Source organism: Nocardia sp. NPDC003482 (assembly GCF_053588115.1).
The window spans coordinates 229,390-272,752 of record NZ_JBSFPI010000011.1 but is presented as its reverse complement, the minus strand read 5'-3'; the positions used below and the strand labels follow the sequence as shown (position 1 = coordinate 272,752).

Below are 43,363 nucleotides of genomic sequence, written 5' to 3'. Positions count from 1 at the left end.
CGGCCCGCTCCGTTCGCTGCGCTCCGGCCCGCTCCGGTCCGGCTCGGCCCGCTGCCTCGCGCCCAGCTGAGCCGGGTCGACCCGACCTGCTCCGTCGCGCCGCGTCCGGCCCGGGCTGCTCCCGGCCCGCCGCGCTCGGTCGGCTCGGCTCGTCCCGGCTCGGCCGCTTCATCCCGCCGGGCTTCGGCTCGGCTCGTCCCATCCCTCAGCAGCCAGCGTCGGTGTGGACCATCGGCTGCGGTGATCTCCCGTCGGCCCCGCCACAGATCTCGCGGCGGGGCCGGGGAGGCACGGTCGTCCCGTGAGCCTCGACGCTAGCGGCGGGCCGCGCGGCCGATCAGCTCGGCGACCTCGTTCGGGCGCGAGACCGAAACCGCGTGCGAGGCAGTGGTTTCCACGCTGTCGGCGCCCGCGCGCTCGGCCATGAACCGTTGCGCCTCGATGGGGATGTTCTTGTCGTCGGTGGTGAGCAGGGCGTAGGCCGGGATGGTGCGCCAGGCGGCGGCGGTGGCGGGCTGTTGGAGGGCGGCCAGGGCGACCGGGCGCTGGGTGGCGGCCATGAGGCGGGCGGTGCCGACGGGGACGTCGGCGGCGAACTGGGCGGGGAACTCGTCGGGGCGGATGTAGAGTTCGGTGGCCGTGCCGCCGTCGGGCAGCGGATAGTCGGCGGGGCGGGTGGTGGGGCCTAGGGTGGAGCCGGGGAATTTGTCGGTCAGTTCGAGGGCGCTCTCGCCGACGTCGGGGATGAACGCCGCGATGTAGACCAGGGCCGTCACCTGCGATTTGCCTTGTGCGGCAACGGTGATCACGCTGCCGCCGTAGGAGTGCCCGGCCAGGACGCACGGTCCGTCGACGGTGTCGAGGACCGAGGCGATGTAAGCGGCGTCGGAGTCCAAGCCGCGCAGGAGATTCGCGGCGGCGAGCACCGAATGTCCCTCGGCGGTCAGGTGTTCCACGACGCCGTTCCAGCTGGAGGAGTCGGCGAACGCGCCGTGCACCAGCACGATGGTGGTCATCTGATGTCCTTTCGGATTGTGGCTCAGGACAATTCGTCGAGCGCGGTGGTGATGACGGCAACGACCTCGTCGGGGTGGGTCTGCATGATCAGATGCGGTCCGTCGATCTCGGTCACCGCACGCAATCCGGCGCGCCGGTAACCGAAGCGCTCGACCTCCGGGTTGATGGTGCGATCCGCGGTGGAGACAATTCCCCAGCCCGGCTTGGTCTTCCAGGCCGCGGCCGAGGCGGGCTCACCGAAGGCCGCCGCGGACAGCGGACGCTGGGAGACCGCGAGCACCGCCGCACGGCGCGGGTCGAGTCCGGCCGCGAAGACCTCCGGGAAGGCATCGACCTCGACGGAGACGTCCGTGCCCGGTTCGCCGTCGGTCGGATACGGCGAATACACCAGGTGCGCGGCCAGATCCGAATCGGGGAAACCACCTTGCAACTGGCCGAGGCTCTCGCCCTCCTCGAGGGCGTACCCGGAGACGTACACCAGCCCGGCCACGTTCTCGGCGACACCCGCCACGGTGATCACGGCACCGCCGTAGGAGTGCCCCGCCAGCAGAACGGGTCCATCGATCCGTTCGACGAACGAGCGAATGTAGGCGGCATCGGCCGCCAGACTGCGATTGAACACCGGCGGCGCGGCCACCCGCACCCCCCGGTCGAGCAGCCGCTCGGTGACCGGGGACCAACTGGCGGCATCGGCGAACGCGCCGTGCACGAGAACGACTGTGGGGGAGGACATAACGGCCTTTCCTGAAAGAGCCTGGGACCCCGCCAGTCTCGCGCCGCCCACCCGCCCCGCGCCCCGCCCGGCGGGCCGTGAATCCCCCCGATCAGGCCGCGCGCTCGGCCCACGCGGAGTCGTAGGGCCGCAAGCCCTCAGGGTCGTGGCCTCGGTCATGTGGCGGGCGTCGTACGTGCTCGGATCCGGACCGTCGACTGGTCTGGATGGCGTCGTGGCGTGGCTGGACTAGAGGGCGTGGGCTGGGCCGCGTCGTCCGCGACCGGATCAGGACGCGGCCTCGGTGGTGAGGTCGGTGAGTGTGGAGCGGAAGCGTTGTTGATATTTGCGAGGAGAGACGCCGAGGCGGGCGATGAAGGCGCGGCGGAGGGCCTCGCTGCTGCCGTAGCCCGCGGCCATGGCGGCCTCGGTGACGGTGTGGCCGGCGTGCAGCATGTCGCGGGCGAGGCCGAATCGGATGTAGGCCACGTATTCGGCGGGGGAGCGTTCGAGTTCGGAGCGGAACAGGCGGGTCAGGTGGCGGACGCTGACCCGGGCGTGGGCGGCGAGGGTTTGGACGGTTTGCGGGAAGGCCGGGTCCGCGCAGATCGCGTCGACGGCCGCGCGGACCACCGAACTGCGGGGCGCGGGACCGGTCAGCGACGCCGAGAACTGGGATTGGCCGCCCGCGCGTTGCATGTACACCACCAGGGACTGCGCGACGCGGCGGGCCACATCGGCACCGTGGTCCTCCTCCACCAGCGCCAGCGCCAGATCCACCCCGGCCACCACGCCCGCCGAACTGTACAGATTCCCGTCGCGCACGAAGATCGCGTCGGCCTCGACCGCGACGGCCGGGAACCGCCGGGCCAGATCCGCCGTGAACTTCCAATGCGTCGTGGCTCGCCTCCCGTCGAACAGCCCCAGCTCCGCGAGCACGAACGCCCCACTGCAAATCGACGCCAAACGCCGTGTGCTCCAGGACAATTGCCGCGCCGCCGCCAGCACGTCGGGGGTGACGAACCGGGACGGATGCAGTTCGCTGCCGGGAATGACGACCGTGTCGAACCGCCCCGCGTCCGCCGCCGAACAGCCCACCGTCACCCGCGCGCCGATGGAGGTCTGCACATCCTCGCCGTCGGCGGACACCAGCACCACCTCGTACCCGGACGTCGACTGATTGGCCTCCACGAACACCTCCGCGGGACCGACGAAATCGAGCATCTTCACGCCGTCGAAGACCAGGATCCCGATTCGGCGCGGGGTCGGCTTCCCGCCGTTGGTGGACATGTCAATCAGTATTGTGGAGGGAGCGCTCCAGAACAAGCGGTGTGCCGGATATCGCACCTTGGTACGGTGACGACATGGGACGGCCGCGACAGTTCGACGAATCGGAGCTGCTCGACGCCGCCACGGAACTGTTCTGGGCCAAGGGTTTCGACAACACCTCCGTCGAGGACGTGTCGAAGCTGACCGGCGTCGGCAACGGCAGCATCTACGCCGCGTACGGCAGCAAACGCGGGTTGTTCCTGGCGGCGTTCGAACGCTACTGCGACGGGCGGGCCCGCTTCGTGCGCGAGGTGATCTCCGGCGCGCCCGGCTCGGCCCGCGCGGCGGTGCGCGCGCTGCTGCGGGCGATCGTCGCCGACTGCGCCTCGCATCCGGATCGGCGCGGCTGCCTCATGCTCAACAGCATCGCCCATCTGGGCGCGCGGGTGCCCGAGGTGATCGCCCTCGGCGCGCGCACCACCGAATCCATGGAAAACGATGTGGCGCAACGCCTTCGGGCCGCCGCTGACGGCGCGATCGAGGAGGCGGAGTTGTCGGCGCTGAGCGCGCACATCGTGCTCGTCGCCCAGGGCCTGATCCAGTCGCGCCGGATCGGGGTGCCGGTGGAGCGGCTGGAGCGGATCGCCGACATCTCGAGCGCCGCGCTGCCGCCGGCGTGGGCCGACCGGTGACCCCCGCCCCGTGTCCTGATTTCAGCGAAACCTGGCCGTCTGGTCGGGGCCGGAGGCGGGCGCGCGGGCGCAGACTCGGTCCGTGCGCGCAGCGCGCACGTCCTTACGACGGAAGGTAGGACCCATGGCGGGCAATCCGCGCGGCATCTCCCTCGAACCGGCCGCCCAGGCGTTCGTCGACGCGACCTCGGAACCGCCGTTCCTGTACCAGCTTTCGCCCGAGGAGGGCCGCAAGACGGTCGACGGGGTGCAGGACAGCCCGATCTTCAAACCGGAGATCGACGAGGAGTGGATCACCGTCGAGGGCGGGCCGACCGGGTCGGTGCGGGTGCGCATCGTCAAACCCGTTGGGGCGCAAGGGCCGCTGCCGGTGGTGATCTACACGCACGGGGCGGGCTGGGTGTTCGGCGACGCGCACACCCACGATCGGCTCGTGCGCGATCTGGCGGTCGGGGTGCACGCGGCGGTGGTGTTCCCCGAGTACGACCGGTCGCCCGAGGTGCGGTATCCGGTCGCCAACGAGCAGTCCTACCGGGTCGCGCAGTGGGTGAGCGCGGAGGGCGCCGAAAAGGGTTTGGACACTTCGCGAATCGCGATCGCGGGCGATTCGGTGGGCGGCAATATGGCGATCGCGCTGACGCTGATGGCCAAGGAGCGCGGCGATGTGTCGTTCGTGCAGCAGGTGCTGTTCTATCCGGTAACCGACGCCAACTTCGACACCCCCTCCTACGAGGAGTTCGCCGAGGGCTACTTCCTCGCCCGCGACGGGATGCGCTGGTTCTGGGATCAGTACACGACCAGCGCGGCCGAGCGCGCCGAGATCACCGCCTCGCCGCTGCGCGCGACCGTCGAGCAGCTGGCCGGGCTGCCCCCGGCGCTGGTGATCACCGGCGAGGCCGACGTCCTGCGCGACGAGGGCGAGGCGTACGCGGCCAAGCTGCGGTCGGCCGGGGTGCCCGTGATCGCGGTGCGCTACGGCGGGATCATCCACGATTTCGTCATGGTCAACGCGCTGCACGACACCGAAGCGGCCAAGGCGGCGGTGGCGCAGGCCGTGTCGGTGCTGCGCGGAGCCCTGCACAGCTGATAGAGAGTGTCGGTTATGAGCGTCTTCTCGCCCGGTTTCCACGGTCGGCCGCGCCCGAGTGACGATCGGCTGCCGCCCGGGCAGTACCTGACCGAGGATTTCCCCGTACTGTCGGCCGGGCCGACGCCGCGGGTGGACCGCGACGCCTGGGAGTTCACCATCGTCACCGAGGCCGGGGTCCGGCACAGCTGGGACTGGGCGCGGTTCCGGGCGCTGCCGCAGGAGCGGCCGCACGTCGACATCCATTGCGTCACACGGTGGTCCAAGCTCGACACCGACTGGGTCGGGGTCGCGCTGGACACCTTGCTGGCGGAGGTGGACACCGCCGCGGAGTACGCGGTGGCGCACAGCTACGGCGGCTACACCACGAATCTGCCGTTGGCGGACCTGACCGACGGGCAGGCGTGGATCGTGCACTCGTTCGACGGGGAGGATCTCGACCCCGAGCACGGCGGCCCGGCGCGACTGCTCGTGCCGCACCTGTATTTCTGGAAGTCGGCGAAATGGGTGCGGGGGTTGCGACTGCTGGACGAGGACGAGCCCGGGTTCTGGGAGACGGCCGGATATCACGAATACGGGGACCCGTGGCGCGAGCAGCGGTACCAGGGCGATTGAGCGCGCCGCGCGGGTGGCGTCCGGCCGAGTTGGTCGCGGATCGGTTCGAGACCGCCTCGGCCCGGACGCTGCGGCTGCGGGTGGCGGACTGGCCGGGGCATCTGCCGGGGCAGCACATCGACGTGCGGCTCACCGCGCCGGACGGGTATCACGCCGAGCGGAGTTATTCCCTCGCAGCGCCTTTCGATGGGGAGTCCGTCGAGATCACGGTGCAGCGGGTGCCCGACGGGGAGGTGTCGGGGTATCTGGTCGACGGGTTGCCGGTGGGGGCGTCGATCGAGATTCGGGGGCCGGTGGGCGGGTGGTTCGTGTGGGATCCCGCGCGGCCCGCTCCGGCGGTGCTGGTGGCGGGCGGGTCTGGGATCGTGCCCATCGCGGCCATGCTGCGGGCTCGGCGAAAGGCTATGGCGGACAGTCCGTTTCGGGTGGTGTACGTGTTGCGTGATCCGGGCTCGTTGTTCTATCGCGATGAACTGGCCGACGAGGAGATCTTTCTCGCCTACACGCGCGCGGCGCCCCCGGGTGATCCTCGTCTGCCCAGCCGTCTCACGCTGGACGAATTGCGCGAGCACACCCTGCCGCCGGGGCCCGAGGTCACCTGCTACGTGTGCGGCCCGACCGCCTTCGTGGAAGCGACTGCGGCGCAATTGGTTTCGCTCGGTCATGCGCCGGGTGCGGTCAGAACGGAGCGGTTCGGATGAGTCACCTCGACGGTAACGCGCTCGCCGGGATCCTGTCCGAACTGTTCGCGGCGGACGTCACCGCGTGCCCGTGCCGCTGCGGTGGGTGCGGCAATGTCCGGCCGGTGGCGGCGATGCTGGTGTACACGCGGGCGCCGGGCACGGTCGCGCGGTGCCCCGGCTGCCACGCCGAGATCCTCACGCTGACCGTGACGCCGCACGGGCGCTGGCTGCGATTGGGCGACGGTGTCTCCCTGCGTTTTCCGCTTGACCCTCACGCGACGTGAGGCACCACAGTGGCCGCATGGACGATATCGAGCACACCGTCGGAACGGTCGCGGAGCTGACCGGCGTCTCCATCCGCACCCTGCATCACTACGACGAGATCGGCCTGCTGGAACCGACCGACCGCAGCGCGTCCGGCTACCGGCTCTACGGCGACGCGGATCTGCAACGGCTGCAACGCATTCTGTTCTACCGCGAGCTCGGCCTCGGCCTCGACGCCATCGCGTCGGTCCTGAACGATCCGGCGGTGTCCGAGGAGGACCACCTGCGCCGCCAGCGCGAACTGCTGAGCGAGCGGGTGGCTCGCTACACCGACATGATCGCGGTGATCGACAAGGAGTTGGCCGCGCGGGCCGCGGGCATCGCCCTCACCCCGGCCGAGCGGCTCGAGGTGATCGGAGACGACCGCCTCGTCGACCGCGCCGCAGAGGCCGAGCGAAGGTGGGGCGGCACAACGCATTTCGCGCAGCGCCGCCAACGCAGCGCCGACTCCACCAAGGCGGAGTGGCTGACCCTGCGCGCCGAACAACGCGAGATCCACCAGGCCCTCGCCGACGCCCTGCGCGCCAACATCCCCGCCGACGCCCCCGTCGCCATGGACCTCGCCGAACGCCACCGCCTCCACCTCCACCGCTGGTTCCACGACTGCGACCACGACACCCACGCCCACCTCGCCGCCGACTACCGCGACAACCGCCGCATCGGCCTCAACTACGACGACATGGCACCGGGGCTGTCCCGCTACATCCACGACGCCATCCTCGCCAACCGGCGGCGTCACGTAGTGCGGTAGATGTCCCGAAACGCGTCCCGAACGGTCGTCGCGGCTCGGCCCTCGATGCCCGCCACGACCTCGGAGACGCGCCAATAGTTCGAGGGGACGAGCCTGCCGGATGTGACCGCCGTGAGCGCGGCGTGGGCCGCTTCATCGGGTTTACCCGAGGCCACCAGCGCCAGGCCGAGATCGAGGTTGGCCGTCGCGATTCGTCGGGGGCGGGCCGTAGGGGATCGAGTCAGCTCGGTGAGTACCTGCCGGGCGTAGGACTCGGCGGCCGGGTCGCCCAGCCAGGAGAGGGTGGTGGCGACGTAGGTGTCGGACTTGGCGGGGTCGTAGCGGAAGTGATGTTCCGGGCGTTCCGGAGACGACAATCCGGATACGAGGCGGGCGACTTTGCGTAGCGCGGCGTATGTCGCCTGGGTGTCGCCGAGTCGTGCGAGGGCTCTGCCCTCCTGTGCGGTCGCTTGGATGAAGGCCGATCCTCGCCGGGGAGCGATCTCCTGTGCGGTCCGCGAAAGATCCACGGCCGCAATGAGATCGCCGCCCGTGAGACGCTGCCAAGCCCGAGTCTCGAAGCACCAGGCCAGGAGTTCGGGATGGTCCGCTTCCGCGGCCAGGTTTCGCGCCAGATGTCCACGTGCGGCCGCCGCGGGCAATTCTCCGAGATCGATATGGCAGGTGCTCGCCAGCAACGACAACCAGCCGACCGCGATCAGCAGCCGACGATGCTGGGTCAGCGTCTTCTTGCCGTTCATCAGACGCGCGGCGCAGCCCAGGTGGGCGCGAATCCGGACGAGCAGTTCATCCGGAGGTGTGGTCGGGTAGGCCGAGGCGAGATCATCGACCGCCCGTTCGAGTCCGCCGAGCGTCTCCTCGCCGACATCACTCGTGGACGCCCTGCGCACCCATTCCGCCGCCGCTCGCTCGCCGTCCTCGCACTCCGTGAACAGCGACAGGCCGACGACCTCGGCGTACGCGCGCACGTGCGCCGGGCCGATGGTGCGGTGTCCCGTCTCCAGAAGACCGAGCAGCGCCTTGCTGTAGTGCGTCCGCTGCGCCATGGCCGACAGGCTCAGCCCGGCCGCTTCCCGCGCCGCCCGAAGTTGCTCGCCCGTAATGGGTTCCACGACTCCCAGCGTATCGAGCCGGGAGGACGATGCGGCTCGTTTACCCTCGACCCCATGACCCGCCTGCTGATCATCCACCACACCCCCTCGCCGTTCATGCAGGACATGTTCGAGGCCGTGTTGGCGGGGGCGAACGATCCGGAGATCGAGGGGGTCGAGGTGGTGCGGCGGGCGGCGTTGGGGGTGAGCGCGAATGATGTGCTCGAGGCGGATGGGTATCTGTTGGGGACTCCGGCGAATCTGGGGTACATGTCGGGGGCGTTGAAGCATGCGTTCGACACCTTCTACTACCCGTGTCTGGATTCCACTCGGGGGCGGCCGTTCGGGTATTACATCCATGGGAATCAGGGGACCGAGGGGGCCGAGCGGGGGATCGAGAAGATCACGACGGGGTTGGGGTGGGAGCAGGTGGCGGCGCCGGTGATCGTGGGTGGGGAGCCGGACAGGCAGGTGCGGGAGCAGTGCCGGGAACTCGGTGGGACGCTCGCCGCCACGCTGATGAGCTAGCCCGAACACCGTACCCCCGAATTCTGGTGGCTCACGCTCCCTCGCCCGGTCCCGGCATACTCGACAAACGGGTAGGCTGCGGGATCTGCCTGCGGGTGGCGGGAATCGGGCGCGAGGGACGTGGAAGAAGGTGACTGTGGTGGAGACGGCACAGCGGAGGTCGGGGCCGGCCCGGATCGGGCTGGTCGAGGACCACGAATCGGTCGCGCTCGGCCTGGCGTCCATGCTCGCGCCGGAGGCGGATCTGGAATTGGTCACCACCGCGGGGACCGTGAGCGAATTGCTCTCCGGCGCACCGGAATTGGATCTCGTGGTGCTCGATCTGCGGCTCGGGGACGGGTCCGATCCGGAGGACAATGTGCGGGCCCTGCGGGAGCGCGGGCTGGAGGTGCTGGTGTTCACGGGGGCGGACAATCCGTTCCTGGTGCGGTCGGCCGCGCGGGCGGGGGTGCTCGGGGTGGTGCGCAAGTCCGAGGACGTGGCGACCGTGGTGTCGGCGGTGCGCGCGGCCGCGTCGGGGGAGCAGGTGGTGACCACCGACTGGGCGGCCGCCATCGACAGCGATCCGCAGCTGTCCGACGTGGGCCTGAGCCCGCGCCAACAGGAGGTGCTCACGCTGTACGCCTCGGGGGAGAAGGCGTCGCGGGTGGCCCGGCTGACCGGACTGTCCGAGCAGACCGTCAACGACTACCTGGGCCGCATCCGGCAGAAGTACGCCGACGCCGGTCGCCCGGCCCCGACCAAGACCGATCTGTACAAGCGAGCCGTCGAGGACGGCTGGCTGCCCGTGCCCGAGCGCGCGCCTCGCGTATGACATTGGTGGGTGAGGCGTCGTGGTGATCGTCGGCGCCGTGGAGACATCGTTGTCCCGGTCGGGCCCACTACCGCGCGTCGCGGCGTGGTGGCGCGACCGGTCGGCCGCGGAACGGGATCTGACCGCGGTGGCGTTCGGCCGGATCATCCGGCGACTCGGGCTGTCGGTCGGCATCGGCGGCGTGATCATGGGGCTGGTCGATCTGCCCGAGATCACCCAGCAGTCCGATCAGGCCGCGCACTGGTGGACGCCGGTCGCGGTCGCGGCGACCTTCGCGCTGTTCCCGGTGCTGGCCGTGGTGTCGGTCGTCGCGCCCATCCGCTGGATCCGGGCGGCCGCCGGGGCCGCCGCGGTGAGTTCGCTGGCCGCGTTCGCCACCACGCCGTTCGCCCTGCACGCGCACACCATCGACGCGGAGTCGCTGTGGCTGTACCGGATGGTGCCGCTGGGGGTGGTGGCGGCGACGCTGGCCTGGCCGGCCCGCGCGGCCGTGGTCTACCTCGTGGTGAGTTCCGCGGCGGCGGCGTCGACGAATGTGTATCTGCTGGAACCCTTCACGACGGCCTCGGCGCTGGCCGCGTTCGCCCGCATATTCGGGTTGTCGGCGCTGTTCGTGTGGTGCGCGACGCGCGCGCTGAGCGCCGCCGCGCACGTCGACCGGGAGTCGGCAATCGCGAGCCGCCGCGCCGCGTCCGCCGCCGCGGCCGCCGCGCGCGATCACGAACGCGCCCGGTTCGCGGCCCTCATCCACGACGCGGTGCTGTCCACCCTGTTGGACGCCTCCCGCGGCGGGGAGAGTTCGGAGGTGCTGCGGCGGCAGGCCGAGCGCACCCTCGAACAGCTCGACGAGATCCGCGTCCAGGCCCACGAACCCGATGTGCTCGACGCCCGCGCCGCGGTCCTGTTCCTGAGATCGGCTGTGCACGAGATCAATCCGAGCATCCGCTTCGCCACCCGCACCTGGCCCGGCTTCGATGATCTGCGGATGCCGGTGCAGGTGGCCGCGACTCTCGCGGCGGCCCTGGGGGAGGCGGTCCGCAACAGCCTCCGCCACGCCGCGGTGCCGGGCCGGGAGGTGCGGCGCACGGTGACCTGCACGATCAGCGCGGGCAGCATCCGCATCGTGTTCGCCGACGACGGCGCGGGATTCGAGGTGAGCCACGTTCCGGCCGATCGGCTCGGCATCTCGGTGAGCATCCTGGGTCGCATGCGCAGGCTCGCGGGCGGGGCGGGATTCGTGGAATCCCAACCGGGAGAAGGCACTTCGGTGACATTGGTGTGGGGTGGCGATGGCTCACCCTGATCTGTCCCCGGATGCGGACGCGCGCTTCGGGTTTCGCGATCTGCTCGGCCTGCGCGGCGGGATGGCGTGGCTGTTCCTGGTGATCCTGGAACTGACCATCGTGCTCTACATGCTCGGCAATCTGGCCACCGCACCGGCCGTGGCGGCGCTGACCGCGACCGCGGTGCTGGCCACCGCGGGCGCGCTCGTGCTCGCCGTCCCGGTGGATCCGCTGCCGTTGCCGGTGACCGCGTTCGTCGCCGCGTGCGCGCCCGTGGCCTCGGCATTGACCATGTCCAACACCGGAACCCACCACATGCTGTGGACCACCTTCGCGTCCTCGTACGTGCTCGCCGTACTGGTGCTGCGCGGGCGGATGGGCTGGGCGTGGCTCGGGGTCGCCGGGGTGGCGGCGGTGATCGTGGTGTGGGGCGCGCGGATCGGGCAGTCGGCGGGCACCATCGTCGCGCCCATCGTGCCGGTGGGCACGGTCGTGGCGATCTCGGCCTTCGCGGTCATCATGCGGCCGACCCAGCAGTCGCTGCGGCGGCTGCGCGAGGAGGCGACCATCCGCGCGGCCGCCGAGGCGACCATGGCCGCCGCCGAGGGCGAACGCGTCCGACAGCTCGGCCGGCTGGACCGGGTCGCGCGGCCCATCCTCGAACGCATCGCCGAGGGCGCCGACCTCACCGTCGCCGAGCGCGAGGAATGCCGACTGCTCGAGGCCGAACTGCGCGACGGGCTGCGCGCGCCGCAACTGGTCACCGACGAACTCAGCGGCGCGGCGCGCGGGGCGCGGGCGCGCGGGGTCGAGGTGGTGTTGCTCGACGACGGCGGCTTCGCGGGCGCGCCGCCCTGGGTGCGGCGTCGCGTAATCGACGCCGCCACAAGGGAATTGGACGCCGCCAACACCGGTTCGGTGACCGTGCGGGTGCTGCCGGTGGGCCGCCGGGTGCTGGCGACCGTGCTCGCGCATTCTCCGGAACACGACCGCCGCACCGAGATCGACACGCAGGGCACGGTCACCGTGCTGGATTGAGAACGCTCAGCCTTCCGAGCGCCCCGCCCGCCGCATCTGGTCGCGCAGTGCCCCCTGGACCACGGTCGACATCCACGCGTTGAGCGACTGGTTGCTCTGGGCGGCGGCCTCCTCGGCGCGGGACTTGATGTTCTCGACGAGGCGGAGGGTGACGCGGCTGATGTCGCCGGTCATCTCCTCGAAGGTCGGGTTGTGGGGTTCGTCGGTGGTGTTGGGGCGCACGTCGATTCGGGCGTCGGTGCCGTCCACCGAGACGTGCACGGTGCGGTCGCCGAGGGCGGTGCTGATCTCGGCGGCCAGCTCGGACAGGGCGGCCAGCAGCGTGAGCCGGGCGGCGTTCTCGGTGGCCGCGGCCAGGGCGGCGGCCGTGGCCTGAGTCTTCTCGTCACCCAGAGCGGCCGCGGCGACCAGGTCCTCGCGCAGTCGGGCGGTGTAGGCGTTCAAATCCATGACACCAGCGTGACGTCATCGGTGGCGTCACGCAAGCGGCAATATGATGTCATGATCGACTCTGCGGCGGACTCGCCCGCGAACGCGGACAACAATTCAACGCGTCCGCGACGACCGGGTAGCCTTGCTGACCATGACGTACGGTGAATCGACGCGAACAGAGCTGCGCGCGTCCGGCACGGTTGGTGTCGCGATGGTGACCCCCTTTACCGCCGAGGGCAAGCTCGATGTCGATGCCGGCGTCGCGCTCGCGCACCGCCTGGTCGACCGGGGAGTCGACCTGCTCGTGGTCTCCGGGACCACCGGCGAATCGCCGACCACCACCGAGTCCGAGAAGTTCGATCTCCTGCACGCGGTCGTGGACGCCGTGGGCGCCCGCGCGCACATCCTCGCCGGGGCCGGGACCTACGACACCGCGCACAGCATCGAATTGGCGCGCAACGCGCAGCGGGCCGGGGCGCACGGGTTGCTCGTGGTGACTCCGTATTACTCGCGGCCGTCGCAGGAGGGTCTCGTCGCGCACTTCACCGCGGTCGCCGACGCCACCGATCTGCCCGTCACCCTCTACGACATTCCGCCGCGCTCGGTGGTGCCGATCGCGCCGGAGACGCTGCGGCGGCTCGCCGAGCATCCGCACATCGTCGCGGTCAAGGACGCCAAGGGTGATCTGGGCGCGGGCGCGGAGATCATCGCCGAGACCGGGCTCGAGTACTACTCCGGCGACGACGTGCTGAACCTGCCCTGGCTCTCGGTGGGCGCGGTCGGATTCATCAGCGTGATCGGCCATCTCGTGCCCGAGCGGCTGGTGCAGCTGCGGGACGCGTACCTCGCGGGCGAGGTCGTGCGCGCCCGCGACATCAACGCCTCCATGCTTCCGTTGATGCGGGCGATGGCGCGCGTGGGCGGCGTGGCCCTCACCAAGGGCGCGCTGCGCCTGCTCGGCGTGGAGGTGGGCGCCCCGCGCCTGCCCCAACTGCTGCCCGACGCCGACCAGTTGCTCGCCATCGCGGCCGACCTCGACGCTGCGGGAGTGTGCGCATGACCGACCCGAACGCCAACGACCCCACGACCAACCGCCGCGTGCGCCGCAGAGCCGCCAGCCGCGCGGCCGGAGCGCCCGAGCCCGCCCCGCCCGTCGAGGTGACCGAGCAGGCGCGCGCCGACGAACGTCAGGCCCAGCGCATCGCCCGCGAGGCGGAGGCGACCCTGCGCGACGCGGAGCAGGCCCAGGCCCCGGCGGAGCGCGGCTCCGCGGCGAGCGGGCCTGTCGAGGGTGAATCCGTGCGCTCCGGCCGCGAAAGTGGCCGTGGCGAACGCGAATCCGCGCGTGAGGGTGGCCGTGCGGAGGGTGAGTCCCAGCGCGGCGGGCAGGAGACCGGTCGCGCCGAACGGGAATCGGGGCGGGGTGGTCGGGAGACCGGGCGCGGGCAGTCCGGCCCCCGTCGGGAGCCGGAACGTGGTGGGGGACAAGGGGATTCGCGGGGGCGGCGGAATCGGGGGCGGCAGGGTGGACGGAATCGGTCCGAGCCGCAGGCGGAGCCGCAGCCGGTGGTGGCGGATCCGCACGCGTTGCCGTTGCCGCCCGCCGCGCCGCGCAATGGGTTGCGGGTGTTCGCGCTCGGCGGGATCGGCGAAATCGGCCGGAACATGACCGTTTTCGAGTACGACGGCAAGTTGCTGATCATCGACTGCGGGGTGTTGTTCCCGGAGGATCAGCAGCCGGGCGTCGATCTGATCCTGCCCGACTTCCGGCCGATCGAGGACCGGATCGACGAGGTCGCGGCCGTCGTGCTGACGCACGGTCACGAGGATCACATCGGGGCCGTGCCGTTCCTGCTGCGGCTGCGCCCGGACATTCCGGTCGTCGGCTCGCGGTTCACCCTCGCGCTGGTGGCGGCCAAGTGCCGCGAACATCGCTTGCAGCCCAAGCTGATCGAGGTCACCGAGGGCGAGCGGACCACGCACGGGCCGTTCGACTGCGAGTACTTCGCGGTCAACCACTCGATCCCCGACGCCATCGCGGTGGCCGTGCGGACCCCGGCGGGGCTCGCGCTGCACACCGGTGACATCAAGCTCGATCAGCTGCCGCTCGACGGCCGCCTCACCGACCTGGCGGGATTCTCCCGGCTCGGCGACGAGGGCGTGGACCTGTTCCTGGTCGACTCGACCAATGCCGAGGTCCCCGGCTTCGTCACGCCCGAACGCGAGATCGGGCCGGTGCTCGACAACGTCATCGGCAAGGCCACCGGCCGCGTGATCGTCGCCTCGTTCGCCAGCCACGTGCACCGCATCCAGCAGGTCGTGGACGTGGCCGAACGCTACAACCGGCGGATCTGCTTCGTCGGGCGGTCGATGGTCCGCAATATGCAGATCGCGCAGGACCTGGGCTATCTCAACATCCCGGACGGGCTGCTGGTCGATCTCGATCAGGCCGCGAATCTGCCCGTGCACAAGCTGGTCCTGATCTCCACCGGATCGCAGGGTGAGCCGCTGTCGGCGCTGTCGCGCATGGCTCGCGGCGACCATCGGCAGATCAACATCCGGCCGGACGATCTCGTGGTGCTGGCGTCCTCGCTCATCCCGGGCAACGAGAACGCGGTCTTCGCGGTCGTGAACGGTCTGGCCCGGCTCGGCGCGACCGTCGTCACCCAGCAGAGCGCGAAGGTGCACGTCTCCGGCCACGCCTCGGCGGGCGAGCTGCTCTACCTCTACAACGCGGTGCGGCCCACCAATGCCATGCCGGTGCACGGCGAATGGCGGCACCTGCGGGCCAACGCCGCGCTCGCGATCGCGACGGGCGTGCCGGAGGATCGGGTGGTGCTGGCCGAGGACGGCGTGGTGGTCGATCTGGTCGACGGCATCGCCTCGATCGTGGGCCGCTTCCCGGTCGGGCAGGTCTACGTCGACGGCCTGTCGGTCGGCGATGTCGGCGAGTCCACGCTGTCGGATCGTCTCGTCCTGGGCGAGGGCGGTTTCATCGCGATCACCGTCGCCGTCGACGCGGCCACCGGCAAGGCGGTCAGCGCGCCCGAGGTCTCCGGACGCGGCTTCTCCGACGATCCGGGCGCGCTGGTCGAGGCGCAGGAACTGGTCGAGGCCGAACTCATGCGCCTCGCCACCGAGAACGTCACCGAAACCCACCGCATCGCACAGAGCGTGCGCCGGGTCGTGGGCCGCTGGGTCGCGGACACCTACCGGCGGCGCCCCATGATCGTGCCCACGGTCATCGGGGTGTGAGCGGGCCGTGGCCGCGGAATCAGCCACGGTCGTCGGCCCCTGAGTGTGGCCGCGGCCACAGAATGAGCCCCTGTCGGAGGGCTATTCTCGGGGCATGAGTATGGCTCAGCGTGAGCGCGCCGCCCTGGTCGTCACCATGACCGAGGCGGGGCCGGACGCGCCGACCCTGTGCGGGACGTGGACGGCGCGGGATCTGGCCGCGCATCTGGTGGTGCGCGAGCGCAGGCCCGACGCCGCGCCGGGTATCCTGCTGAAACCGCTTGCGGGATACCTGGATTCGGTGCAGGCGTCGGCGGCGCGCCGCCCGTTCGCCGAACTGCTGGAGCAGATCCGCACCGGGCCGCCGTGGTGGTCGCCGCTGCGCCCGGTCGACGCGGTCGCCAATCTCACCGAGATGTACGTCCATCACGAGGACGTGCGCCGCGGCCGAAGCGGTTGGCGGCCACGGGAATTGAGCGCCGACGACGAGACCCAGCTGTGGAAGGCGTTGCGGCGCATGGCCAAGATGGCCTACCGCAAATCCCCGGTCAGCGTGGTGCTGGCGACGCCCGACGGGGAGCGCGTGACCGCTCACAATATCGGCGGTGACGCCGTCGTGCTCACCGGCAAGCCGTCGGAACTGGTGCTACACGCGTTCGGCCGCAACGAGGTTCGGCTGGACACCTCCGGATCGCCGGAGAACGTGCGGGCCGTGTTCGAAGCCGACCGCAGCATCTAGGGTTTGGCGGCCAGGCCCGAGACGATCAGCTGCTCCCACGAGGTGATCTCGCTCGGCCCCTCCGGTCCCGGCCGCCACAGCGCGCACGGCACCAGACCGGGTTCGAGCAGTTCGAGACCGTCGAAGAGGGTGGCGATCTCGGCGTCGGTGCGCCAGCGGCCGCGACCCCAGGTGCCCTGGAGTTTCTGTTCGGTCGCCACGGTCTCCTCGTTGAACCCGGATCGGAAGTGCGACACGTAGATTCGGCTCCCCGAGGCGATGTGGTCGACCCAGAACCGCATGAGCCCGTCGGGGTTCTCGTCGTCGTTGAGGAAGCCGAGGACGGCGCTGAACAGCAGCCCGACCGGTCGCTCGAAATCCAACAGCGCGCGCACGGACTCGTCGTCGTGAATCGCGCGTGGGTCGCGGACATCGGCCTGGACCACGATGGTCTGCGCGTCGGTGGCCAGGGTCGCGCGGGCGTGCGCCACCACGATGGGATCGTTGTCGACGTACACCACGCGCGCGGCCGGATTCTCCCGCTGCGCGATCTGATGCACATTGTCCACGGTCGGTAATCCGCAGCCGAAGTCGATGAACTGGGCGACGCCGTCGCGCGCGATCTCGCGCACGGCCCGTTCGACCGCCCGGCGCGCGGTGGTGGCGATGCGAACGGAACCCGGTAGGGATTCGGTGAAATACTGACCGACCTCCTGATCGACCGTGTAGTAATCACGATCCCCGAGGAGGTAACTGTAGGTTCGGGCGATGCTCGGCTTCGCCTGACCCGCTTTGACGTCTTCGTCGTTCATCGGGACCACACCAACGTGAGGCTGGGACATGCAGATACATCGTAGGAGCACCGGTCCCGTCGCGTCGGCTCAGTGACGATTTCCCTCGGGCGCGTCGGGCGGGATACCGGTGGTGTGGGTGTTGCGGATGGTCTGGATGGGGACGTTGCGGTTAGCCTGAGGGGCATGGCAGGTAAGTCCCGCGGCAGTACGGCGTCGAGTTCGCGGGCGGGAACGGGCCGGGGGCGGGCCCCGGCGCGGACCCGTTCGGGAAGCTCACGGACGCGGACGACGGCGCGCGGGCGGACCACGGCGACGCGGCGTCCGGCGCCGCGGCCGCGGTCGAACACGGCCCCGCTGGCGGTCTTCGGCCGCGGCGTGGGCAATGGCTGGAACATGCTCGCGCGCGGGGTGGGCGCGACCACGCGCACGCTCAGCCGCGCGGGGGAGATCGAGCACGGGCATCGCCGCGACGGAATAGCCTTGGCGCTCATCGGGTTCAGCGTCGTCATCGCGGCCGCGGTGTGGCTGTCGGCGGGCGGTCCGGTCGGGCACGCGGTCGACACCGCGGTGCGCTGGATCGGCGGATCCGCCTCGGGCGCAATGCCGTTCGTGGCGACCGCCATCGCGGTCGTGCTCATGCGCACCGAACCCCGCCCCGAGATCCGTCCCCGCCTGGTCCTGGGCGGTCTGCTCCTGGGCCTGCCCGCGCTGGGCCTGTGGCACATCGCCGCGGGCGCCCCGGCCGATCAGCACGGCCGGGCGCACGCCGCGGGCTTCGTCGGCTACGTCGCGGGCGGCCCGCTGCGCGACGGCCTGACCTCCTGGCTCGCGGTCCCGCTGCTGCTGCTGGCCATGGTGTTCGGCCTGCTGCTGATCACCGGCACCACCGTGCGCGAGGTCCCCGCCAAACTGCGGTGGCTGTTCGGCACCGGCACCGGCGGCGACGAATACGACGCCTACGACGGGCGCTACGGCCGCTACGATCCCGAGAACTACGACGACGACGGCTTCCCGATCCACCCCGGCACGGGCAAGCGCGGCCGCACCCCCGAGGAGAACTACCCGCCCGACGAGTTCGGCGGCTCCGACGCGGTCACCGAGGCCCTCGGCGAACCGCCGCTGCGCGACGCCAAGGACATCGTCACCCCCGAGCCCGAACCGCCCGCGCCCGCGAAACCCAAGGCGCGCAAGGCTCCCAAGGTCGTCGACCAGACCCCCGAACCGCCCGCCCCCGAACAACTCGAGTTCGCCCCCGAACGCGAGGTCGAGGGCGACTACCACCTGCCGCCGCTGTCCCTGCTCGTCGACGGCGACCCGCCCAAGAAACGCAGCGCCGCCAACGAATCGATGATCGAGGCGATCACCGAGGTGCTGGTGCAGTTCAAGATCGACGCCGCGGTCACCGGATTCGTGCGCGGCCCGACGGTCACCCGCTACGAGGTCGAACTCGGGCCGGGCGTGAAGGTCGAGAAGATCACCCAGCTCGCCCGCAACATCGCCTACGCGGTGGCGACCGAGAACGTTCGCCTGCTCGCGCCCATCCCCGGCAAATCCGCGGTGGGCATCGAGGTCCCCAACGCCGATCGTGAACTGGTCCGCCTCGCCGACGTGCTCAAGGCCCCCTCGACCCGAAACGACCACCACCCCTTGGTGATCGGCCTCGGCAAGAACATCGAGGGCGACTTCCTGTGCGCCAACCTCGCCAAGATGCCGCATCTGCTGGTGGCCGGTTCCACCGGTTCGGGCAAGTCGAGTTTCGTGAACTCGATGCTGGTCTCGCTGTTGCAGCGGGCCACCCCCGACGAGGTCCGGATGATCCTCATCGACCCCAAGATGGTGGAACTGACTCCGTACGAAGGCATTCCGCACCTGATCACCCCCATCATCACCCAGCCCAAGAAGGCCGCGGCCGCGCTGGCGTGGCTGGTCGAGGAGATGGAACAGCGGTATCAGGACATGCAGGCCAGCAAGGTCCGCCACATCGACGACTTCAACAAGAAGGTCAGGTCGGGCCAGATCACCACGCCGCTGGGCAGCGAGCGCGTGTACCGCCCGTATCCCTACATCCTCGCGATCGTCGACGAGCTGGCCGATCTCATGATGACCGCCCCCCGCGACGTCGAGGACGCGATCGTGCGCATCACCCAGAAGGCGCGCGCGGCGGGCATCCACCTCGTGCTCGCCACCCAGCGCCCGTCGGTCGATGTGGTCACCGGTCTGATCAAGACGAATGTGCCCTCGCGCCTGGCCTTCGCGACGTCCTCGCTGACCGACTCCCGCGTCATCCTCGACCAGCCCGGCGCGGAGAAGCTGATCGGCATGGGCGACGGGCTGTTCCTGCCGATGGGCGCGTCCAAGCCGACCCGCCTCCAGGGCGCGTTCATCTCCGACGAGGAGATCTCGCGCATCGTCGACTTCGCCAAGAACCAGGCCGAACCGGAGTACGAGGAGGGCGTCACCGCCGCCAAGTCCGGCGAGGCCAAGGAGATCGATCCCGATATCGGCGACGACCTCGAACTGCTGTTGCAGGCCGTGGAACTCGTGGTGACCTCGCAGTTCGGTTCGACGTCGATGTTGCAGCGCAAGCTGCGGGTGGGTTTCGCCAAGGCCGGGCGGCTCATGGACCTCATGGAGACGCGCGGGATCGTCGGTCCCAGTGAGGGTTCCAAGGCCCGCGACGTGCTGGTGAAACCCGACGAACTGCCCGGCACGCTCTACGCGATCCGCGGCGGCGGGGACGCGCCGCCCGGCGACGCCGACGGACCGGCCGAGTAGTCAGGCCGCGCCGGTCCAGCCGACGATCGCGTCGACCTCGATGCGGATCACCGGGCCGGTCGGCGGAACACGTTGGTACTGAACGTATTTCGCGATCAACCGGTCGAGCGCGGCCGTGTGCTCGACGCCGTCGGTCAGCACCCGCGCCGCGCCGTCGAGCCGCACCCACCACAGGCGGGTCCAGTCCTCGTCGTAGTCGTCGGCGAGCAGCGAAACCCGGTCGTTCTCGGCGATATTGCGCAGCCGCCGCAGATTCGTGGTCGTCTTGGGCTTGTGATCGATGGCGATCACGATCACCGGGGGTTCGGCGGCGAAGGTCACCGGCACCAGATGCGGTCGCCCGTCACCGCTCACCGTCGCCAGCCGCGCGACGCGCTGCGCCCGGAACCGATCCCATGCCGCGCTCGGATCCATCCGCACCCGACGAGGCTACGCCTGCGCCGCGACGGACTCCCATTCGTCCGGATGCCCGTGCACCGAGGGGTCGTAGAGGACGACGAAGCGGTACTGCTGCGGCGCGGTGAGCGGGAACATCCCGATGCACAGCTCCTCGGAGGTGTACCGGTTCTCGCTGCGCATGCGCATCCACTTCAACGTCCGGCCCTGCCCGTCCCGCCACTTCTGGAAGACCGACCGGGACGGCTTGCATTCCATGATCACCGACATCAGCGGCAGCGCGTCGAGTTCCTCGACGGTCGACGCGAACCGAAGGCCCTCATCCATGGTCACAAGTTACGGCAACGGCTCGACCAGAGCGCCCATCACCGGCTGCCATTCGACGAAGCGGACCGATTCGATCAGGCCCTCCCGCGCGAACGGGTCCTGGGCCAGCGTCTTCGTCACGGTGTCGGCGTCCTCGGCGCGGACGATGATCAGCGCGCCCGAACCGTCGGGGTAGGGGCCGCTGGTCACCACCACGCCCTGGTCCACCAGGCCCGACAGCCAGGCGCGGTGTTCGGGGCGGTGTTCGTCGCGGCCCGCGGCGGCGGCCTCGGCGTAGGTGTAGTGGACGGCGAACAACGGCATCGCGGGCTCCCGAAAGGCTCAGAGGGTCAACAACATTCGAGTATTGCCGAGGGTGTTCGGCTTGACGTAGCTCAGGTCCAGGAACTCCGCGACGCCGGTGTCGTAGGACCGGCACATCTCGGCGAACACCTCGGCGGTGACGGGCGTGCCGTCGATCTCCACGAAGCCGTGCCGGGCGAAGAAGTCCACCTCGAAGGTGAGCACGAACAGCCGCTCGAGCTCGAGGTCGCGGGCGGTCTCGACGAGCCGGTCCACGATCAGGCGGCCGATGCCCTTGCCCTTCACCTCCGGGTGCACCGCGACCGTGCGCACCTCGCCCAGATCCGCCCACAGCACGTGCAGGGCGCCGCAGCCGACGAGCCGGCCGTCCACCTCGGCGACCCAGAACTCCTGGACGGATTCGTAGAGGTTGACCAGATTCTTCTCCAGCAGGATCTTGCCCGCGTAGACGTCGACGAGGTCCTTGATCGCGGGCACGTCCGAGGTCCGGGCACGGCGGACGATCGGGGTGCCCGTTTGCGCGCCGCCGATCGAATCACTGTGGGGTGCCCGTGTTGTCATGGGGTGCACAGTAGTCGGGTCCGATACCGATAGTCTGGTGGAGTGCCGCACACCCAGCCCGCCCGTTCGCCCGCCCGCGCCGGGGTCCGTGGCCTGGTCGACCGCGGCCGGGGGTGCCGGTGAGCGTGCAGAGCGACGATATGGACCACCCTTGGCCGGAGGCCGCGCGGGCGCGGCCGAATCTCGTCCCGGCGGCGGCGGTCCCGCGCGCGGTCGAACCGTCGGCCGTCCCGTTGATGAACGTCGCCAATGTGCTGACCGTGCTGCGCATCCTGATCGTGCCGCTGTTCCTGCTGGCCCTGTTCGCCGCTGGCGGGCACGACACCGAATGGCGGATCGGCGCGACCGTGCTGTTCGGCGTCGCCGCCATCACCGACCGGGTGGACGGTCAGCTGGCCCGGAAGTACGGTCTGGTCACCGATTTCGGCAAACTGGCCGACCCGATCGCCGACAAGGCGTTGATCGGCGCGGCCCTGATCGGTCTGTCGGCGCTGGGGGATCTGGCCTGGTGGATCACCGTGGTCATCTGCGCGCGCGAACTCGGGGTGACGCTGCTGCGGCTGGCCGTGGTGCGGCGCGGGGTGATTCCGGCCGGGCGCGGCGGCAAGCTCAAGACGCTGGTGCAGTCGCTGGCGATCGGCGTGCTGCTGCTGCCGTTGTCGGGGATGTTCGCCACCGCGGGCCAAGTGCTCATGTACGTGGCGGTCGTGCTGACCGTCGTGACCGGGCTGGACTACGTCGTGCAGGCGGCCCGGCTGTGGTCGGGGCCGGTCAAACGGCCATGAGCGACCCGCTGACCGCGGCGGTTCCCGCGACCGAGCTGGTCGCCGGGCTGCGCGCGAGCGGCACCACGCTCGCCACCGCCGAATCGCTGACCGCCGGTCTGCTGGCCGCGACGGTCGCGGGCGTGCCGGGCGCGAGCACGGTGTTGCGCGGCGGTCTCATCGTCTACGCCACCGACCTCAAGCACACCCTCGCCGGGGTGAGCGAACACACACTGACCACCGACGGCCCGGTCTCCGCGCGCACCGCCGAACAGCTGGCCGTGGGCGCGCGCACGGTCTGCGGGGCCGATCTCGGGGTCGGCCTGACCGGGGTGGCCGGGCCCGACCCGCAGGACGGACATCCGCCCGGCACGGTCTACCTGGGGGTGTCCGGATCCGAGGGCACCGAGGTGATGCGGTTGAAACTCGCCGGGGACCGGTGGACGATCAGATTGGCGGCGGTGCGCGCGGCCGTCGTCGAACTCGTACGCATCACGGTCGGGAACCAACCCGGCAGTGCGTGACGTTGTCACTGCATACGCTCGGTCCGGCGAGGAGAGTACGTAAGGAGAACGAGATGACGCTGCTGCGAGAAGCCATCGGGGAAAGTCTGCGGCGCGCTCGGACGGCCCAGAGCCGGACTCTGCGCGAGGTCTCGACCTCGGCTCGGGTGAGCCTGGGTTACCTGTCCGAGGTCGAACGCGGCCGCAAGGAGGCGTCCAGCGAGCTGCTGGCCGCCATCTGCGAGGCCCTCGACGTGCCGCTGTCGCAAGTGTTGATCGACGTCGGCGAGGCCATGGCCGACGCGCACGGCGACACCGTCCGCGAACCCGCCCGCGAGGTTCCGGCCGAGGCCGATACGGCCGCCGAGCCGGTGCCCGTCGACGCCGTGGCGTCGCTGGGGTCGATCGCCGGGGACACGCGGATCGTCATTCCCGCCCCGCGCGCGGAGAAGTTGGTACTGGTGCAAGCGAAGTGAGCGACGAAGTCGCCCGGCGTCGAGTTTCGGCGCCGGGCAACGCTGTACGACGGAGCGGAAACGGATAGATTCTCTATGAGCGTCGGTAACCGGCCGGTTCACTCGGGCGTCGGCGCGGAGGTTAGGGACACGAGGTGCGTGACGGTCGCGCACTAGTCGCGCTAGGGCGCGGCGCGTCAGATGGAGGCGGGATCAATCGATGGCTAATCCGTTCGTCAAGGCCTGGAAGTACCTCATGGCCCTCTTCGATTCCAAGATCGAGGAGCACGCGGATCCGAAGGTCCAGATTCAGCAGGCTATCGAGGAAGCCCAGCGTCAGCATCAGGCCCTGTCCCAGCAGGCCGCGTCGGTGATCGGCAACCAGCGTCAGCTGGAGATGAAGCTGAACCGGCAGCTCGACGAGGTCGAGAAGCTCAACGCCAACGCGCGGCAGGCCGTCATGCTGGCCGATCAGGCCACCCAGGCCGGCGACACCGAGAAGGCGATCCAGTACACCAACGCCGCCGAGGCGTTCGCGGCCCAGCTGGTCACCGCCGAGCAGGCCGTCGAGGACCTCAAGGTGCTGCACGACCAGTCCCTCCAGGCCGCGGCGCAGGCCAAGAAGGCGGTCGAGCAGAACGCGATGCTGTTGCAGCAGAAGGTCGCCGAGCGCACCAAGCTGCTCAGCCAGCTCGAGCAGGCCAAGATGCAGGAGCAGGTCTCGGCCTCGCTCCAGCAGATGGACTCCACCCTGTCCGCGCCCGGCTCCACCCCGAGCCTGGACGCGGTGCGCGAGAAGATCGAGCGCCGCTACGCCAACGCCCTCGGCGCGGCCGAACTCGCCCAGAACTCGGTGCAGGGCCGCATGCTCGAGGTCCAGCAGGCCAGCGTGCAGATGGCCGGGCACAACCGCCTCGAGCAGATCCGCGCCTCCATGCGCGGCGACGCCCTCCCCGCGGGCGGCCAGCAGCAGGCCATCCCCAACCCGGCCGCTCCCCAGCCCCAGGCCAACCAGGACCAGGCCACCCAGCAGTAACCGCTCGGCTTCTCGAAAGGCGTCGCAGTGAAGGGAAAGTCGCGGACCTCCGCGCAGTCCGCGACTTCCCGCGCCCGCTTCCCGTCCCCCGAGCCACCCCGCCCTGCCTGGAAGTCGTTGTTCCCCACGGGCTTCCGTCCCGAGCCCCCGCCCACCACCGGCGAGCGAACGGCCCCGAACCCGCCTCGCGAGACAGCCGCCCGCTCCGCCGACGAGGGCGCTCACCCCGCCTCACCCGACGCGGACTCCGGCCGGTGGTGGCAGACGCCCCTCACCGAGCCGATACCCGGCAATCCGCGGAGCCGACGCGCGCCCCGGGAAGCCCCGGCGCGCCAAGGCCGTTCCGACCCGCGTGCCAAAGGTTCGCCCCGGGTTGCCGGGCGAACGACCGGCGCTGTGCCACAGGGCGATTCCGCTTCCCGTGTCGGGGCAGCGGCGGGTCCTGTGCCGCAGGGCGATGCGGGTCCGCGTGTCGGGGAAGCGGCTGGCTCTGTGCCGTACGGCGATTCGGGTCCGCCTGCCAGGGGAGCGGCCGGTTCTGTGCCGCAAGGCCATTCGGGTTCGCATTCCGAGGGAGCGGCTACCTCTCTGTCGCAGAGCGATTCACGTTCGCGTGCCGGGGGAGCAGCTGGCTCCGTTCCGCACGGTGATTCGCGTTCGCGCGCCCGGGGAGCGGCCGGTTCTGGGTCGCTGGGCGATTCGGGTTCGCGTGCTGGGGGAGCGGCTAACTCTATGCCGCACGGTGATTCACGTTCGCGTGTCAGGGGAGCAACCGGTTCTGCGCCGCAAGGCGATTCGGGTTCGTGGGGCGGGGGTCGCGCGGATGCGGGTCGTCGGCGGGATTCCCGGGGGCGCGTTCTGCGGGACATGATCGCGGAGACCGCTGGACAGGTCGAGTCGGTGGAGCAGGCGCGGCGGTTGTCGGAGGGTTTGCGGGAGGCGGGGGAGCATGCGTTGCACGCGGTCCGGAAATGGGCCGATCCTCGCGAACGGGAATTGCGGCGACGGCGGCGGGTGCGGCGGCGTAGCCTGCGGCTGAGCGCGGCTTCCGGTGTGACCGCGTTGGGAACCGCTGGGCTGGTGCTGATCTCGGCTCCCGCCTGGGCCGTGCTCGTCGTCGGTGGCGGGGCGGCGGCCCTGGTCACCGGGGCGGCCGTCACCACCAAGCGCTACCTCGAACTGCGCCGCAACCCGTTGCCCGACCCGACCTTCGTGCCGCGCAAACTCCCACCGGTTCGCTCGTCCGCCCGCGAACCCATTGCCCGGCTGGTCCGCGCCGAACGCGCGCTGCATGTGCTCGGCCGCCGAATCGCCCACGGCGCACGGCTGCCCGAGGACGACGTCGCCGACACCCTCCAGACCGCGCACTCCGGCGCGGCCGCCCTGCACGCGCTGGCCGCCGACATCGCCGCCATGGAACAGGCGATCGGCGTTGTCGCACAGGTGAATTCGATATCCACCCCCGGGCTGGCCGAGCAGGTGGGGCACGCCGTGACCCGGCTCGAGCACGGGGTCGTGGAATACGAGCAGCTGGTCGCCGCCGCGGGACGCGTCCTGGCCGCTCCCGACGCGCCTGCCGCCCCCGACGATCTGGGCTGGGCCCTGACGAATCTACGCGACGCCGCCGACCGCCTCGACGGCTGGGCCCAAGCCCTCACCGACCTCGCCGACCGCCGCCGGGGGTAGTCGGCCGGACGGCCCGGTGGCCCACCGCCGACGATCGTTTGCCCGACCCACAGCCGGGTATCTCCCGCCGGTTGGCATTGGCGAAGTCCCGGGAAGCGGAGGTGTGCGGTGGCGTTCGAAGCGAAGACGATCGTGGACGCGAGTCCGGAGGACGTGTTCGCCGTCCTCTCCGACGGCTGGCTGTACGGCCTGTGGGTGGTCGGCGCGTCCCATATTCGCGATGTCGACCCGGGCTGGCCCGCGGTGGGCACCCGAATCCATCACAGCATCGGCCCCTGGCCGCTGAACCGCCGCGACATCACCGTCGTGCGCGCCCTCGAACCGCCGCGCATGCTCGAACTCGAGGCCCGGCTGTGGCCGCTCGGCGCGGCGCTGATCCGCCTCGACCTCGAGGAGACCGCAGACGGCCGCACCGAGATCCGCATGGGCGAACACGTCTCGCGCGGCCCCGGCAAGCTGCTCCCCGCGAATCTCCAACAGCTGGCGCTGGCCCCGCGCAATATCGAATCCCTGCATCGCCTCGGCGATCTGGCCATCGGGCGGATCAAGAAGTACCGGTGATCGGCCGGATCTGGCCATCGGGGCATATGAAGAAGTCCCGGTGATCGGCCGACGGAGCTTCGCCCGGAGCGGCGAGCCGCGCAGGGCCCGGGCGAAGATCTCCGTCGGCCTGTCACCCCGGATCCGAGTGCCGCGAGGCACTGTCCAATGGGGGGTGACGTGCTCGGCGAGAGCGCGATCAGCGCTTCCGCCGGTCGTCGCCGCGGCGCTCGGTGTCGAGACCCTCGGTCTCGAAGCGCTCCTTGCGGACGGTGTCGGACACGGTCTGTTGATCCTCGACCTCGTCCACCGCCAGCCGGACCCGCTCCACCGGCACCGCTTCCTTGTCGACCACCACGCGATCCTCGTGCAGGGTGACCTCCTGTTCGGCCTCGCCGAAATCGGCGTCCCGCACGGCCTTCGGATCCCGGATGGGTTCCCGCTCGATGTGCACCTCTTCGTGCTGCACCGGAACGTTAACCTGTTCGTTCTCCGTCACGACGTATTTGCGCAGTCGTGCCTTGCCGACTTCTTGCGATTCGGTGTGGACGTCGAGGTGTTCCTCGGAGCGGACCATCGAATCGTCGGCCGGGGAACGCCGATCGCCCTCGGTGCGGTAGCGGCCGTACCCGGTCTGGCTCGCCCGGCTCGGATCGATCCCGTAGTGCGCGAACAGCTGCTGCTCGCCCTCTGGGCTGATGTGACCGTCCTGCTCCACGTGCGGAGCCGACTTCACCTTGTCTTTGCTGACCGGCACGCTGAGAGTGTGCCGATCGGTGTCGAGATTCGCGCCGGTGAGCGGCACGAGCGCGTCGCCGTGCATCAGGCCCGTCTTGGCGCTGACCCAGCTCGGGGCGCCCGTACGGTCGTCCAGGTAGACCTGGGTGACCTCACCGACCTTCTCGCCCTGCGTGTCGTAGACCGTGCTGGCCATCAGGCTCTGCATCACGTCGGCCATGCTTCCTCCCAATGCGATAGTGGACAGCTATAGCTGGGGGGTAGCCGACCGTATGCCAGCCAAACGCTCGGGCCTAGACGGGCACCCGTTCGTGCACGGTCAGCAGCACATGATCGAAGCGCATCCGCAGCCCGGCCCGGTTGGGTTCCAGATGCCGGGCGTCGTGCACGAGCTGCAGGGCCAGTTCGCGAATCTTGACGTTGGTGTGCTGGGAGCGCCATTTGAGCACGGCGAAGGCCTGATCGGAGTCCAGTTCGTAGATCATCGACAGAATCCCCTTGGCCTGCTCGATCGGCGCGCGCGAGGCGACCAAGTCGGGCAGGATCTCGTCGATGACGTCGTTGCGCTCCTCGGCGAGGATGCCGGTCAACTCGATGTAGTAGCCGACCGTGCCGACGATCCGGCCGGCGTCGTCGGTGTCGTAATCGGCGATCACGATCACCTCGTGCACGTCCCCGGCGGTGTCGATGATCCGATGCCGACTACAGAACGGCTCGCTGGTCTCCACGATCTTCTCGATCAGCGTCTCGACCGTGGCCCGATCGTTCGGGTGCTGATGCGACAGCAGCAGCTCGGTGGTCGGCTCGACGGTTCCGGGTTCGTAGCCGTGCATGCGCGCCAGCTCGTCCGACCACTCCCACCGGCGATCGGCAAAGTTGAAACGAAACTCCCCGGTATTCGCACAGGGCTCGTTGCCGATCACACTCCCGAGCACGCTCACCAGCTGCGGCTCGAGCTTCTCACCGTCGATCATCGAACCAGTATCCGCTACCCGGCGTTACCGAGTACCCACTGCCCGGACTTTCCACACCTGCGCATTCGGGCCACACCCGGTCCGGCGGCTCGTCAGCGCCGCGCGCGCAGGTAGTCCGACACCACCGCCGCGCCCAGACCGTCCAGGTCCGGGGCGACCACCCGGCCGCCGCTGCGCCGGGCCACCAGATCCACGAACGCGGCCAGCCGCGGATCCTCGCCGAGCATGAACACCGTGATCGAGGCACCGAGTTTGGCCAGCGCGTCGACCTGGGTCATGGTCACCGCGAGGGTGCGCGGTTCGGGCGGCCAGTTGAAATACGCGTCGCCGTCGGATTCCAGATGCGCGGTCGGCTCGCCGTCGGTGACGACCAGCACGACCGGCACCGCGTCGGGGTGGCGGCGCACATGCCGCGCGGCCAGCAACAGCGCGTGATGCAGATTGGTGCCCTGCTCCCAGACCGGCTCGCGCGCGGTCAGCTCGCCGATGTCGACGGAGGTCGCGTACCGGCCGAAGGTGATGAGATCCAGTGCGTCGGAACGGAATCGGGTCGCGATCAGATGATGCAGCGCCAGCGCCGTGCGCTTCATCGGCACCCAGCGCCCGTCCTGCACCATCGACCACGAGGTGTCCACGCACAGCGCGACCGCCGCCCGCGACCGCTGCTCGGTCTCCATGATCTCCACGTCGGACACGTCCAGGGTGACCGCGCGGCTGCCCGTCGACGCCGTCCGCAGCACGGCGTTGCGCACGGTGCGCGGCACGTCCCACGGTTCGGTGTCGCCGAACTGCCAGGGCCGCGCCGAACCCGTGGGCTCGCCCGCCGCGCCCGCGTGCGCGGTGTCGCGCTGACCGCGCCGGGAGCGCAACTGCCCCACGATGTTTCGCAGCGCCACCTCGCCCAGCCGCCGCAACGCCTTGGGCGTCAGCCGCAGCGAACCGTCCGGCGCGCGCTCGAACAAGCCCTGACGCCGCAGCTCGCGTTCCAGTTCGGCGAGCCGCGCGGCGTCGATCCGGGCCTGCTCGCCGAGCTGGCGTTCCAGGGCGTCCAGATCGATGTCCTCGAGCCGGGCGCCCGGATACGATTGTCCCAATTGCTCTGCGAGCGCGTCCAATTCGGCCAGATCCTGCAACGCCTGCGCGCCCTCGCCGAGCCCGAGCGGATCCTCGCCCCGGAAACGCTGTGCCGACTCCCAGTCCTCACCGGGCCGCAGCGCGCGCAGATTCGCGTCCAGGTCCGAAACCTGTTGCGCCAGACGGGGATCGCCGAACGCCTGATTGATCAGCTGCGCCAGTTCGGCGCGCTGCTCGGCCGACATCGAGTTCATCATCCGCTGCGCTGCCGCGGCGCGGGCGGCGAGCGCGTCGACGAGTTCGTCGGTATTGCGCGGGTTCTCGGGGAAGAACTCGCCGTGCTCGGCCATGAACCGCTCGAACTGCTCCCGGGTGTCCTCGCCGCGGGCGTGCGCGGCGAGCAGGTCGTTGAGATCCGACATCATCCGCCGGATCCGCTCGACGTCCTCGGGCGTGGTGCTCTGCAGCGCCTGCTTCATGCCCTGGAACCGGGAGTCCAGCAGCTCGCGCCCGAGCAGGTCCCGGATCCGCTGGTAGTTCTCGCGACCGGTCTCCGACCGCCACTGGTATTCGGACAGCTCGTTCACCGCCGCCGCGGTGCTCGGCGGCAGCGCGTCCAGTTGCGCCTCGGCGAAGCGGGCGTCGTCGGACGGATCGGGGAACAGCGCGGTGCGCTCGGCCCGCAACGCCTCGTCCAGCAGCTCGCGCACCTGCTGCAAGGTGCCGTCGAGGCGATTGCGCCGGGTGATCTCCGAGCGGCGCTGCCACAGCTGCCGGGTCAACTCGTCCAGCCCGCGGGTCTCGCGCAGCCCGCGCCGCAACAACTCCTCGAGCGCGCTGCGGGGCGAGCTGCCCTCCATCACATCGCGGCCGATGGTGTCCAGCGCCTCCCGCAGATCCAGCGGCGGGGCGAGCGGATCCGGCCCGTCGTGATACGGCCCGTAGGCGTAGCGATCGGCGGCGGTCACGGCCCGTACACCGCCGTGCCGTCGTCGGAGTCCTTGGCGACCTGACGCGCGAGATACAAAGACTCCAAGGCGAATTCGACGGCCGAGGCGATGCGCGGCGGCGGATCGGTCGCCGCGACGCCGAGCCGGGCGGCCACCTCGTGCAGGATCGGCAGTTCGGGCAGGGCCGAGAGCATCTCCGAACCCGCCACGCGCTCACCGGTGGTCACCAGGTTGCCGTCGCCGAGCGCCTCCACCAGCGGCCGCAGATTCAGCCCGCCCAGCCGCCCGCGCGCGGTCTCGGCGAACGCGCGGCGCAGCAGATGGGTGAGATGTTCCTGTTCGCGGCCCTCCTCACCGGATTCGAACTCCAGCTTGCCGCGCAGCACGGCGGGCACCGATTCCAGATCGATGGGCCGGGCCACGGCCGGGCGCTCCCCGGTCAGCGCCGAGCGGCGCAGCGCCGCGGCGGCCACGGTCTCCGCCGCGGCGACCGCGAATCGCGCCGAGACGCCGGACCGTTGGTCGATCGCGGGCGATTCGCGCAGCTGCCGCACGAACCGGGCGAGCGCCTCGATGAGCGGATCACCCACCTCCGCAACGAGATTCGCCTCCTGGCGCACCAGCGCCACCTCGGCCTCGACGGTGAGCGGATAGTGGGTGCGGATCTCCGCGCCGAATCGGTCCTTCAACGGGGTGATGATCCGGCCGCGGTTGGTGTAGTCCTCGGGGTTGGCCGTGGCGACCAGCAACACGTCCAGCGGCAGCCGCAGCGTGTAGCCGCGGACCTGAATGTCGCGCTCCTCCATGACATTCAGCAGCGCGACCTGGATCCGCTCGGCCAGATCGGGCAGTTCGTTGACGGCCACGATGCCGCGATGCGCGCGCGGCACGAGCCCGAAGTGGATGGTCTCGGGATCGCCGAGGCTGCGGCCCTCGGCCACCTTGACCGGATCGACGTCGCCGATGAGGTCGCCGACGGAGGTGTCGGGCGTGGCGAGCTTCTCCGCGTAGCGTTCCGACCGATGCCGCCAGGTCACCGGCAGGTCGTCGCCGAGTTCGGCCGCCAGCCGCTTGCCGAGCGGACTGATCGGATCCAGCGGGTGCTCACCGAGTTCGGTGCCCGCGATCACCGGCGTCCACTCGTCGAGCAGGCCGATCAGGGTGCGCAGCAACCGGGTCTTGCCCTGTCCGCGCTCGCCCAGCAGCACGATGTCGTGCCCGGCCAGCAGCGCCCGCTCCAACTGCGGGACCACGGTGCGCTCGAAACCCACGATGCCCGGCCACGGATCACCCCCGGCCTCGAGCACCCGCAGCAGATTCGCCCGAATCTCGCTTTTGACATCCCGCGGCTCGTACCCCGCCGCCCGCAGCGCACCCGCGGTAACGGGAAGATCTTGTGGAGCTGTCACCGTTTCGACGCTACGACGATCCGGCGGTCCCGTCGACCTTGTTCTCCCTCAGGGAACACCGCCGTAGCGGGCCGGGAGGTCGGGGACAACCCTGAACTTTCCCCGATATCGGTTTTGACCTGGTGCTTTTCGTGCCCGACCCTGACAGTATCGAGGTGTCGGATCGCGCTGACGGCGGTTCGGAAAGACTTCGGGAGGAATGACATGTTCTGGAAGATCCTGGGCGTCGTCGCGCTGGTCTGGCTGGCGTTGATCGTGGTGGGCGCGTTGATCAAGGCGCTGTTCCCGATCCTGATGATCAGCCTCGTGGTGTTCGGGCTCTACCTGCTCTACAAGGCGGTATCGGGGTCGAACAAGTCCACGGTCGGCAAGCTGTAGTGAGACCGCGCTCACGGGCCGTTCGGTAAGCTATACCGAACGGCCCGAAGGCGTTTCGAAGCCCGGGCAAGGCGGTGGTGCGAGCCGTTCGCAAGATCGGCTACCATCATCGCTGCCTCTCGGTCCAGAAACCGGCCGTGGAGTCAGTTGGCGTGCGCTGAAGCCACTCACTATACGATCGGAGGCCAGAGGTTTGGTCTGTCCGGGAAACCCCATCGCCCCCCGCGACTTTCGTTCACGCGTCGGCGGTGACCGTGCGGCGTGAAAGTTTCGGCGGGCCCGGCCTCGGGATGGACCCGAGCTGGACCTTGCAGGAACCCTGGATGCTCCTGGTCGAGGACGACCCCGGTGACGCCCTGCTGGTGCAGGAACTCGTCACCGACGGCGCGCCCGGCCTGCGTCTGGAGTGGGTGCGTTCGCTGGCCGAGGCCGCGCGGCGGCTCGAGGGCGGATCGCCCGACTGTGTGCTCTTGGATCTCCACCTACCCGACGCCCAGGGCCTCGAGGCGCTGGCCCGCATCCGCGAGTACACCGACGCCGCCGTGGTGGTGATGACCGGCCTCGACGAGGAACAGACCGGTCTGGCCGCGGCCGCGGCGGGCGCGCAGGACTATCTGGTCAAGGGCCGGGTCGAACCCGATCTGTTCGGCCGCGCGGTCCGCTACGCCATCCAGCGCAAGCAGGCCGAACGCACCGCCGCCGCCCTCCAGGCGAGCCAGCTGCGGGCGCAGGAGAACGCCCGCCTCGAACGCGGCCTGCTGCCCACCCCGCTGCTGCCCGCCGACAGCGGCGTCTCCGTGCTGTCGCGCTACCGTCCCGGTCGCTCGCACGCCCTGCTCGGCGGCGACTTCTACGACGTCGTGCAGGACGGCGACGGCACCGTGCACGCGGTGATCGGCGACGTGTCCGGCCACGGCCCGGACGCCGCAGCCACCGGGGTCGCGCTCCGATTGGCTTGGCGCACACTGATTCTCAGCGGCGTCACGGGCGTCGAACAGTTGCGGGTGCTGGAACAGGTGCTGCTCGCCGAGCGGACCGATCGGCAGACCTTCGCGACCGCGACCAACCTCGTGCTCGACCCGGCCACCCGCACCGTGCGGGTGCAGCGGGCCGGGCATCCGGGCATGATCCTGCGGTCCGAGGACGACCTGCGCTGGATCGAGGTGCCGGGCGGCCCCGCCCTCGGCTTCCTGCCCGACCACGCCGACTGGCCGACCCACGAGCTGCACCTGCCCGACGGCAGCGGACTCATGCTGTTCACCGACGGCCTGTTCGAGGGCTGCACGGGGCCGGACCGGTCCCGCCTCGGCGAGGACGGCATGCTCGACATCGCCCGCGAGGTGGCGACGCGACGACCCCACACCTTCGTCGACGAACTGATCGGGCGCATCGAGGAACTTGCCGGTCCCACCGGCGGATTGGACGACGACTTGGCGATCATCTACCTGCGGTGGAGCGACGAGGGGCAGGCGCGATGACGTCGAGGGAATCCCGCATGGTCGGGCGTCTGACCGTGCAGACGTGGTTCCAGCTCGTGCTCGCCTCCATGATCCTGGTGGCGGTCGTCGGTTCGTTCGCGGTCGCCCAGGTCACCGCCAACACCACCGAGATCAGTGACCGGCTGCTGCTGCGCACACTGCCCGCGTCCGCGGAGGCGTATCGCCTGCAGAGCGCGCTGATCGATCAGGAGACCGGCGTGCGCGGCTACGCCATCAGCGCCGATCCGCAGTTCCTCCAGCCCTACACCGACGGCCGGGATCTGGAGCAGCGCGCGGTCGCCCGGCTGCGCGAGCTGCTGTCGGGGCGGCCGAACCTGCTGGCCGACGTCGACGACATCGAACGGGCCGCCGACCAGTGGCGGCGCGGCTACGCCGAACCGCTCACCGCGATTCAGGTTCCGGCACAAGCCCGTTCGGCCGGAACCGCGACCGCCGACCGCGGCAAGAGCATCTTCGACGAGGTGCGCGGCCGATTCGACAAGCAGAACGCCGATCTCGCGGCCGCCCTGGCCGACGATCACGCCGCGCTCGACCACGCGCGCACCGTGCGCAATGTCGTGCTGATCGGTCTGCTGGTGGTCTTCCTGCTGACCGGCGTGACGTTCACGATCCTGGTGCGGCGGCTCGTCGCGCGGCCGCTGCGCACGCTGACCGAGGCGTCGCTGAAGGTCGCCGACGGCGATTTCGGCCATCGGATCGTGCCGCACGGACCCGCCGATCTGGCCGCGGTGGCCGAGGCCGTCGAGGATATGCGCCTGCGCATCGTGACCCGGCTCGACCAATCCCGTTCGCAGGAGGCGGAATTGGCCGAACAGCGCGACGCGCTCGACGCCCAGGCCGTCGAATTGCGCCGCTCCAACGCCGAATTGGAGCAGTTCGCCTACGTGGCCTCGCACGATCTCCAGGAGCCGCTGCGCAAGGTGGCCTCGTTCTGTCAGCTGCTGGAGAAGCGCTACGGCGACAAACTCGACGAGCGCGGCAAGCAGTACATCGACTTCGCCGTCGACGGCGCCAAGCGCATGCAGGTGCTGATCAACGACCTGCTGACCTTCTCCCGGGTGGGCCGGGTCACCGGCGACAGCAAACCGATCGGCCTCGCCGAACCGCTGGACAAGGCGCTGTCGAATCTGTCCGCGGTCATCGAGGACACCGAGGCCCGCATCGAGCGGCCCGACGAACTGCCCGAACTCGTCGGCGAGCCGGTGCTGCTGACCATGTTGTGGCAGAACCTGATCGCCAACGCGATCAAGTTCCGCCGCCCGGAGCTGCCGCCCGACATCCGGATCACCTGCGCCCCCGATCCGGCGGGCGGCTGGCTGATCACGGTGTCCGACAACGGAATCGGCATCTCGCCCGAATTCGCGGAGAAGGTGTTCGTCATCTTCCAGCGACTGCACAGCCGCGACGAATACAGTGGCACCGGAATCGGGTTGGCCGTCTGCAAGAAGATCGTGGAATTCCACGGCGGCCGGATCTGGATCGATACCGATTACACCGAGGGCACTCGGTTCTGCTTCACCCTGCGCGGCGCCGATTCGGCCACCCGCGCCGCCGCCGACCTCGCATCCCGCACCCAAGGAGCCCCCGCATGACCACCTCCGGCCGTCCCATCGACATCCTGCTGGTGGAGGACGATCCCGCCGATGAACTGATGACGCGGGAAGCGTTCGAGGACAACAAACTTCGCAACACCCTGCACGTCGCGCACGACGGTCAGGAGGCGCTGGACTTCCTGTACCGGCAGGGCGAATACGCCGACGCCCCACGCCCCGACCTGATCCTGCTGGATCTGAACCTGCCGAAGTACGACGGCCGCCAGGTACTCGGCAAGGTCAAGGCCGACCCCGAGCTGGCCCACATCCCCGTCGTGGTGCTCACCACCTCCTCGGCCGAGGAGGACATCCTGCGCAGCTACAGACTGCACGCCAACGCGTATGTGACCAAGCCGGTGGATCTGGACCAGTTCATCGCGGCCATCAAGCAGATCGACGAGTTCTTCGTCCAGGTGGTTCGGCTGCCCTCGCAGCAGTAGGGCCTTCGCAGGATCGGAGAAACGCCGCCCCGAGACGGAACAATGGAAACGCCGCCCCGAATGTCCTTCTCGGGGCGGCGTTTTCGCGATGAATCAGTTGGTCGTGCTCAGACCTTCCGCGGACAGCGCGTCCTCGACGGTCGGGAACATCGCGAGCAGCTTGTCCAGACCCGTCACTTCGATGGGGCGGCGCACCGCGTCGGACGCGACCACGCGCAGGCGCTGCGGTTTGGCGGCCTCCGAGGCGACCATGAGGGCGCTGAGCCCGGCCGAGCCCATGAACCCGACATTCGTCATATCGAGCACCAGCGGGTTACCGCCGCGCTGACCCTCCTCGAGTGCGGACTGCAGGCTCGGTACCGACGCGATGTCGATCTCTCCGCGAACGGCGATAACGGTCGCGGCGCCCTGCGTGTGCACCTTGACATCCAGCATTCGAGATGTGCCTTCACCGCTCACAGACCGGCCCTCCGTATAAACCACGTTCCACCTCTGGAGCATCGAACTTCCGCCGCGCACACGTCGGCGCGGACAGGGACTGTCCCTACCGACTCTACTTACCCAGTCGATGCGGCGATAATCATGGGCCGGGTGAGCGCCTCGCCCGTGCGGTTTTCGCCACGTTGTCGAATAGCGCCGAAGTGTCTGGGTATAGCAATTTCCGAGCGTACGAGACTTGTCGTCGGCGCGCGAACGGGCGGGCTATCCTCGTGGCGACCGGCAGGAAGGCAGCAACAAGGTGACCACACTTCCGCGGCCCAGCTTCGAGTGTCCACCGGACCCGTTGGACATCAGCTTCCCCGCGATGCCCGATCGACTGGCCGACGTCCGCAAGCGGCTCCAGGAGTGGCTGGCGCGCTGCGGTCTGCCCGCCGAGACGATCTACGATCTGGTGCTGGCCGTCAGCGAGGCGTGCAGCAACGCGGTCGAACACGGCTATCGCGGCGAGGGCGGCATCGTGCGGCTGCACGTCTCGGCCGAGGAGACCGAATTGCGGATCACGATCTCCGACGAGGGCCGGTGGAAGTCGCGCGCGGAGGCGCCCGATCCCACCCGCGGCCGCGGCCTGGATCTCATCCGGGCGCTCGTGCCCGCGGCGCGGATCACCGGCGGGGCGGACGGCACCGTGGTCGACCTCCGCGTCCCCCTGATCGATAGCTAGCAACGTATTCGCAATCGCTAGGGGGTCACCGGTTTCGGTGTCTCCGTTCCCCCTGTTGAATGGGACACATGCAGCAGCTTCCCGAGGACTGGCAGCGCGGGTTGGTGATCGTGGCCCACCCCGACGACATCGAGTACGGCGCCGCCGCCGCGGTCGCGCGCTGGACCGGACAGGGCAAGGACATTCGCTACGTGCTCGCGACCCGAGGCGAGGCCGGCATCGCCGGACTACCCCCGACGCAGGCCGGGCCGCTGCGCGAGGCCGAGGAGCGCGCCGCCGCCCGGGTGGTGGGCGTGCACGAGGTCGAATTCCTCGGCTACCCGGACGGCCGCGTCGAACCGTCGCTGGCGTTGCGCCGCGATCTGGCTCGCGTGATCCGCAAACATCGGCCGGAACTGGTGGTGCTGTTCAACTTCGCCGACACCTGGGCGCCGGGCTACGCCAACAGCAGCGATCACCGGGTGGTCGGCCGGGCCGGGCTGGACGCGATCTCCGACGCCGGGAACGAGTGGATCTTCCCCGAACTCGGCGGCCTGCCGATCTGGACGCCGCGCTGGGCCGCGGTCATGGGCCCGGTCGTCACGCACGCCGTGGATGTCACCGAGACCGTCGATCTGGCCCTGAAATCCCTTGTGGCGCATGCCCGTTACCTCGGCGCGCTGAGCAGCGAGCCGATCGCCGACCAGGCGCGCGCCATCGTCGACCGCGCGACCGCCCCGCAGCCCGGTTTCCCCGCCGAGCGGGCCGTGGGCTTCGAGCTGTACTACTTCCGGGACTGAGCCGCGGCCACCCGCCGCACGATCGGCCGCCAGCGCTCGAGCGGCGCGACCGCGAGGCCCACGACCTTCCCCGCGTCGTCGGCGCGACGCAGGGCGACGGCCGCGGCGAAATCGGGGTCGGCCTCGAAGGCCGCGATCTCGGCGGCCGTCATCGGACCGCCCTGCGCCACGAGGGTGCGCCTGCTGGACGCGGACAATTCGGCCGCGTGCCGCGAATCCGTCGCCGCCAGATAGCGTTTCGCGACGACGTGCAGTTCGACGAGGCGGGCGACGCGCGGGCCGAGCAGTCCCCGTACCGCGTCCGCCCCGTGCCTGCCGTGCCCGGCGTCGTCGCCGGGGACCAGCGCGTGGCCGATATCGTGCACCAGACCCGCGACCTGCAACTCCTCGTCCTCGGGGTGCGAGCGGCGCAGCAGTTCGGCGCACTGGCGGTCGTGGTCGAGGATGTCGACCGGATCGCCGCTGCGATCGGGGGTGTCCCAGGCGTCGGCGCAGTCGGCGAGCAGGGTCATCAGCTCGTCCACCGAGGCGAGTGGCCGCCGTGTCGTCATGGGCCGGACCTTAACGCCGGTGGGTGAACAGGGAGTTGTCGGCTGTGGCAGGCTTGTTCCATGCGAGTGGCTGTGGTCGCGGGACCGGATCCCGGGCATGCGTTTCCGGCTGTCGCGCTCTGTCTGCGGCTGCTCGCCGCGGGCGACGAGCCGGTCCTGTTCACCGGCCCCCGCTGGTTCGAACCGGCGCGCGCGGCCGGAATCGGCGTGCGTCGCCTCAAGGGTCTGGCGCCGCGCCCGCAGGATGACGACGCCGACGCCGGGCAGCGCATTCACGAACGGGCCGCGCACATTTCGACCGAGATCCTGCCGGAACTGGGCGCCATGCTGCCGGAACTGGTGATCTCCGACGTGCTCACCGCGGGCGGCGGGATGGCCGCCGAGCGACTCGGCGTGCCGTGGGTGGAGCTGTCCCCGCATCCGTTGTATCGGCCGTCGAAGGCGTTGCCGCCCATCGGGAGTGGGCTCGCGCCGGGGGAGGGGCTGCGCGGCCGCACCCGGGACGCGGTGCTGCGCGGCCTGACCGCGCGCGCCGTGCAGCGCGGCGAACGACAGCGCGCCGCCGCCCGCGCGAGTATCGGTCTGCCCGAACAGGATCCGGGACCCGACGCCCGTCTCATCGCCACCCTGCCCGCCCTGGAAGTGCCGCGCCCGGACTGGCCCGCCGACACCCACCTGATCGGCCCGTTGCTGTGGGAGCCGACCACCGCCGAGCTGCCGCTTCCGCCCGGCGATGAGCCGCTGGTCATGGTCGCGCCGTCGACCGCGCACACCGGGGTGACCGGTATGGCCGAGGCCGTCCTCACCGCCCTCGACGGCGCGGGCGTGCGGGTGGTGATCTCCATGCTCGACGAGCCCCCGGCCGACCTGCCGCCGTGGGCGACCGCGGGTCTGGGGCGGCAGGACGCGCTACTGCGGCACGCCGATGTGGTGGTCGGCGGCGGCGGACACGGCCTGCTCGCCAAGACGCTGCTGGCCGGGGTGCCGATCGTGACCGTCCCCGGCGGCGGCGACCAGTGGGAACTCGCCAATCGCGCGGCGCGCCAAGGCGGTTCGATCCTGGTCCGCCCCTTCACCCCCGAGGCCGTTCGCGCCGCCGTGCGCCGGATTCTCGACGATCCGTCTTATCGCGCCGCCGCCGCGAAGGCCGCCGCCACCGCCGGCGCGGTGGCCGATCCGGTCGAGATCTGCCACCGCGTGCTGGACACCGCGCGCACCCGATGATCGACTCCCGGTAGCCTCGGCACGGTGCGATTGACTGACTTCCGGGAACTGTTGCACGAGGAGTTCGGGGTGTCGCGCGGCGACGCCCTGCTCACCGACCACACCCTCCCCGCCCTCGGCGGCCGCACCGGCGCCCAGGCCATCGAGGCGGGTGTCGATCCCCGCGACGTGTGGCGGGCCCTGTGCGCCGAATTCGACGTGCCACGCAATCGGTGGTGATCCCGTCGCCCCGCCACATCTCTCGCGACTCGGCGGATCGAGGCGAGGCCAGCGGGCAACGGGTCGGGTAGCGAGCCACGGCCGGTTCCCGTGGGGGACCGACCGTGGCTCGGTAGCCGTTCGGCAATCTGCGAGGTGCTGGTCAGCGGCCGGTTCGCGAGGTGCTCGGACGTCCAGCTCCGCCGGGTCGTCCACCCGGGCGGCGTCGACGGCGCGGGTGTGGCGATGGAACAGGGCGAACGCCGCCAGTCCGAGGACGATGCCCGTGCCCCCGGCCACGGCGACCGCCGCGTCGAGCCCGTTCACGAAGTCCGGCAACGGGATTCGCGGCCCGTCCCCGGCCGTACTGCGAAACACCATGCCCAGCACCGCGACTCCCAGTGCCAGGCCGAGCTGCCGGGCGGTGTTCACCGCACCGGCGGCCGTCCCGCTCTGCTGCGGCGGCACCGCCGCCATCCCGACCGACACCAGCGGCGGCGCCATCAGCCCGACCCCGACGCCGATGATCACGAAGCCGAGCACCAGCGCGGACCAGGAGGAATCGGTGTCCACCACGGTCAGCGCCGAGGCCCCCGCGCCGATCACCACCAGCCCGCCACCGATCGTCCACTTCGGCGCGAGATCGTGCAGGAACCGCCCGAACACCCCCGACACCACGAACGACGTGGCCGCCAGCGGCAACAACGCCAACCCGGCGCGCAGCGGCGTCAGCCCCAGCGGCTGCTGCAACCACAGCGAGAGGAACGGACTCGCCGCGAACGCGGCGAAGCTCAACCCCGCCGCGGCGAGCAGCGTCGCCACGAACTCCCGATTGCGCAGCAGCGCGAGCGGGAACATCGGTGCGGCGGAGCGTGATTCGATCACCGCGAACCCCGCTACGGCCAGCACGCCCACCGCCACCGCGAGCAGCGCGCGGGTATCGTCCCAGCCGTGCTCGCCCGCGCGGATGATGCCGTAGGTGAGCGCCGTCGCCGCCACCGCGAACGCCACCATCCCCGCGAGGTCCACACCCCTGCCGGAGTGCCGTCGCGAGGCCGGGAACACCAAGGCGGACAACGCGATCGCCAGCACCGCGATCGGCAGATTCACCAGGAAGATCCACCGCCACGACAGCAGATCGGTGAGCACACCGCCCAGCACCACGCCGGTTCCCGCCGCCGCGCCCGACACCGCGCCCCACGCGCCGAACGCCACGCCGCGATCGCGCCCGGTGTAGGTGGCGTGCAGCAGCGACAGCGTGGTCGCGAACATGGCCGCGCCGCCGACGCCCTGCACCGCCCGCGCGGCCACCAGCACCCCCGCCGACTGCGCGAGGCCGCAGGCCAGCGAGGCGAGCGCGAACACCACCAGCCCGGCCAGATAGGTCGGCTTGGCGCCCACCCGGTCGGCCAGCGATCCGAGCACCAGCAACAGCGCCGCCAGCGCCAGCGCGTAGCCGTCGACCACCCACTGCAATCCGGACAATCCGGTGCCCAGATCGAGCGCGATATCGGGTAGCGCGACATTGACGATGGTGACGTCGATGAGCAGCATCAGCGTGCCGAGACACGCGGCGAACAGGGGAAGCCATTTCCGCATGGCCGACCTCCGGAATCGAATCGAATGATATCGACGCCAAGGTTCCGCCATGGTTCAATATCCACCCAGTCATCCGCCGAACAGCGATGGATTCCACCGATGACCTTCGACGAGGCTCACGATTCCTCCATTCTCGATCTGCTCGACAAGCAGATCGTGCACGCGCTGCTGTGCGACGCGCGCGTCCCGTTCGCGAAACTCGGCGCGGTGCTGGGCGTTTCGGAGCAGACCGTGGCCCGGCGCTACCGCTCGCTGCGCCGGCGCGGCATCATCCACGTCTCCGGACTGGTGAACGCGGTGCCGCTCGGCCACACCCGCTGGGTGCTGCGGCTGCGCTCCACCCCGGACAAGGCGCTGCGCCTGGCCGAATCGCTGGCCCGGTTCCCGGACGTGAGCTGGGTGTCGCTGCTGTCGACGGGTTCGGAGGTGGTGTGCGTGAGCCGCCCGCACTCCACCGAACGCCGCGACGCCCTGCTGTTGCACACCCTGCCGCGGGCCCCGCAGGTGGTGGAGATCCGCGCGCACGAGGTGCTGCATCGGTTCCCGTCGGAATCGGAGTGGCCGCACTACGCCCGCCTGCTCACCGACGAGCAACGCGCGGCGCTGGGGGAGCGCCCGCAGATCCGGGAGAGCGATCCGGCGCCGCCGGTGGACCTGTCGGCCGCCGACGAGGTCATGCTGGCGATCCTGGCCCGCGACGCGCGCGCCTCCTACGCCCGGATCGCGGCCGAAACCGGTTGGAGCCCAACGCGAGTCGCGCGCCGGATGGACGAGCTGGTCGAGGCGGGCGTGCTGTACTTCGATCTCGACTTCGCCATCGAACGCATGGGATACGCGCTGCGGGCGTCGCTGTGGTTGCAGATCCGGCCCGCCGATCTGGCCGCGGTGGGCGCCGCCGTCGCCGCTCATCCGGAGGCCGCCTTCGTCGCGGCCACGACGGGCGCCACCAATCTCTTCGTCTCGCTGGTGTGTCGCGACAGCGCGCACCTGTACCGCTACGTCACCGAGCGGCTGGGCGCGCTCGACGGCATCACCGGCGTAGAGGTGACCCCCGTGCTGCGCGCGCTGAAACAGGCTCAGGCGCTGCTGCATACCGATCGCGTCACCCTGGTGCCCGAGTCGAACCGCAGGTAGCCGAGGCGCGGTGCGTGTCGTAGGGCGCGTCGCTTGCCTCGAACACGTGTTCGTCTAAGCTGGCCGACAGAACTTGTCGGTGCCGCCCTCTAACGTAGGCGTCAACCACACACCGAGACACCCGTCGAGAAGGGGACCAGACGATGGCACCACAGGCTTACGACCGCGACAAGGCGCTCGAACTCGCGCTCGCGCAGGTCGAGAAGAGCTTCGGCAAGGGCGCGGTGATGCGCCTGGGCGAGGAGGCGCACCAACCCATCTCGGTCATCCCGACGGGTTCGATCGCGCTCGACGTCGCCCTGGGCCTGGGCGGCCTGCCGCGCGGCCGCATCGTGGAGATCTACGGTCCGGAGTCCTCGGGTAAGACCACCGTCGCCCTGCACGCCATCGCCAACGCGCAGGCCAACGGCGGTGTCGCGGCGTTCATCGACGCCGAGCACGCGCTGGATCCCGAGTACGCCCGCAAGCTCGGCGTCGACACCGACGCGCTGCTGGTCTCCCAGCCCGACACCGGTGAGCAGGCGCTCGAGATCGCCGACATGCTGGTGCGTTCCGGCGCGCTGGACATCATCGTCATCGACTCGGTGGCCGCGCTGGTGCCGCGCGCCGAGATCGAGGGCGAGATGGGCGACAGCCACGTCGGTCTCCAGGCTCGCCTCATGAGTCAGGCCCTGCGCAAAATGACCAGCGCCCTGAACAATTCGGGCACCACCGCCATCTTCATCAACCAGCTGCGCGAGAAGATCGGCGTCATGTTCGGCTCGCCCGAGACCACCACCGGCGGTAAGGCGCTCAAGTTCTACGCCTCGGTCCGCCTCGACGTCCGCCGCATCGAGACCCTCAAGGACGGCAGCGACGCGGTCGGCAACCGCACCCGCGTCAAGGTCGTCAAGAACAAGGTCTCCCCGCCGTTCAAACAGGCCGAGTTCGACATCCTGTACGGCGTGGGCATTTCCAAGGAGGGCTCGATCATCGACATGGGCGTCGAGCAGGGCTTCATCCGCAAGTCCGGCTCCTGGTTCACCTACGAGGGCGACCAGCTCGGCCAGGGCAAGGAGAACGCGCGCAAGTTCCTCCGCGAGAACACCGACGTGCGCGACGAGATCGAGAAGAAGATCAAGGAGAAGCTCGGCATCGGCGCCGATGTCACCGCAGACGCGGGTGCCGAGGCACCCGTCGACTTCTAGCCGATGCCCCACCGGGAAGCGTCGGGGCCCACCCCTTTTGCGGGCCC

General features: G+C 70.2%; 46 protein-coding genes and 2 pseudogenes (1 of these 48 cut by a window edge). 31 read left to right on the top strand and 17 right to left on the bottom strand.

From position 1 onward, the window contains the following. Positions 1-314 precede the first annotated feature (314 nt). From ACWDSJ_RS19850 to ACWDSJ_RS19840, 3 genes are all read right to left on the bottom strand, one after another. Positions 315-1,016 (bottom strand): alpha/beta fold hydrolase, encoded by a 702-nt coding sequence (locus ACWDSJ_RS19850; protein WP_450033495.1) that lies wholly within the window; start codon positions 1,014-1,016, stop codon positions 315-317. A 23-nt stretch (positions 1,017-1,039) separates the two neighbouring features. Continuing rightward, positions 1,040-1,750: an alpha/beta fold hydrolase gene (locus tag ACWDSJ_RS19845; RefSeq protein ID WP_450033494.1), complete on the bottom strand. Its 711-nt coding sequence runs from the start codon at positions 1,748-1,750 to the stop codon at positions 1,040-1,042. A 267-nt stretch (positions 1,751-2,017) separates the two neighbouring features. Next, positions 2,018-3,019 carry a GlxA family transcriptional regulator gene (locus ACWDSJ_RS19840; protein ID WP_450033493.1) on the bottom strand — a complete coding sequence of 334 codons (1,002 nt, stop codon included), beginning with the start codon at positions 3,017-3,019 and terminating at the stop codon, positions 2,018-2,020. Between the two features lie 74 nt (positions 3,020-3,093). Between ACWDSJ_RS19840 and ACWDSJ_RS19835 the strand changes: the two genes are divergently transcribed. From ACWDSJ_RS19835 to ACWDSJ_RS19810, 6 genes are all read left to right on the top strand, one after another. Continuing rightward, positions 3,094-3,690: a TetR/AcrR family transcriptional regulator gene (locus ACWDSJ_RS19835; RefSeq protein WP_450033492.1), complete on the top strand. Its 597-nt coding sequence runs from the start codon at positions 3,094-3,096 to the stop codon at positions 3,688-3,690. Positions 3,691-3,814: 124 nt separating this feature from the next. Beyond that, positions 3,815-4,777, top strand: coding sequence for an alpha/beta hydrolase (locus ACWDSJ_RS19830; protein WP_450033491.1), 963 nt, complete (start codon positions 3,815-3,817; stop codon positions 4,775-4,777). Between the two features lie 15 nt (positions 4,778-4,792). Further along, positions 4,793-5,392 (top strand): sulfite oxidase-like oxidoreductase, encoded by a 600-nt coding sequence (locus ACWDSJ_RS19825; RefSeq protein WP_387356287.1) that lies wholly within the window; start codon positions 4,793-4,795, stop codon positions 5,390-5,392. Beyond that, positions 5,389-6,093, top strand: coding sequence for a ferredoxin reductase (locus tag ACWDSJ_RS19820; RefSeq protein WP_450033490.1), 705 nt, complete (start codon positions 5,389-5,391; stop codon positions 6,091-6,093). Before ACWDSJ_RS19825 ends, ACWDSJ_RS19820 begins: the two co-directional genes overlap by 4 nt. Then, positions 6,090-6,359 carry a DUF6510 family protein gene (locus ACWDSJ_RS19815; protein ID WP_450033489.1) on the top strand — a complete coding sequence of 90 codons (270 nt, stop codon included), beginning with the start codon at positions 6,090-6,092 and terminating at the stop codon, positions 6,357-6,359. Before ACWDSJ_RS19820 ends, ACWDSJ_RS19815 begins: the two co-directional genes overlap by 4 nt. Before the next feature lie 17 nt (positions 6,360-6,376). Continuing rightward, entirely contained in the window at positions 6,377-7,150 is a 774-nt protein-coding gene (locus ACWDSJ_RS19810) for a MerR family transcriptional regulator (protein WP_450033488.1), read from the top strand. Here the strand turns inward: ACWDSJ_RS19810 and ACWDSJ_RS19805 are convergent. Then, the gene (locus ACWDSJ_RS19805; RefSeq protein WP_450033487.1) at positions 7,135-8,262 is read right to left on the bottom strand and encodes a helix-turn-helix domain-containing protein; all 1,128 of its coding nucleotides are present in this window, start codon (positions 8,260-8,262) and stop codon (positions 7,135-7,137) included. The genes ACWDSJ_RS19810 and ACWDSJ_RS19805 overlap by 16 nt on opposite strands. A gap of 54 nt (positions 8,263-8,316) precedes the next feature. Between ACWDSJ_RS19805 and ACWDSJ_RS19800 the strand changes: the two genes are divergently transcribed. The 4 genes from ACWDSJ_RS19800 to ACWDSJ_RS19785 all read left to right on the top strand — a co-directional run bounded on the left by ACWDSJ_RS19800 (position 8,317) and on the right by ACWDSJ_RS19785 (position 11,904). After that, positions 8,317-8,769 (top strand): flavodoxin family protein, encoded by a 453-nt coding sequence (locus tag ACWDSJ_RS19800; RefSeq protein ID WP_450033486.1) that lies wholly within the window; start codon positions 8,317-8,319, stop codon positions 8,767-8,769. 139 nt (positions 8,770-8,908) lie between these two features. Then, positions 8,909-9,583 carry a response regulator gene (locus ACWDSJ_RS19795; protein ID WP_450033485.1) on the top strand — a complete coding sequence of 225 codons (675 nt, stop codon included), beginning with the start codon at positions 8,909-8,911 and terminating at the stop codon, positions 9,581-9,583. A gap of 19 nt (positions 9,584-9,602) precedes the next feature. Beyond that, positions 9,603-10,886 carry a sensor histidine kinase gene (locus ACWDSJ_RS19790; protein WP_387356317.1) on the top strand — a complete coding sequence of 428 codons (1,284 nt, stop codon included), beginning with the start codon at positions 9,603-9,605 and terminating at the stop codon, positions 10,884-10,886. Next, on the top strand, positions 10,873-11,904 hold the full coding sequence (locus ACWDSJ_RS19785; RefSeq protein ID WP_450033484.1) for a hypothetical protein: 1,032 nt from the start codon (positions 10,873-10,875) through the stop codon (positions 11,902-11,904). The genes ACWDSJ_RS19790 and ACWDSJ_RS19785 overlap by 14 nt, the downstream gene beginning before the upstream one ends. A 6-nt stretch (positions 11,905-11,910) precedes the next feature. On the opposite strand, the gene ACWDSJ_RS19780 is transcribed toward ACWDSJ_RS19785, so the two are convergent. Then, positions 11,911-12,354: a hypothetical protein gene (locus ACWDSJ_RS19780; RefSeq protein ID WP_387356321.1), complete on the bottom strand. Its 444-nt coding sequence runs from the start codon at positions 12,352-12,354 to the stop codon at positions 11,911-11,913. Between the two features lie 133 nt (positions 12,355-12,487). Here ACWDSJ_RS19780 and dapA point away from each other — a divergent pair, with 133 nt between their 5' ends. From dapA to ACWDSJ_RS19765, 3 genes are all read left to right on the top strand, one after another. Next, positions 12,488-13,396, top strand: a complete 909-nt coding sequence (gene dapA, locus ACWDSJ_RS19775; protein WP_450033483.1) for a 4-hydroxy-tetrahydrodipicolinate synthase — start codon at positions 12,488-12,490, stop codon at positions 13,394-13,396. Next, positions 13,393-15,591, top strand: coding sequence for an RNase J family beta-CASP ribonuclease (locus ACWDSJ_RS19770; protein ID WP_450033482.1), 2,199 nt, complete (start codon positions 13,393-13,395; stop codon positions 15,589-15,591). Before dapA ends, ACWDSJ_RS19770 begins: the two co-directional genes overlap by 4 nt. Before the next feature lie 94 nt (positions 15,592-15,685). Beyond that, the gene (locus ACWDSJ_RS19765; RefSeq protein WP_450033481.1) at positions 15,686-16,309 is read left to right on the top strand and encodes a TIGR03085 family metal-binding protein; all 624 of its coding nucleotides are present in this window, start codon (positions 15,686-15,688) and stop codon (positions 16,307-16,309) included. Here ACWDSJ_RS19765 and ACWDSJ_RS19760 read toward each other — a convergent pair. Continuing rightward, entirely contained in the window at positions 16,306-17,100 is a 795-nt protein-coding gene (locus tag ACWDSJ_RS19760) for an SAM-dependent methyltransferase (protein WP_450033480.1), read from the bottom strand. The genes ACWDSJ_RS19765 and ACWDSJ_RS19760 overlap by 4 nt on opposite strands. 165 nt (positions 17,101-17,265) lie before the next feature. Here ACWDSJ_RS19760 and ACWDSJ_RS19755 point away from each other — a divergent pair, with 165 nt between their 5' ends. Beyond that, a complete protein-coding gene (locus tag ACWDSJ_RS19755; RefSeq protein WP_450033479.1) occupies positions 17,266-19,857 on the top strand; it encodes a DNA translocase FtsK in 2,592 nt (863 codons plus the stop codon). Here the strand turns inward: ACWDSJ_RS19755 and ACWDSJ_RS19750 are convergent, their stop codons facing one another. From ACWDSJ_RS19750 to ACWDSJ_RS19735, 4 genes are read right to left on the bottom strand one after another with little or no spacing between them, the layout of a single operon-like run. Beyond that, positions 19,858-20,277: a TIGR03668 family PPOX class F420-dependent oxidoreductase gene (locus ACWDSJ_RS19750; protein ID WP_450033478.1), complete on the bottom strand. Its 420-nt coding sequence runs from the start codon at positions 20,275-20,277 to the stop codon at positions 19,858-19,860. It abuts the gene before it with no gap. 9 nt (positions 20,278-20,286) lie between these two features. Beyond that, on the bottom strand, positions 20,287-20,580 hold the full coding sequence (locus ACWDSJ_RS19745; RefSeq protein ID WP_387356334.1) for a hypothetical protein: 294 nt from the start codon (positions 20,578-20,580) through the stop codon (positions 20,287-20,289). Positions 20,581-20,589: 9 nt separating this feature from the next. Beyond that, entirely contained in the window at positions 20,590-20,883 is a 294-nt protein-coding gene (locus tag ACWDSJ_RS19740; protein ID WP_450033477.1) for a YciI family protein, read from the bottom strand. Positions 20,884-20,901: 18 nt separating this feature from the next. Beyond that, positions 20,902-21,444 carry an amino-acid N-acetyltransferase gene (locus ACWDSJ_RS19735; protein WP_450033476.1) on the bottom strand — a complete coding sequence of 181 codons (543 nt, stop codon included), beginning with the start codon at positions 21,442-21,444 and terminating at the stop codon, positions 20,902-20,904. 140 nt (positions 21,445-21,584) lie between these two features. Between ACWDSJ_RS19735 and pgsA the strand changes: the two genes are divergently transcribed. From pgsA to ACWDSJ_RS19705, 6 genes are all read left to right on the top strand, one after another. Continuing rightward, complete coding sequence (pgsA, locus tag ACWDSJ_RS19730; RefSeq protein ID WP_450033508.1) at positions 21,585-22,229, top strand: CDP-diacylglycerol--glycerol-3-phosphate 3-phosphatidyltransferase; 645 nt, start codon at positions 21,585-21,587, stop codon at positions 22,227-22,229. After that, positions 22,226-22,732 (top strand): CinA family protein, encoded by a 507-nt coding sequence (locus ACWDSJ_RS19725; protein ID WP_450033475.1) that lies wholly within the window; start codon positions 22,226-22,228, stop codon positions 22,730-22,732. The genes pgsA and ACWDSJ_RS19725 overlap by 4 nt, the downstream gene beginning before the upstream one ends. 53 nt (positions 22,733-22,785) lie before the next feature. Further along, positions 22,786-23,187: a helix-turn-helix domain-containing protein gene (locus ACWDSJ_RS19720; RefSeq protein WP_450033474.1), complete on the top strand. Its 402-nt coding sequence runs from the start codon at positions 22,786-22,788 to the stop codon at positions 23,185-23,187. Positions 23,188-23,386: 199 nt separating this feature from the next. After that, positions 23,387-24,202 (top strand): phage shock protein PspA, encoded by an 816-nt coding sequence (pspA, locus tag ACWDSJ_RS19715; RefSeq protein ID WP_387356344.1) that lies wholly within the window; start codon positions 23,387-23,389, stop codon positions 24,200-24,202. A gap of 867 nt (positions 24,203-25,069) precedes the next feature. Next, positions 25,070-25,888 carry a phage shock envelope stress response protein PspM gene (gene pspM / locus ACWDSJ_RS19710; RefSeq protein WP_450033473.1) on the top strand — a complete coding sequence of 273 codons (819 nt, stop codon included), beginning with the start codon at positions 25,070-25,072 and terminating at the stop codon, positions 25,886-25,888. A 108-nt stretch (positions 25,889-25,996) separates the two neighbouring features. Then, entirely contained in the window at positions 25,997-26,449 is a 453-nt protein-coding gene (locus ACWDSJ_RS19705) for an SRPBCC family protein (RefSeq protein WP_450033472.1), read from the top strand. A 178-nt stretch (positions 26,450-26,627) separates the two neighbouring features. On the opposite strand, the gene ACWDSJ_RS19700 is transcribed toward ACWDSJ_RS19705, so the two are convergent. The 4 genes from ACWDSJ_RS19700 to ACWDSJ_RS19685 form a co-directional block, all read right to left on the bottom strand. Then, the gene (locus tag ACWDSJ_RS19700) at positions 26,628-27,386 is read right to left on the bottom strand and encodes a DUF2382 domain-containing protein (RefSeq protein ID WP_450033471.1); all 759 of its coding nucleotides are present in this window, start codon (positions 27,384-27,386) and stop codon (positions 26,628-26,630) included. A gap of 73 nt (positions 27,387-27,459) precedes the next feature. After that, complete coding sequence (locus tag ACWDSJ_RS19695; RefSeq protein ID WP_450033470.1) at positions 27,460-28,140, bottom strand: PAS and ANTAR domain-containing protein; 681 nt, start codon at positions 28,138-28,140, stop codon at positions 27,460-27,462. 92 nt (positions 28,141-28,232) lie between these two features. After that, the gene (locus ACWDSJ_RS19690) at positions 28,233-30,182 is read right to left on the bottom strand and encodes a hypothetical protein (protein ID WP_450033469.1); all 1,950 of its coding nucleotides are present in this window, start codon (positions 30,180-30,182) and stop codon (positions 28,233-28,235) included. Then, the gene (locus ACWDSJ_RS19685; protein ID WP_450033468.1) at positions 30,179-31,573 is read right to left on the bottom strand and encodes a sigma 54-interacting transcriptional regulator; all 1,395 of its coding nucleotides are present in this window, start codon (positions 31,571-31,573) and stop codon (positions 30,179-30,181) included. The genes ACWDSJ_RS19690 and ACWDSJ_RS19685 overlap by 4 nt, the downstream gene beginning before the upstream one ends. A gap of 204 nt (positions 31,574-31,777) precedes the next feature. Between ACWDSJ_RS19685 and ACWDSJ_RS19680 the strand changes: the two genes are divergently transcribed. The 4 genes from ACWDSJ_RS19680 to ACWDSJ_RS19665 all read left to right on the top strand — a co-directional run bounded on the left by ACWDSJ_RS19680 (position 31,778) and on the right by ACWDSJ_RS19665 (position 35,482). Continuing rightward, on the top strand, positions 31,778-31,951 hold the full coding sequence (locus tag ACWDSJ_RS19680; RefSeq protein ID WP_450033467.1) for a hypothetical protein: 174 nt from the start codon (positions 31,778-31,780) through the stop codon (positions 31,949-31,951). A gap of 323 nt (positions 31,952-32,274) precedes the next feature. Continuing rightward, on the top strand, positions 32,275-33,429 hold the full coding sequence (locus ACWDSJ_RS19675; RefSeq protein WP_450033466.1) for a PP2C family protein-serine/threonine phosphatase: 1,155 nt from the start codon (positions 32,275-32,277) through the stop codon (positions 33,427-33,429). 17 nt (positions 33,430-33,446) lie between these two features. After that, positions 33,447-35,042, top strand: a complete 1,596-nt coding sequence (locus ACWDSJ_RS19670) for a sensor histidine kinase (RefSeq protein WP_450033465.1) — start codon at positions 33,447-33,449, stop codon at positions 35,040-35,042. Next, positions 35,039-35,482 carry a response regulator gene (locus ACWDSJ_RS19665; protein WP_450033464.1) on the top strand — a complete coding sequence of 148 codons (444 nt, stop codon included), beginning with the start codon at positions 35,039-35,041 and terminating at the stop codon, positions 35,480-35,482. Before ACWDSJ_RS19670 ends, ACWDSJ_RS19665 begins: the two co-directional genes overlap by 4 nt. A 93-nt stretch (positions 35,483-35,575) precedes the next feature. Here the strand turns inward: ACWDSJ_RS19665 and ACWDSJ_RS19660 are convergent, their stop codons facing one another. Continuing rightward, entirely contained in the window at positions 35,576-35,917 is a 342-nt protein-coding gene (locus tag ACWDSJ_RS19660) for an STAS domain-containing protein (RefSeq protein WP_387356363.1), read from the bottom strand. Between the two features lie 370 nt (positions 35,918-36,287). Here ACWDSJ_RS19660 and ACWDSJ_RS19655 point away from each other — a divergent pair, with 370 nt between their 5' ends. Next, positions 36,288-36,644 carry an ATP-binding protein gene (locus ACWDSJ_RS19655; protein WP_450033463.1) on the top strand — a complete coding sequence of 119 codons (357 nt, stop codon included), beginning with the start codon at positions 36,288-36,290 and terminating at the stop codon, positions 36,642-36,644. 68 nt (positions 36,645-36,712) lie between these two features. Beyond that, complete coding sequence (locus tag ACWDSJ_RS19650) at positions 36,713-37,423, top strand: PIG-L deacetylase family protein (protein WP_450033462.1); 711 nt, start codon at positions 36,713-36,715, stop codon at positions 37,421-37,423. On the opposite strand, the gene ACWDSJ_RS19645 is transcribed toward ACWDSJ_RS19650, so the two are convergent. Then, positions 37,408-37,974, bottom strand: a complete 567-nt coding sequence (locus ACWDSJ_RS19645) for an HD domain-containing protein (protein ID WP_450033461.1) — start codon at positions 37,972-37,974, stop codon at positions 37,408-37,410. The two genes, ACWDSJ_RS19650 and ACWDSJ_RS19645, sit on opposite strands and share 16 nt — an antisense overlap. 60 nt (positions 37,975-38,034) lie before the next feature. Between ACWDSJ_RS19645 and ACWDSJ_RS19640 the strand changes: the two genes are divergently transcribed. Then, complete coding sequence (locus ACWDSJ_RS19640) at positions 38,035-39,198, top strand: glycosyltransferase (RefSeq protein WP_450033460.1); 1,164 nt, start codon at positions 38,035-38,037, stop codon at positions 39,196-39,198. A gap of 24 nt (positions 39,199-39,222) precedes the next feature. After that, the gene (locus tag ACWDSJ_RS19635) at positions 39,223-39,417 is read left to right on the top strand and encodes a DUF3046 domain-containing protein (protein ID WP_387356373.1); all 195 of its coding nucleotides are present in this window, start codon (positions 39,223-39,225) and stop codon (positions 39,415-39,417) included. Positions 39,418-39,828: 411 nt separating this feature from the next. On the opposite strand, the pseudogene ACWDSJ_RS19630 reads toward ACWDSJ_RS19635, so the two are convergent. Beyond that, positions 39,829-40,950, bottom strand: a pseudogene (locus ACWDSJ_RS19630) (MFS transporter); the annotation flags it as partial. Between the two features lie 144 nt (positions 40,951-41,094). Between ACWDSJ_RS19630 and ACWDSJ_RS19625 the strand changes: the two are divergent. From ACWDSJ_RS19625 to ACWDSJ_RS19615, 3 genes and pseudogenes are all read left to right on the top strand, one after another. Next, positions 41,095-42,129 (top strand): Lrp/AsnC family transcriptional regulator, encoded by a 1,035-nt coding sequence (locus tag ACWDSJ_RS19625; protein WP_450033459.1) that lies wholly within the window; start codon positions 41,095-41,097, stop codon positions 42,127-42,129. Positions 42,130-42,272: 143 nt separating this feature from the next. After that, on the top strand, positions 42,273-43,316 hold the full coding sequence (recA, locus tag ACWDSJ_RS19620) for a recombinase RecA (RefSeq protein ID WP_387356379.1): 1,044 nt from the start codon (positions 42,273-42,275) through the stop codon (positions 43,314-43,316). Between the two features lie 3 nt (positions 43,317-43,319). Then, positions 43,320-43,363, top strand: a pseudogene (locus ACWDSJ_RS19615) (hypothetical protein) (its annotated part continues 277 nt past the right edge of the window); the annotation flags it as partial.

Bases quoted from the DNA above. Each gene is read 5' to 3' on its own strand.
- ACWDSJ_RS19640 (WP_450033460.1), top strand. From the start codon at position 38,035: ATGCGAGTGGCTGTGGTCGCGGGACCGGATCCCGGGCATGCGTTTCCG.
- pspM (WP_450033473.1), top strand. From the start codon at position 25,070: ATGATCGCGGAGACCGCTGGACAGGTCGAGTCGGTGGAGCAGGCGCGG.
- ACWDSJ_RS19720 (WP_450033474.1), top strand. From the start codon at position 22,786: ATGACGCTGCTGCGAGAAGCCATCGGGGAAAGTCTGCGGCGCGCTCGG.
- ACWDSJ_RS19760 (WP_450033480.1), bottom strand. From the start codon at position 17,100: ATGAACGACGAAGACGTCAAAGCGGGTCAGGCGAAGCCGAGCATCGCC.
- ACWDSJ_RS19830 (WP_450033491.1), top strand. From the start codon at position 3,815: ATGGCGGGCAATCCGCGCGGCATCTCCCTCGAACCGGCCGCCCAGGCG.
- pspA (WP_387356344.1), top strand. From the start codon at position 23,387: ATGGCTAATCCGTTCGTCAAGGCCTGGAAGTACCTCATGGCCCTCTTC.
- ACWDSJ_RS19670 (WP_450033465.1), top strand. From the start codon at position 33,447: ATGGTCGGGCGTCTGACCGTGCAGACGTGGTTCCAGCTCGTGCTCGCC.
- ACWDSJ_RS19810 (WP_450033488.1), top strand. From the start codon at position 6,377: ATGGACGATATCGAGCACACCGTCGGAACGGTCGCGGAGCTGACCGGC.
- ACWDSJ_RS19840 (WP_450033493.1), bottom strand. From the start codon at position 3,019: ATGTCCACCAACGGCGGGAAGCCGACCCCGCGCCGAATCGGGATCCTG.
- ACWDSJ_RS19625 (WP_450033459.1), top strand. From the start codon at position 41,095: ATGACCTTCGACGAGGCTCACGATTCCTCCATTCTCGATCTGCTCGAC.
- ACWDSJ_RS19735 (WP_450033476.1), bottom strand. From the start codon at position 21,444: ATGACAACACGGGCACCCCACAGTGATTCGATCGGCGGCGCGCAAACG.
- ACWDSJ_RS19835 (WP_450033492.1), top strand. From the start codon at position 3,094: ATGGGACGGCCGCGACAGTTCGACGAATCGGAGCTGCTCGACGCCGCC.
- ACWDSJ_RS19815 (WP_450033489.1), top strand. From the start codon at position 6,090: ATGAGTCACCTCGACGGTAACGCGCTCGCCGGGATCCTGTCCGAACTG.
- ACWDSJ_RS19695 (WP_450033470.1), bottom strand. From the start codon at position 28,140: ATGATCGACGGTGAGAAGCTCGAGCCGCAGCTGGTGAGCGTGCTCGGG.
- ACWDSJ_RS19660 (WP_387356363.1), bottom strand. From the start codon at position 35,917: ATGCTGGATGTCAAGGTGCACACGCAGGGCGCCGCGACCGTTATCGCC.
- ACWDSJ_RS19675 (WP_450033466.1), top strand. From the start codon at position 32,275: ATGCTCCTGGTCGAGGACGACCCCGGTGACGCCCTGCTGGTGCAGGAA.
- ACWDSJ_RS19845 (WP_450033494.1), bottom strand. From the start codon at position 1,750: ATGTCCTCCCCCACAGTCGTTCTCGTGCACGGCGCGTTCGCCGATGCC.
- pgsA (WP_450033508.1), top strand. From the start codon at position 21,585: ATGGACCACCCTTGGCCGGAGGCCGCGCGGGCGCGGCCGAATCTCGTC.
- ACWDSJ_RS19785 (WP_450033484.1), top strand. From the start codon at position 10,873: ATGGCTCACCCTGATCTGTCCCCGGATGCGGACGCGCGCTTCGGGTTT.
- ACWDSJ_RS19745 (WP_387356334.1), bottom strand. From the start codon at position 20,580: ATGGATGAGGGCCTTCGGTTCGCGTCGACCGTCGAGGAACTCGACGCG.
- ACWDSJ_RS19770 (WP_450033482.1), top strand. From the start codon at position 13,393: ATGACCGACCCGAACGCCAACGACCCCACGACCAACCGCCGCGTGCGC.
- ACWDSJ_RS19755 (WP_450033479.1), top strand. From the start codon at position 17,266: ATGGCAGGTAAGTCCCGCGGCAGTACGGCGTCGAGTTCGCGGGCGGGA.
- ACWDSJ_RS19655 (WP_450033463.1), top strand. From the start codon at position 36,288: ATGCCCGATCGACTGGCCGACGTCCGCAAGCGGCTCCAGGAGTGGCTG.
- ACWDSJ_RS19650 (WP_450033462.1), top strand. From the start codon at position 36,713: ATGCAGCAGCTTCCCGAGGACTGGCAGCGCGGGTTGGTGATCGTGGCC.
- recA (WP_387356379.1), top strand. From the start codon at position 42,273: ATGGCACCACAGGCTTACGACCGCGACAAGGCGCTCGAACTCGCGCTC.
- ACWDSJ_RS19780 (WP_387356321.1), bottom strand. From the start codon at position 12,354: ATGGATTTGAACGCCTACACCGCCCGACTGCGCGAGGACCTGGTCGCC.
- ACWDSJ_RS19850 (WP_450033495.1), bottom strand. From the start codon at position 1,016: ATGACCACCATCGTGCTGGTGCACGGCGCGTTCGCCGACTCCTCCAGC.
- ACWDSJ_RS19725 (WP_450033475.1), top strand. From the start codon at position 22,226: ATGAGCGACCCGCTGACCGCGGCGGTTCCCGCGACCGAGCTGGTCGCC.
- ACWDSJ_RS19700 (WP_450033471.1), bottom strand. From the start codon at position 27,386: ATGGCCGACGTGATGCAGAGCCTGATGGCCAGCACGGTCTACGACACG.
- ACWDSJ_RS19680 (WP_450033467.1), top strand. From the start codon at position 31,778: ATGTTCTGGAAGATCCTGGGCGTCGTCGCGCTGGTCTGGCTGGCGTTG.
- ACWDSJ_RS19740 (WP_450033477.1), bottom strand. From the start codon at position 20,883: ATGCCGTTGTTCGCCGTCCACTACACCTACGCCGAGGCCGCCGCCGCG.
- ACWDSJ_RS19645 (WP_450033461.1), bottom strand. From the start codon at position 37,974: ATGACGACACGGCGGCCACTCGCCTCGGTGGACGAGCTGATGACCCTG.
- dapA (WP_450033483.1), top strand. From the start codon at position 12,488: ATGACGTACGGTGAATCGACGCGAACAGAGCTGCGCGCGTCCGGCACG.
- ACWDSJ_RS19665 (WP_450033464.1), top strand. From the start codon at position 35,039: ATGACCACCTCCGGCCGTCCCATCGACATCCTGCTGGTGGAGGACGAT.
- ACWDSJ_RS19800 (WP_450033486.1), top strand. From the start codon at position 8,317: ATGACCCGCCTGCTGATCATCCACCACACCCCCTCGCCGTTCATGCAG.
- ACWDSJ_RS19765 (WP_450033481.1), top strand. From the start codon at position 15,686: ATGAGTATGGCTCAGCGTGAGCGCGCCGCCCTGGTCGTCACCATGACC.
- ACWDSJ_RS19825 (WP_387356287.1), top strand. From the start codon at position 4,793: ATGAGCGTCTTCTCGCCCGGTTTCCACGGTCGGCCGCGCCCGAGTGAC.